The sequence below is a fragment of the Allolucifera butyrica genome (assembly GCF_900476375.1).
In the GTDB taxonomy this organism is placed as follows: domain Bacteria; phylum Bacillota; class Negativicutes; order Sporomusales; family UPPP01; genus Lucifera; species Lucifera butyrica.
In genome coordinates this window covers 115,344-173,014 of sequence record NZ_UPPP01000116.1, presented here as the reverse complement: position 1 = coordinate 173,014, position 57,671 = coordinate 115,344, and the positions used below count along the sequence as shown (strand labels likewise).

55 protein-coding genes and 1 pseudogene (2 of these 56 cut by a window edge) are annotated in these 57,671 nt (G+C 47.2%); 12 read left to right on the top strand and 44 right to left on the bottom strand.

The window, feature by feature from the left end; translation table 11 throughout:
* From LUCIF_RS23170 to LUCIF_RS23150, 5 genes are all read right to left on the bottom strand, one after another.
* A protein-coding gene (locus LUCIF_RS23170; protein ID WP_207858360.1) for a sugar transferase crosses the window boundary here: on the bottom strand, positions 1-1,017 show its 5' portion. 450 nt of this gene lie to the left of the window's left edge; the window shows 1,017 of its 1,467 coding nt (coding positions 1-1,017); its start codon is at positions 1,015-1,017; its stop codon lies beyond the left edge, outside the window.
* Complete coding sequence (locus LUCIF_RS23165) at positions 944-1,654, bottom strand: CpsD/CapB family tyrosine-protein kinase (protein WP_122630184.1); 711 nt, start codon at positions 1,652-1,654, stop codon at positions 944-946. Before LUCIF_RS23165 ends, LUCIF_RS23170 begins: the two co-directional genes overlap by 74 nt.
* Entirely contained in the window at positions 1,651-3,144 is a 1,494-nt protein-coding gene (locus LUCIF_RS23160; protein ID WP_122630183.1) for a GumC family protein, read from the bottom strand. Before LUCIF_RS23160 ends, LUCIF_RS23165 begins: the two co-directional genes overlap by 4 nt.
* 32 nt (positions 3,145-3,176) lie before the next feature.
* Positions 3,177-3,833: a polysaccharide biosynthesis/export family protein gene (locus LUCIF_RS23155; protein ID WP_122630182.1), complete on the bottom strand. Its 657-nt coding sequence runs from the start codon at positions 3,831-3,833 to the stop codon at positions 3,177-3,179.
* Positions 3,834-4,310: 477 nt separating this feature from the next.
* Positions 4,311-5,105 carry a tyrosine-protein phosphatase gene (locus LUCIF_RS23150; RefSeq protein ID WP_122630181.1) on the bottom strand — a complete coding sequence of 265 codons (795 nt, stop codon included), beginning with the start codon at positions 5,103-5,105 and terminating at the stop codon, positions 4,311-4,313.
* A gap of 150 nt (positions 5,106-5,255) precedes the next feature.
* Between LUCIF_RS23150 and LUCIF_RS23145 the strand changes: the two genes are divergently transcribed.
* Complete coding sequence (locus LUCIF_RS23145) at positions 5,256-6,827, top strand: capsule assembly Wzi family protein (protein WP_122630180.1); 1,572 nt, start codon at positions 5,256-5,258, stop codon at positions 6,825-6,827.
* 44 nt (positions 6,828-6,871) lie between these two features.
* On the opposite strand, the gene LUCIF_RS23140 is transcribed toward LUCIF_RS23145, so the two are convergent.
* On the bottom strand, positions 6,872-9,967 hold the full coding sequence (locus LUCIF_RS23140) for an efflux RND transporter permease subunit (RefSeq protein WP_122630179.1): 3,096 nt from the start codon (positions 9,965-9,967) through the stop codon (positions 6,872-6,874).
* Complete coding sequence (locus LUCIF_RS23135) at positions 9,964-11,103, bottom strand: efflux RND transporter periplasmic adaptor subunit (RefSeq protein WP_122630178.1); 1,140 nt, start codon at positions 11,101-11,103, stop codon at positions 9,964-9,966. Before LUCIF_RS23135 ends, LUCIF_RS23140 begins: the two co-directional genes overlap by 4 nt.
* Before the next feature lie 222 nt (positions 11,104-11,325).
* On the opposite strand from LUCIF_RS23135, the gene LUCIF_RS23130 reads away from it, so the two are divergent.
* The gene (locus tag LUCIF_RS23130; protein WP_207858358.1) at positions 11,326-12,213 is read left to right on the top strand and encodes a potassium channel family protein; all 888 of its coding nucleotides are present in this window, start codon (positions 11,326-11,328) and stop codon (positions 12,211-12,213) included.
* Between the two features lie 148 nt (positions 12,214-12,361).
* Here the strand turns inward: LUCIF_RS23130 and LUCIF_RS23125 are convergent, their stop codons facing one another.
* The 10 genes from LUCIF_RS23125 to LUCIF_RS23080 form a co-directional block, all read right to left on the bottom strand.
* The gene (locus tag LUCIF_RS23125) at positions 12,362-13,501 is read right to left on the bottom strand and encodes an ABC transporter ATP-binding protein (RefSeq protein WP_122630177.1); all 1,140 of its coding nucleotides are present in this window, start codon (positions 13,499-13,501) and stop codon (positions 12,362-12,364) included.
* A 24-nt stretch (positions 13,502-13,525) separates the two neighbouring features.
* Entirely contained in the window at positions 13,526-14,869 is a 1,344-nt protein-coding gene (locus LUCIF_RS23120) for an ABC transporter substrate-binding protein (protein ID WP_122630176.1), read from the bottom strand.
* Positions 14,870-14,932: 63 nt separating this feature from the next.
* On the bottom strand, positions 14,933-15,754 hold the full coding sequence (locus tag LUCIF_RS23115; RefSeq protein ID WP_122630175.1) for a carbohydrate ABC transporter permease: 822 nt from the start codon (positions 15,752-15,754) through the stop codon (positions 14,933-14,935).
* The gene (locus tag LUCIF_RS23110) at positions 15,751-16,653 is read right to left on the bottom strand and encodes a carbohydrate ABC transporter permease (RefSeq protein WP_207858356.1); all 903 of its coding nucleotides are present in this window, start codon (positions 16,651-16,653) and stop codon (positions 15,751-15,753) included. The genes LUCIF_RS23115 and LUCIF_RS23110 overlap by 4 nt, the downstream gene beginning before the upstream one ends.
* 184 nt (positions 16,654-16,837) lie before the next feature.
* Positions 16,838-17,275, bottom strand: a complete 438-nt coding sequence (locus tag LUCIF_RS23105; protein ID WP_122630174.1) for a PTS sugar transporter subunit IIA — start codon at positions 17,273-17,275, stop codon at positions 16,838-16,840.
* A gap of 1 nt (position 17,276) precedes the next feature.
* Positions 17,277-18,074, bottom strand: coding sequence for a PTS galactosamine transporter subunit IID (gene agaD, locus LUCIF_RS23100; RefSeq protein WP_122630173.1), 798 nt, complete (start codon positions 18,072-18,074; stop codon positions 17,277-17,279).
* Entirely contained in the window at positions 18,061-18,855 is a 795-nt protein-coding gene (agaC, locus tag LUCIF_RS23095; RefSeq protein ID WP_122630172.1) for a PTS galactosamine transporter subunit IIC, read from the bottom strand. The genes agaD and agaC overlap by 14 nt, the downstream gene beginning before the upstream one ends.
* Positions 18,856-19,000: 145 nt before the next feature.
* Positions 19,001-19,483 (bottom strand): PTS galactosamine transporter subunit IIB, encoded by a 483-nt coding sequence (agaB, locus tag LUCIF_RS23090; RefSeq protein WP_122630171.1) that lies wholly within the window; start codon positions 19,481-19,483, stop codon positions 19,001-19,003.
* On the bottom strand, positions 19,468-20,622 hold the full coding sequence (locus LUCIF_RS23085) for an SIS domain-containing protein (protein WP_122630170.1): 1,155 nt from the start codon (positions 20,620-20,622) through the stop codon (positions 19,468-19,470). The genes agaB and LUCIF_RS23085 overlap by 16 nt, the downstream gene beginning before the upstream one ends.
* An 18-nt stretch (positions 20,623-20,640) precedes the next feature.
* Positions 20,641-21,969 (bottom strand): class II D-tagatose-bisphosphate aldolase, non-catalytic subunit, encoded by a 1,329-nt coding sequence (locus LUCIF_RS23080; protein WP_122630169.1) that lies wholly within the window; start codon positions 21,967-21,969, stop codon positions 20,641-20,643.
* Between the two features lie 369 nt (positions 21,970-22,338).
* Here LUCIF_RS23080 and LUCIF_RS23070 point away from each other — a divergent pair, with 369 nt between their 5' ends.
* The gene (locus tag LUCIF_RS23070) at positions 22,339-22,737 is read left to right on the top strand and encodes a helix-turn-helix domain-containing protein (protein WP_122630167.1); all 399 of its coding nucleotides are present in this window, start codon (positions 22,339-22,341) and stop codon (positions 22,735-22,737) included.
* A gap of 123 nt (positions 22,738-22,860) precedes the next feature.
* On the opposite strand, the gene LUCIF_RS23065 is transcribed toward LUCIF_RS23070, so the two are convergent.
* From LUCIF_RS23065 to LUCIF_RS23055, 3 genes are all read right to left on the bottom strand, one after another.
* On the bottom strand, positions 22,861-23,907 hold the full coding sequence (locus LUCIF_RS23065; RefSeq protein ID WP_122630166.1) for a YncE family protein: 1,047 nt from the start codon (positions 23,905-23,907) through the stop codon (positions 22,861-22,863).
* 369 nt (positions 23,908-24,276) lie between these two features.
* Positions 24,277-25,704: a sensor histidine kinase gene (locus LUCIF_RS23060; protein ID WP_122630165.1), complete on the bottom strand. Its 1,428-nt coding sequence runs from the start codon at positions 25,702-25,704 to the stop codon at positions 24,277-24,279.
* Positions 25,688-26,380, bottom strand: coding sequence for a response regulator transcription factor (locus tag LUCIF_RS23055; RefSeq protein WP_122630164.1), 693 nt, complete (start codon positions 26,378-26,380; stop codon positions 25,688-25,690). Before LUCIF_RS23055 ends, LUCIF_RS23060 begins: the two co-directional genes overlap by 17 nt.
* Before the next feature lie 171 nt (positions 26,381-26,551).
* Here LUCIF_RS23055 and LUCIF_RS23050 point away from each other — a divergent pair, with 171 nt between their 5' ends.
* Entirely contained in the window at positions 26,552-26,944 is a 393-nt protein-coding gene (locus LUCIF_RS23050; RefSeq protein ID WP_122630163.1) for a hypothetical protein, read from the top strand.
* Between the two features lie 621 nt (positions 26,945-27,565).
* Here LUCIF_RS23050 and LUCIF_RS23045 read toward each other — a convergent pair.
* The 3 genes from LUCIF_RS23045 to LUCIF_RS23035 all read right to left on the bottom strand — a co-directional run bounded on the left by LUCIF_RS23045 (position 27,566) and on the right by LUCIF_RS23035 (position 29,088).
* Positions 27,566-27,715 (bottom strand): aspartyl-phosphate phosphatase Spo0E family protein, encoded by a 150-nt coding sequence (locus LUCIF_RS23045; RefSeq protein ID WP_165866130.1) that lies wholly within the window; start codon positions 27,713-27,715, stop codon positions 27,566-27,568.
* 108 nt (positions 27,716-27,823) lie between these two features.
* Positions 27,824-28,051, bottom strand: a complete 228-nt coding sequence (locus LUCIF_RS23040) for a hypothetical protein (protein ID WP_122630161.1) — start codon at positions 28,049-28,051, stop codon at positions 27,824-27,826.
* A gap of 152 nt (positions 28,052-28,203) precedes the next feature.
* Positions 28,204-29,088 (bottom strand): fumarylacetoacetate hydrolase family protein, encoded by an 885-nt coding sequence (locus LUCIF_RS23035; RefSeq protein WP_122630160.1) that lies wholly within the window; start codon positions 29,086-29,088, stop codon positions 28,204-28,206.
* A gap of 138 nt (positions 29,089-29,226) precedes the next feature.
* Between LUCIF_RS23035 and LUCIF_RS23030 the strand changes: the two genes are divergently transcribed.
* Positions 29,227-30,114, top strand: a complete 888-nt coding sequence (locus tag LUCIF_RS23030; protein ID WP_122630159.1) for a LysR family transcriptional regulator — start codon at positions 29,227-29,229, stop codon at positions 30,112-30,114.
* A gap of 49 nt (positions 30,115-30,163) precedes the next feature.
* On the opposite strand, the gene LUCIF_RS23025 is transcribed toward LUCIF_RS23030, so the two are convergent.
* From LUCIF_RS23025 to LUCIF_RS22995, 7 genes are all read right to left on the bottom strand, one after another.
* Positions 30,164-31,000: an MBL fold metallo-hydrolase gene (locus tag LUCIF_RS23025; protein ID WP_122630158.1), complete on the bottom strand. Its 837-nt coding sequence runs from the start codon at positions 30,998-31,000 to the stop codon at positions 30,164-30,166.
* 70 nt (positions 31,001-31,070) lie between these two features.
* The gene (locus LUCIF_RS23020) at positions 31,071-31,877 is read right to left on the bottom strand and encodes a nitroreductase family protein (RefSeq protein ID WP_122630157.1); all 807 of its coding nucleotides are present in this window, start codon (positions 31,875-31,877) and stop codon (positions 31,071-31,073) included.
* A 222-nt stretch (positions 31,878-32,099) separates the two neighbouring features.
* A complete protein-coding gene (locus LUCIF_RS23015; RefSeq protein ID WP_122630156.1) occupies positions 32,100-32,552 on the bottom strand; it encodes an OmpH/Skp family outer membrane protein in 453 nt (150 codons plus the stop codon).
* Between the two features lie 166 nt (positions 32,553-32,718).
* The gene (locus LUCIF_RS23010) at positions 32,719-33,480 is read right to left on the bottom strand and encodes an REP-associated tyrosine transposase (protein ID WP_122630155.1); all 762 of its coding nucleotides are present in this window, start codon (positions 33,478-33,480) and stop codon (positions 32,719-32,721) included.
* A gap of 197 nt (positions 33,481-33,677) precedes the next feature.
* A complete protein-coding gene (locus LUCIF_RS23005; RefSeq protein ID WP_122630154.1) occupies positions 33,678-34,250 on the bottom strand; it encodes a carbonic anhydrase in 573 nt (190 codons plus the stop codon).
* A 289-nt stretch (positions 34,251-34,539) separates the two neighbouring features.
* Entirely contained in the window at positions 34,540-35,202 is a 663-nt protein-coding gene (locus LUCIF_RS23000; protein ID WP_122630153.1) for a class I SAM-dependent methyltransferase, read from the bottom strand.
* A 339-nt stretch (positions 35,203-35,541) separates the two neighbouring features.
* The gene (locus LUCIF_RS22995; protein WP_126720624.1) at positions 35,542-36,501 is read right to left on the bottom strand and encodes a hypothetical protein; all 960 of its coding nucleotides are present in this window, start codon (positions 36,499-36,501) and stop codon (positions 35,542-35,544) included.
* Between the two features lie 588 nt (positions 36,502-37,089).
* Between LUCIF_RS22995 and LUCIF_RS22990 the strand changes: the two genes are divergently transcribed.
* Positions 37,090-38,103 carry a porin gene (locus LUCIF_RS22990; RefSeq protein WP_122630151.1) on the top strand — a complete coding sequence of 338 codons (1,014 nt, stop codon included), beginning with the start codon at positions 37,090-37,092 and terminating at the stop codon, positions 38,101-38,103.
* Between the two features lie 195 nt (positions 38,104-38,298).
* Here the strand turns inward: LUCIF_RS22990 and LUCIF_RS22985 are convergent, their stop codons facing one another.
* The 9 genes from LUCIF_RS22985 to LUCIF_RS22950 all read right to left on the bottom strand — a co-directional run bounded on the left by LUCIF_RS22985 (position 38,299) and on the right by LUCIF_RS22950 (position 47,940).
* Complete coding sequence (locus LUCIF_RS22985) at positions 38,299-38,799, bottom strand: fascin domain-containing protein (RefSeq protein WP_122630150.1); 501 nt, start codon at positions 38,797-38,799, stop codon at positions 38,299-38,301.
* A 268-nt stretch (positions 38,800-39,067) separates the two neighbouring features.
* Positions 39,068-40,729 (bottom strand): PTS transporter subunit EIIC, encoded by a 1,662-nt coding sequence (locus tag LUCIF_RS22980; protein WP_122630149.1) that lies wholly within the window; start codon positions 40,727-40,729, stop codon positions 39,068-39,070.
* A 94-nt stretch (positions 40,730-40,823) separates the two neighbouring features.
* On the bottom strand, positions 40,824-41,297 hold the full coding sequence (locus tag LUCIF_RS22975; RefSeq protein ID WP_243638786.1) for a PTS sugar transporter subunit IIA: 474 nt from the start codon (positions 41,295-41,297) through the stop codon (positions 40,824-40,826).
* Between the two features lie 53 nt (positions 41,298-41,350).
* A complete protein-coding gene (locus tag LUCIF_RS22970; RefSeq protein ID WP_122630147.1) occupies positions 41,351-42,229 on the bottom strand; it encodes an aldose 1-epimerase family protein in 879 nt (292 codons plus the stop codon).
* Positions 42,226-43,626, bottom strand: coding sequence for a 6-phospho-beta-glucosidase (locus tag LUCIF_RS22965; RefSeq protein WP_122630146.1), 1,401 nt, complete (start codon positions 43,624-43,626; stop codon positions 42,226-42,228). The genes LUCIF_RS22970 and LUCIF_RS22965 overlap by 4 nt, the downstream gene beginning before the upstream one ends.
* 223 nt (positions 43,627-43,849) lie before the next feature.
* Complete coding sequence (locus LUCIF_RS22960) at positions 43,850-44,701, bottom strand: MurR/RpiR family transcriptional regulator (protein ID WP_122630145.1); 852 nt, start codon at positions 44,699-44,701, stop codon at positions 43,850-43,852.
* Between the two features lie 288 nt (positions 44,702-44,989).
* Complete coding sequence (locus LUCIF_RS27435; RefSeq protein ID WP_370744942.1) at positions 44,990-45,067, bottom strand: putative holin-like toxin; 78 nt, start codon at positions 45,065-45,067, stop codon at positions 44,990-44,992.
* A 258-nt stretch (positions 45,068-45,325) separates the two neighbouring features.
* The gene (locus tag LUCIF_RS22955) at positions 45,326-46,621 is read right to left on the bottom strand and encodes an L-cysteine desulfidase family protein (RefSeq protein WP_122630144.1); all 1,296 of its coding nucleotides are present in this window, start codon (positions 46,619-46,621) and stop codon (positions 45,326-45,328) included.
* Positions 46,622-46,680: 59 nt separating this feature from the next.
* Positions 46,681-47,940: an SLC5/6 family protein gene (locus LUCIF_RS22950; RefSeq protein ID WP_207858373.1), complete on the bottom strand. Its 1,260-nt coding sequence runs from the start codon at positions 47,938-47,940 to the stop codon at positions 46,681-46,683.
* Between the two features lie 446 nt (positions 47,941-48,386).
* On the opposite strand from LUCIF_RS22950, the gene LUCIF_RS25850 reads away from it, so the two are divergent.
* Positions 48,387-48,617 (top strand): hypothetical protein, encoded by a 231-nt coding sequence (locus tag LUCIF_RS25850; RefSeq protein ID WP_126720623.1) that lies wholly within the window; start codon positions 48,387-48,389, stop codon positions 48,615-48,617.
* Positions 48,618-49,354: 737 nt separating this feature from the next.
* The gene (locus LUCIF_RS27430; RefSeq protein WP_207858346.1) at positions 49,355-49,459 is read left to right on the top strand and encodes a helix-turn-helix domain-containing protein; all 105 of its coding nucleotides are present in this window, start codon (positions 49,355-49,357) and stop codon (positions 49,457-49,459) included.
* 389 nt (positions 49,460-49,848) lie between these two features.
* Here the strand turns inward: LUCIF_RS27430 and rpoZ are convergent, their stop codons facing one another.
* Both rpoZ and LUCIF_RS22935 read right to left on the bottom strand, forming a co-directional pair.
* A complete protein-coding gene (gene rpoZ, locus LUCIF_RS22940; RefSeq protein ID WP_122630142.1) occupies positions 49,849-50,055 on the bottom strand; it encodes a DNA-directed RNA polymerase subunit omega in 207 nt (68 codons plus the stop codon).
* A 333-nt stretch (positions 50,056-50,388) separates the two neighbouring features.
* Positions 50,389-50,568 (bottom strand): hypothetical protein, encoded by a 180-nt coding sequence (locus LUCIF_RS22935; protein ID WP_122630141.1) that lies wholly within the window; start codon positions 50,566-50,568, stop codon positions 50,389-50,391.
* Between the two features lie 280 nt (positions 50,569-50,848).
* Between LUCIF_RS22935 and cshA the strand changes: the two genes are divergently transcribed.
* Complete coding sequence (gene cshA / locus LUCIF_RS22930) at positions 50,849-52,201, top strand: degradosome RNA helicase CshA (RefSeq protein WP_122630238.1); 1,353 nt, start codon at positions 50,849-50,851, stop codon at positions 52,199-52,201.
* A gap of 131 nt (positions 52,202-52,332) precedes the next feature.
* On the top strand, positions 52,333-52,710 hold the full coding sequence (locus tag LUCIF_RS22925; RefSeq protein ID WP_122630140.1) for a helix-turn-helix domain-containing protein: 378 nt from the start codon (positions 52,333-52,335) through the stop codon (positions 52,708-52,710).
* A 79-nt stretch (positions 52,711-52,789) separates the two neighbouring features.
* On the opposite strand, the gene LUCIF_RS22920 is transcribed toward LUCIF_RS22925, so the two are convergent.
* Both LUCIF_RS22920 and LUCIF_RS22915 read right to left on the bottom strand, forming a co-directional pair.
* The gene (locus LUCIF_RS22920; RefSeq protein ID WP_122630139.1) at positions 52,790-53,839 is read right to left on the bottom strand and encodes a glycine-rich domain-containing protein; all 1,050 of its coding nucleotides are present in this window, start codon (positions 53,837-53,839) and stop codon (positions 52,790-52,792) included.
* A gap of 309 nt (positions 53,840-54,148) precedes the next feature.
* Positions 54,149-54,769 (bottom strand): TetR/AcrR family transcriptional regulator, encoded by a 621-nt coding sequence (locus LUCIF_RS22915; protein ID WP_122630138.1) that lies wholly within the window; start codon positions 54,767-54,769, stop codon positions 54,149-54,151.
* A gap of 176 nt (positions 54,770-54,945) precedes the next feature.
* Between LUCIF_RS22915 and LUCIF_RS22910 the strand changes: the two genes are divergently transcribed.
* Entirely contained in the window at positions 54,946-55,734 is a 789-nt protein-coding gene (locus LUCIF_RS22910; RefSeq protein WP_122630137.1) for an MBL fold metallo-hydrolase, read from the top strand.
* Positions 55,735-55,863: 129 nt separating this feature from the next.
* Here the strand turns inward: LUCIF_RS22910 and LUCIF_RS22905 are convergent, their stop codons facing one another.
* A complete protein-coding gene (locus tag LUCIF_RS22905) occupies positions 55,864-56,724 on the bottom strand; it encodes a transposase (protein ID WP_122630136.1) in 861 nt (286 codons plus the stop codon).
* Between the two features lie 111 nt (positions 56,725-56,835).
* Between LUCIF_RS22905 and LUCIF_RS22900 the strand changes: the two are divergent.
* Positions 56,836-57,671 (top strand): annotated as a pseudogene (locus LUCIF_RS22900) (IS110 family RNA-guided transposase) (its annotated part continues 322 nt past the right edge of the window); the annotation flags it as partial.

The window sequence follows — 57,671 nt, the reverse complement described above, 5'->3', positions numbered from 1 at the left end:
CATGGAGCGAAACTTGTACACTCTGAATTCCTCTTCATCCCGCCCAACTCTGATTTGAGAGTACAATACGGGGCCTCTGCTAGTGGCTTTCACAGCCAAAGCGGCGGCAAGAAACAGCGGCCATAGGATTAACAGCCCGATTCCGGCTACGAGCAGATCAAAGCCACGCTTTACGACTCTGCGTTCGAAGGTAGGCTTTAAATATTTGGCGCGAAAAACCGGGATATCATCGATTTGGTCCAGTTCAATGCCATAACAAAACAGTTCATAGACATCCGGCACAAGCATGACTTGTTTACCACGGGCCTGACAATAATGCAGGATCTCGTCTTTGCTCTTCAATTCAACTCCGGGCATTACGATGATCAGATCGATTAAGTCGTTGCTTCTCTCTGTCACCATATGCGAAAATTTTTCACAGGTAAACTTGGTATGATAGTTTAAACTGGTTAGCATGCGAATCCGGGAAATGACCGCCTCGCACAGGTCGTCATTGCCCACAATCAGAACATTTTTCGGCACAACACATTTTTTTTCCAGCCGCCAGCAGAAAAAATTCCAGCCAGCCAGCAGGATATACTGTAAAAGCATCGCCATCAATAATACACTGCGAGGATAAGTAAAGAAGCGAAAGAAAAAGTTGCTCGCCATTACCACGATATACAGCTCAAAAACAAATACTAATAAACCAACAAATATTTGTCCAAACTCTTTCCGTACCAATGAAAGCATGTTGTTAATATTCAGCAGAATGCCTGAACTAATGAGTAGTAATGGCAATATTTCATAATAGATAGAAAGGTCCCTGCTTAAAGTTTGCTGATCTAGTAACAGTAGAAATGGCAGGTAGGCGCCAAAACAAATCCAGAACAAATCCCCTAATAATAAGAGGAATTTGAACGTTCTGGGAAATTTAGCCCGTAAATTCATTTTCATCACCATCTCATATCCTATTTTTTTTTCCGGCTTGTTTAGATCCAGTATGGCCATCGCTATAATAGTAATAATAGTAGGCATCCCCGGCTTCAATCTCAACCCGGTTCAGGACAACCCCCAAAACACAGCCATTGGCTTGCATCAGGAGGCTTAATGCCTGTTTCGCCATTTCTGGCCGGGTCATTCCCGCGCCAACTACCAATACGATGCCATCCACATTGGTTGCCAGCACACAGGCGTCCGTCACGGCAATCGTCGGCGGCGCATCAATAATTACGATATCAGCCAGTTTTTTTGCTTCTGTCAAAATGTTCAGCATTTTGGCGGAGCCAAGAAGTTCCGATGGATTGGGCGGATTCGGTCCGCTCGGCAATAAATACAAATTTGGTATAGGAGTTTCTTGGAGTAACTCGGCCATCTTCCCGCCTTCGACTAAAATATTAGTTACCCCAAGATTTTCTTTGCCGAAAATACGATGTTGCACTGGTTTGCGGAGATCGCAATCAATAACAATGGCCTTTTTCCCCGTCTGCGCCATCGCTACGGCTGTATTGGCCGCAGTAAGCGATTTGCCCTCACCCGGGCCAGTACTTGTAAACATGATTAGGTTCAACGCATCAGCCTTCGCAAAGCGAAGATTGGTTCGCAGTGTCCGGTACGCCTCGGAAACCGGCGACTTAATGTCTTCGTGCACAATCAGTTTATAATTTGGGTTCATGGGGAGACCTCTTTTCCAGCTTGACGGGCAAGCTGCTTTTTCCTGGCAAGGATGCCTTTAAGCCAGTTAAACATTCCCTTCTTCCGGCGTGGTGCAGCATCCCGGTTAAAATCGGGAATACTGCCCAGAACAGGCAAGTTCAAAAATAACTGTACATCTTTCGCAGTACAGATTGACCGGTTCAGATACTCCTTTAAGAAGGCCCGGCCGATACCGAAAAACAATCCTAAAACGAAGCCTACCACCGTATTCAGAACCTTGCGCGGTGTTACGGGTTTTTCCGGCGTTACTGCGGCATCAACCACCTGAACATCGGTTGGTTCCTGGACTTCACTGATCCTTGCTTCCTCATACCGCTTAGCCAGCATGATGTATATTTCCTGAGCCACATTGGCATTCCGCATCACTTTTACCAAGCCTTTTTGCTTGGCTGGCAGTTGCTCAACGATTCCTTGATTTTCCGCTAAAATCTTATCTATTGCCTGTTTTTGCGCCGTAAAGGCGCCAATTTCCGCTTCTGACTGCATTTTTGCCTGCAGCAGTCCTAAATGGATCGGGTTCATAGAAGGAGCCTCAGCGCTTATCACTTTGGCAACTTCGTCATTCAGCCGGCTTTTCGTATCGTCAATACCCGCTTGAACGGCCAAAACCCTGGGGTTTTTTTCCGTGTACTCTTGCAGCAGCCCAACCCGCTCTACTTCCAGTTCCGCCAACTTGGCTTTGTATTGCTGAATCAGCGGATTGTCAGCGACAAACCCTGCCTTTTCCTCGCCAAGCTGTTGATTGACACTGGCCAGATTCGCCCCGGAGGCCGCGAGAGACACCCGATTGTCGGCAGATAGCTTGTCAATCGCCGCCAGCTTATCAATCAGCGCCTTGCCCTCTTCTTGCGGTTCATAGATTTTCTCCCGTTGTTTGTATTCCTCTAAGGAATCCTCGGCCTGGCTCAATTCCTTTTTCGAATCATTCAACCGCTGGCCGATGAACTCCCGGACAATTTTTTGTTCCGAACGGACCAGCATCGTAATACGGTTCAAAAAAATTTGCGTCAGGGTATTGGCTACCCGTTTCGCTTCTTCCGGGGAGGGAGCCAAAACATCCACCTTCAGTATTTCCGTATCTTTTACTTCCTGCGTTCTAATTCGCTTCAACATATCCTCATAAGTCGGTATATCGCTTTTGTTTTTAGCCGACTGGGTTGTATCAATTAATTCCTGCACCACAGTACGGCTTGTTAATATTTCCGCATAAGTCATCATAAGCTGCCTGGTAGCCAAGGGATTATCCATGGGGAGACTTGCCAGGAGAGAATCCGCCAGTCCTTGGGGCTGCTTAACCCGTAGTAATACCTCACCCTGATAAGTAGGCGGAATAATAAAACTTGCTATAAGTGCAACCAACGTAAACAAAATGCAAATCTTTGCAATATATACGCGCCGCTTTTTTATTATTTGGATAATCTCGCGCAAATCAATCGTTGTCTCATCCATTCCCAATCCTCCGTAAAAAAAGTGCTAAGACCTTAGTTATTGTCTATATAGTGAACCTGATAGGCAGCCGTAACCCACGGCAGAATATCCCGGGCAAAATCAATCCGGTGGTTGTTGGTTACATACACAACATCGCCTTCGGAGAGCGCAATATTTTGCGACATATCCCCCTTTTCCAAAAGCCGCAGCAAATTTACTTCGGCCGGCTTATCCGTATGCCCCTTATGGATTATAAAAATATGTTTTTTAGCGGCATCTTTGGTATAACTGCCGGCGATGCCGATAGCGTCAAGCAGGTTATGCTGTTTTTCCAGTTCGTACATACCCGGTCTGGTTACCTCACCCAAAACATAGATCCGGGTCGTATGGAATTTAACAACATTTACAGATACAACCGGATTCACAATATATTCACCGAGTCCCTGACGAATAGCACTCGTTAAAGCCAGCACCGAAATCCCGCTTGCCTGTACATCCCCCATCCACGGCAGAGAAATCTTACCGTCCGGCCGGACAACCAACTCTTCCCCTTGCTGGTTCCCGCCGGCAGCTAAAATTTCATTATGACCCAAAACGTTAATCATTAGGACATCCCCCGGTTCAATCCGGTATTCCGCAGCTGAGAGCCGGTGATCTCCCAGTGCGGCTATCGCCAAAAACAAAATAACAATTGCAATGAGTTTTTTCATTACAAACTCCTCCATGACTTATTCGTAAAAAAACAAACTTTAACCTGATTGCTATTTTTCGTTGTCTCATTTTACCCAACAGGATAATAATCGCGGGAGAGTTCCGCCATTTTGTCCATTCCTCCCCAACTAAATTCTGAATATTGCAACATCAGCCTCCTATTCAACAAAATTTCTCCTGTCAACAAGCTTACTATGTCTGGGAGAGTCATATATCTCAGGTAATTGTAAATTTTTACCATTTAAAAGTAAAGAAAAAAAATCATTCATTTTCTGATTCCAATCATAATTTTCCGGTCGGCTTCGACATATCTATAAAATACTTTCTGTTATTACGTATACTATACTTCCAAATTGTTACAAAAATATAACAAAATATGGATGATAAGTTTTTTTCTGTAACTTTTTTGTGGCAAAATGAAAAAAAAGACCCAAAGGGTCTTAAAATGAAAGGAAAGTATTAGAAGCTGCTCTATTTTAAAATTGACAAATTTGTAATAAACGGCCCCAAAAACCAGGTTGAGACGGATAATTCAACTTATTTATCCGTTCACATAAAATCCAAGCCTGGTTTGCAATCACTTTTGCCGGGTTTACAACCAGAATCCTATTAGCCTGTTCTTTCCCGCTAATCTTTTCCACGATAGCCGCTGCTTGCCTCAGATTGGGATGCCGCTTCCCGACACCATGAGCGTCCGATCCGAGAAAGTGTACTAAATGACTCATCAGCAGCACTTGGGCTGTTCGCTGCACTTTCTCTCCCATAAGTCCGGTAAGGCTGGAGCTGTTTATCTGCAGCAATATCCCGTTATTGACCCAGTCGATTAAGCGTCCTGGTTCCCTGATTACATCAGGATAACGCTCCGGGTGCGCTAAGATCGGCGTAATTCCCCTAGTCTGCAGCCGGAAGAAAAACTCTTCGGCAAAAGCAGGGATTTCCCAAAAAGGAAGTTCAACCAGCATATACCGTCCCCCGTTAAGACAATACCAGGCCGGTTCGAGATAATCAAATACGTCCATACTTATGGCAACCTCGGCGCCTGGATAAATGGCAAGATCAATCTGCCGCTCCCTGCAGGCTTCCTGCAGCCTTTTACAATGGACAAGTATTTTTTCCCACTCCGGCGTCCATTCACCGGCAATCATGTGTGGGCTGGCAATAATTGCCGTTGTGCCGTTATCAGCAGCTATCTTGGCCATTTCCAGAGACACTGGCAGGCTCTTGGCCCCGTCGTCCATTTGCGGCAATAGATGGCAGTGCATATCAATCATAAAAAGTTTCACCTTTCACCTGTAAAATTATGGTTTTATTTTATCACATTGCCGCAACTGGTTGTAAATTATTTCAAATAACAAAAGGAGGATTATTTAACATAAATGTAAAAGTTTTACATATCATTGTGATTTATAGGAGGACTTAGGATGAAATACAAAGTTTTTACAAAAATTTCAATTGCCATAGGGCTCATCATATGGTCCGGGCCAGGGCTTCCAGCATCAGTTTTGGCCGCCGACCCGCCGTATTTAACCTATGCGCAGCAAGTTTCTGCCAATGTTCCCGCCGGCAGTTACGTTTACGATGACCTGGAAAAATTGTCCGGTCTTGGCTATACCACCAATTTGCCGACAGGTACCAAACCATACACCCGGATGCAGGTTGCCAAGTGGCTGCAAACCATTCTGACCGATACCAGCGGCGCGACTCTTCCGCCGTATGCCGCGTCCATGCTGCAAGAGCTGCGGAAGGAATTTGCTCCCGAACTGAATATACTCAACCGGCAGCCTGCTAAAAACGGCGTTCGCTTGCAAGAAATTTCCCTGGGAGAAAACTACTACCACGGTCAAACATTACCGCAGCAAAAAACAAAATCAACCTATCAACCTCTTAATGTATACAATAACGGCTACCGCTATGCCCCGGACTTCAACACGGACCTTTCCTTCCGCCTGGAGGGAAAAATCCAGGATGATACCGTATTGAGCCTCACACCGCGAGTCAGTTACGACGACCTGGAATCAACCCAGATCACGCTGGATTCCGCCTATCTGACAACCCATATTAATAATATGGCAATTCAGATCGGCAAGGATTCTCTCTGGTGGGGGCAGGGCGAGCATGGCAGCCTTTTGCTCACTAACAATGCCGCACCGCTGACCATGATTAAACTTTCCAATCTGGAACCGCACCAAATCGGCGGTTTCTTCAAGTTTCTCGGGGCCACCAATACCACGTTCATTTATTCCGTACTGGAAAATCACCGCAGCGATGTAAACTATCCCTCCTTTGCCGGCCTGCGCATGGACTTTACCCCCAATCCCAATTTTACCTTTGCCCTTGCCGGCACTGCTATCGTCGGCGGTCAGGGGCGCATGCTGCAGAGCAGTGACTACTGGCATTTGATTACCGGCAAAAATGCCGCCAGCGCCGGCGCCGATAAATGGGATAGCATCGCCGGCGGTGATTTTCGCTGGCGCCTGCCGCAATTCAACGATATTCAGCTTTACGGGGAATTCTACGGCGAAGATCAGGTCCCGGTACTGAAAGTCATTCCCTTGCCTTCCGACATGGGGGAACTGCTGGGTATATATATTCCCCGGCTTTCAGCCAGCGGCGACTGGGATGCCCATTTCGAATGGGCCCATACACGAAATACCTGGTACAACCATTGGGCCTATACATCGGGCTATACATTCCAGGACAACATTCTCGGTGATGCCATCGGCAACAATGCCTATCGCTATTACGGCAAATTTACTCATTACAGCGCCAACGGCTCCCAACTGGCGGTGAACCTGGAACGGGTATCCCAACAATTTACCGGCAATACGCCTGAGATCATCACGTCGCTCTGGCTGTCCTGGCGGCAGAAAGTGGACAAAGATACCTACGCCGACTTGGTCCTGGGAGCAGCAAAAATACAAAACTCCGCCTTCGTCGCCGGCAACAAAGACCGGGATTACCTGGCCGGCATCCGCCTGACCCGGTACTACTAAAATTAAAAGGCTCAACCGGCAATAGCCGCCGGTTGAGCCTTTTATCACCCTTGCGGTGAAAGATTTTCCCGTTTTTTGGCCAGCTTTTGCTGCATTTGATCAAACCACACATAAAACACCGGTGTTACATAAAGAGTTAAAAACTGGGAGAATATCAGCCCTCCAACTACCGCTACCCCAAGCGGCTGCCTTGACTCGCCGCCCGTTCCAAATCCGAGGGCGATGGGAAGCGTCCCAAAAACGGCGGCCATTGTCGTCATCATAATTGGCCGGAACCGGATCTGGCAAGCCTCATAAATGGAATCCCGGGATGAAAGTCCTTTCTTTTTGGCCAGTTCCAGTGCAAAGTCGATCATCATAATCCCGTTCTTTTTGACAATGCCGACGAGCATAATAATGCCGACATAAGAATAAATATCAAGCTCCATATGAAACAGCATCAGAAAGATCAGCGCCCCGGCGCCGGCTAGGGGCAGCGCGGTTAAAATAGTAACCGGATGAATGAAACTCTCGTACAGAATACCCAGCACGACGTAAATGATAAAGATAGTGACAAACAGGAGAAATCCCATATTAGCGAACGAGCTTTGGAAAGCCGAAGTATTGCCTTCGAAAAAGCCGGTAACGCCGGCAGGAAGAATTTTTTGGGCCGCCGACCGGATCTCATCCGCCGCCGTCCCCAGGGCATAACCCGGTTTGAGGTTATAAGTGATCGTCGCTGCGGGCAATTGCCCGCTATGGTTAACAGACAGCGACGATAGAACTTCGCGCTGCTTAGTGATGGTTGAAAGAGGAACCAGCGTACCCGAAGCCGCTTTTACATAAAGCCGGCTAAGTACGGACGGATCCGACTGAAAACTTTTGCCAAGGTCCAGATATACATCATACTCATTGCTGGGAGTATAAATTGTAGTTACTAACCGGTCGGCATACGAAGAATACAACGCGTCTTGAATCTGGTCGGCCGTCAAACCCAGAGCGGAAGCCTTATCCCGGTCAATATCGAGAATAATCTTCGGCGTCCGCAATTCCAAGCTGGAATTCACGTCGGTTAATCCCGGGAGGGTCCGCATCCTGTTCTCCATAGCCGCAGCCGCTTTCGCCAGAAGATTCAGGTCAGGGCTGGTAAGGGTGTACTGACCGACGCCGAAGGTCTGGCGGCTGCCAATGGTGATGGGAGGGGGATTGTAGGGAAAGGCCCGCAGTCCGGGTATACTATTGATTTCAGGCCGTAACCGGGCAATGATTTGGTCCACCGATTCTTTCCGTTCCGCCCGGTCCTTTAGCGTTACGAACATAAATCCTTTGTTATAAGTAGGCGTGCCGACAACGGACAAGGCCCCCTTTATATCCGGCTCTTTGGCAATAATCCGGTCCAATTCCCGTTGGTGGCTGGCCAGATAATCGAAAGAAGACCGGTCGTTGCCCTGTGTCCGGATAATAAACATATCCATATCCTGGCTGGGAATAAAGCCTTTATCAATCCGCGTAAACAAAAAACCGGCCAAAAGGAAGACACTCAAGGTAAAAGCCAGGACTTTCCGGGGATGAGCCAGGGACAGCGCCAAGGTCCGTCCATAAAAGCGTATCGCCCGTTCAAATACCCGTTCTGAAACCCGCACAAACCGGCCGGCCTGGGTTTTCCCGTTCCTGTGTTTGAGAATATAGGCGCACATCATCGGGGTTAGCGTCAGCGAAATAAAACCGGAAAGCAGGATAGCCGCCGTGATGCTCACGGCGAATTCATTGAACAGACGGCCCACTATGCCGCTCATAAATAAAATAGGGACAAAAACGACTACCAAAGACAAGGTCATCGACAATACAGTAAAGCCAATTTCCCTTGAACCGGCAAAAGCGGCCTCCCGCGGGGTTTCACCCGCCTCGACCCGCCGCACAATATTTTCCATCACCACAACGGCGTCGTCGACCACAAACCCTGCCGCGAGGGTAAGCGACATAAGCGATATGTTATTCAGGCTAAAACCCGCCAGCTTCATTACGGCAAACGTCCCCACGAGCGAGAGGGGCACAGTAATGCCTGGAATCAGTGTGGCGCGCAAACTGCCAAGAAAGGTGAAAACCACAGCAATGACCAGAAAAATGGTCAACAAAAGAGTAAGCTGGACATCTTTTACCGACGCCTGAATAAATTGGGACCTGTCGTAAAGCAGCGTAACATTGATTCCTTTAGGAATGGCTCCCTGCACCATTGCCATTTTATTCCGCACATCCTTGGCAATTTGGACAGCGTTTGCCCCCGGCTGTTTGCTGATGGCGACGAACACTCCGTCGCTCCGGCCTTTTGACGTAATGAGTGAGCGGTGCATAAACTCGTTTTCCGTACTATCCGTCGCCTGGCCGATATCCTGAATGCGGATCGGATTGCCATTCCGGTAGGACACTACCAGCTTATTATAATCTGTCGCTTTCATCAGCTGACCGGTAGAATCCACGCTATAGGCAATAGAAGGTCCGCTGAGAGTTCCGCCCGGCAGATTGACATTTCCCTTCTCCAGGGCCGTTGTCACCTCGTCGATGCCGACATTCCGCGCCGCCATACGGTCAGGATCCATCCGCAGCCGCACCGCATAGCGCTGGGAACCAAAAATCTGAGCTTGCGACACGCCCTCAACCGAGGACAGCGCCGGCAGCACCGACGTCTCGACATAATCCTGCACCTGCGGCATGGTCATAGTCTTTGAGGTAAAGACGTAGTACATGATGGGCTGCTCGGCGGGATTGGTCTTAACATAGGAGGGAGGACTGGGCATATTGGCCGGCAGCCGTTTTTGCGCCGCTGAGATCGCGCTGCTAACATCCTGGGCCGCGGAATCAATGTTGCGGCTTAGAGAAAAAGTAATGGTAATTGTGGTAGATCCGGTTGTATTAGACGAAGACATTGAATCCACGCCGTCAATAGTGGAAAACTGCTTTTCCAGCGGCAGCGCCACTGAGGAAGCCATGGTTTCCGGACTTGCTCCCGGCAGGGAAGCTTTGACCTGAATCGTTGGATAGTCAACATTCGGCAGGAAATCAACCGGCAGCTGGCGATAACTGACAACACCGAAAAACAGCAGACTGACAACAATCAAAATGGTCATTACGGGCCGGCGGATCCAAATGGCGGAGATGTTCACTGCGTTTCACCGCCCTGACTGCCGGCCTGATTATCGGCGCTTTGGACGGCAACCCGGGAACCATCCCGGAGATTAACCTGACCGTCGGTCACCACCGTTTCGCCGCCGGTCAATCCCTTCGAAATGACTGCCAAATTGCCGATAACCCGGTCTTCTTCCACCGGACGCAAGGCAACGGTCTTATCGTTATTCACGACGAATACATACTGACCGGACTGTCCCATATTAACCGCCTCAACCGGTACCACCACCGCCTGCGGCTGCACCCCCATCACAAGGGTAATCCGGACAAACTGCCCGGGCCATAGTTCCCGTTTCACATTGGGAAAGCGAGCCTTCATTTGAATCACGCCCGTTGACGGATCAACGGTATTATTGATAAAGGTCAGAATACCGTCGGTAATGTTCAGCCCCTGTTCGGGGATACTGGCGATTACTTTGAGCGGTCCCTGCGCCTGAGCGGCGCGGACTGCCGCGAGATAACGCTCGGGAACGGTAAAATTGACGTAAATAGGTTGAATCTGATTGATGACCACTAACTGGGTCTGATTCGCCGTAGCCAATGATCCGGTGTTGGCAAGCACCGCCCCGGTCCGTCCGTCAATCGGTGCGCGGATTGAACAATTGTTAAGATCAATGCGGGCGCTTTCCGCCGCCGCCTGGGACTGCCGTACGGTGGCGGTCTGGGCAGCCGAAGAAGTGGTCGATTGTTCAAAGTCCTGCCGCGAAACAGCGCCCTGGCGGAATAGCTCGGAAGAGCGATTGGCGGAAGAAGCCGCAAACGCAGCCTGTTCCGAATCATGCGCCAATTGCGCCTGCGCTTGCGCCAGCTTTTGTTCGAAGGGATGCGGATCAATCGTAACCAGCAGGTCTCCGGCCTTTACGTTCTGTCCCTCCTGGAAATGAACACTCTGCACTGTTCCGGTAACCTGCGGCATAATTACCGCCGAATTGTACGCTTCCACGTTTCCTACGGTCTCGACCTGAACCGGCATATCCTGCGTCCGGGCCTGTCCCGCCGACACGGATACGGCAGCGGGAGCCGCAGATTGAGTTCGGCCGCATCCCGCTGCAATGACTGCTGCGATTAACGGGAATACCAAAAAAATAATACCCTTTTTAAGACAATTCGCCATAACTAGAACACGCCTTTCTCTGACACAATTGTGCGATTCCCCTCACCCTTTTTTCTGTCAATAAAACTAACAATAATAATTCTAAAGCTAATCATGTTAGCCGTCAATCCGGCCGCAATTTTAATTTTTAAATGGCCCTGCTATTTGACAAATTCCAAAGCACCTATTTAGAATAGAAAAAGAAATAGGGTATTTCTACTTATAGGCGGTGACGAATCCATTTTGAATCAATTTATCAATGTATTTTTAAGGCTCATTCGGAACAATTATCTCGCCAAGCCGGTGTTGATTACCAGTACGTCTGTTGTCGTATCTTATTATTTCCCTGATTTAACAGCCGAAATTGTTAGAAAGGACATCCCCCGTGTGCTGTTTCATAAGGCTGCCAACCTGCCCCTATCCGTATATACGCAATTAAGTATCTTCTTCATTCTGGCTATCTTGCTGGCAAGCTGCCTCATGGCCTTTTACGGTGTCTGGGGATTAGTACGGTATATAATGGCCCGCAATCATCAGGGAAAACGGAAAATCATTCTGATTTTAGTCACCTATGTTTATATGATTGTTGCCTTTGCCAATACCTACTATTTAATTACCTATGTCACAGATTTTTTGGACTCCCTATACAAATACCGGATCTACTATGAAATCTCCCAAAACCAGGAGCTAAAAAATTTAATGATCGAAAAAGAAATGCGAGTGCGGGACTTCAGCTCCTTTTCCGGTTTTCACGACCGCTTCTGGTCGGGAGTGGATACCAAAGATGCGGTGCAGCTTTGGATGCCCGACTCCTATCGTCAGGTTCCCGATCCGGTGCCGGTAGCCTTTATTTTCAAGGCTCTTAATTATCGTCCCCCACAGGTGATTCATTATCTGGGCGGAAACAAACTAAGTGTTTACACCGACTGTGTCTATTTCAGCACTACCACCATTACAACGCTGGGGTATGGTGATATCGCGCCGCAAAGCGGCCTATCCAAACTCCTGGTAAGCCTGGAGGCGGTCTTAGGTCAGGTGTTGCTGGCCCTGGGGATCGCCAGCGCCTTTTCCGGAATTCCGGCCGTGCGTCACTTTATCAAAACCGTTCCCCGGCCTAAAAAAGACCGCTGACGGGCCTTTCGGCTCGCGGCGCAGGGCCCAGGGCGCAAAAAACCATCTGGAAATCATTTTGGACGCCAATCCAGGCAGACGGATCGTCTTGTCATAAGCGGAGGTTAAGTGGTAAAAAAAACGACTGCACCCGTGCAGTCGTTTTTCTTTATACATTCAAGCTATATGTCCGGTCCGGGTCCGCCGATGCCGGCAGCACTGCCTGGCAAACCCCGTCCGGCACCGTAAATAAATAGATACTGCCCGGTCCGGGTTTAACCGTCAAATTCTCGCCCGGCAGCGGCGTTCGTTCCGGGTTAATCATTTTTATAATCAACCCTTCGCCGCCTGCCGTTGTGGTATGAATCAAGGCTTCGGAGCCGATATTTTCGACAACCGCCACTACGCAGGGAATCCCCGTTCCGTCTTCCTGCCCGGCCGGTTCCCAAACCAAGTGCTCCGGCCGGATCCCCAAAATCATCTCCCCGGCCAAAACCGGCTCCGGTGCTGCGCTACTTAGCTTAAGCCGGAATCCTCTACCGGTAAAACTTACTTGCTCTCCCGTTTGGTTCACCGTCCCCTGCAGAAACTGCATGGGCGGTGAACCAATGAAGGAGGCGACAAAGCGGTTCGCCGGCCGCCGGTAAATTTCCAGCGGCGCGCCCACCTGCTGCACCACTCCGTCATTCATAACCACGATGCGGCTCCCCATGGTCATGGCTTCCACCTGATCGTGAGTAACATACACAATGGTCGTCTTTAAACGTTGATGCAATTGAATCAATTCCGCCCGGGTAGCCGCCCGCAGTCTGGCATCCAGATTGCTGAGCGGCTCATCCATGAGAAAGACCTGGGGCTGGCGTACAATCGCCCGTCCCAGCGCCGCCCGCTGCTGCTGCCCGCCGGAAAGCTGCCGGGGATACCGGTCCAGGAGAGCGGTAATCTCGAGCATGGCCGCCGTTTCTTCAATTCGCCGCGCAATCTCCTCCCGGGGCCGGCGGCGCAGGCGCAGGCTATAAGCCAGATTCGCCCGCACCGTCATATGCGGATATAAGGCGTAATTTTGAAATACCATGGCAATATCCCGGTCTTTGGGTTCCCTATGGGTGACATCGGTCTCGCCGATAAAAAGATTCCCTGAAGAAGGCGTCTCCAGTCCGGCTATCATTCTGAGCGTGGTGGTCTTGCCGCAGCCGGAAGGGCCGACCAAAACCAGAAATTCACCGTCGGCAATTGTCAAATTCATGGTTGCCACCGCCGTATGGTTGGCAAACTGCTTGCTGATATTCTGTAATGTTACAGTAGCCATAAAAACCCTCTGCTTTGCACCTTTTTACTTAGTCTGATTGTAGCGAGCAATGGCCTCATTGACCCTTGCCGCCGCTTTTTTCAGGGCCTCCGCCGCTGTGGCCTGCCCGTTCAGCACCTGTTCGATTGCCGTTTCAATTTCCTGGCGGCCTTGGGTAAACACGCCCAATAACGCCCCTTGCGTAGCCCGGGTAATGGGCGAACTGTGCAACTGATCAATGGCAACCTTAAATTGCGGATATTTTTGATGGAATTGTTTTAGGTTTTCTTCGTTGTAAGCTAACTTCGTAATCGGAAAATACCCCGTATGAATATGCCAATAGGCCTGTTGTTCCGGAGCGGTCATGAATTTAATAAATTCCCAGGCCGCCTTTTCTTCCGCCGCACTGTGATTGCCCATCAGCCACAGCGAGCCGCCGCCGATGATCACGCCGCCGTCGGAACCGGCCGGACGGGGCATGAACGCGGTCCCAACCTGAAATTTGCCGTTTATCCCGTCCATGATGTCGGGCAGAACCCCGGTAGAGTCGATCGTCATCGCGGTCTGTCCGGCGATGAACGCTTTCTGGCTGTCCGAAGTCTTACGTCCAATATTCTCACAAACTCCATCTTTCACCATATCGTTCCACCAGTTCAGGATTTTCTCTCCCTGGGCATTGTCATAAGCAACCGCAGTCGCTGCGCCGTCCCTTCCATTGCTCTGGTTCGCGTACAGCGCGTTTTCTTCGGCCATAAACTGTTCAAAGAACCAGCCATAAATTGCCAGGGTAAGCCCAGGACGGGTTACCTTGCCGGAGTCATCTCGCACGGTCAGCTTTTTCGCCGACGCCGCCACCTCTTCAAAAGTACGGGGCGGTTTTTCCGGATCCAGCCCGGCCGCCTTAAACATGTCCTTGTTATAATACAGAATCGGCGTCGAAGTATTGAACGGCATGGAATACAATTTGTTATCCACCGTATAATACGCCAAAATGTTTGGCTCAAAGGATGAAGTGTCCAGCTTATCGGCATCGATCCATTTCTGCACCGGTACAATCGCTTTGCTGTCAATCATGAAGCGGGTACCGATATCATAGACTTGCATAACGTTCGGTGTGGCGTTAGACCGGATGGACTGCTTCAACTTGTTCAGGGCGTCGTCATAGGACCCCTGGAAAACGGCTTCGACCTGAATACCGGGGTGGGTCTTATTAAATTGGTCAACAAGAGCTTTGGTCGCTTCCGCTACTTTGCCGCCTACGGAATACCAGAATACCACTTTCACCGGCTGCTGGCCGCCCTGGGCCTGCTGCTGCGGACCGCCGCAAGCCGACAGAACCGCCACCAGGACGGCCAGCAAAGCGGCCGCTATCATTTTTCTACCCTTCATAGCAACTACCTCCACTTTAAATGATTTAGATTTTTCAACTCTCTATGGGTTTCCCAAGACCGGTCAGCCTTTTACTGCGCCGGCGGTTAACCCCCTCACCAGCTGCTTCTGTCCGGCAATCAGCAAAATCGCCGTCGGCAGCGATACCAGGATAACCCCCGCCATCATACTGTTCCAGGAAAGCGACTGGTCCCATTGCAGCATAGCCAACCCGATCTGTACCGTCCGCATTGAATCGGTATTGGTAACTAACAGCGGCCACAAGTATTGGTTGTAAGTGGTAAGAAAAGCATAGACCGCCAGCGTCGCCAGCGCCGGGCGGGACAACGGCAGCACCATGGTGGCAAAAAACCGGAAATGGCCGCAGCCGTCGATACGGGCGGCGTCGTTTAGCGCCTGGGGCAGCGTCATGAACGATTGCCGCAGGAGAAACGTCCCGAACGCAGTGGCCAAAAACGGGGCGGCTAACCCCTGAAAAGTATCCAGCCAGTTGAGATTTTTAATCGTAAAGTAATTAGGAATAATCGTGGCTTCCCAGGGAATCATCATGGTCGCCAGAAACCCATAAAAAAGAACCTGCCGGCCCGGAAACCGCATGAAAGTAAAGGCATAAGCCGCCAGGCTGGCCGTAACCAATTGTCCGGCCGTCACTATACCGGATACCAAAAAACTGTTGGCAATAAACCGCAAAACCGGCGCGGTAGCCAGGGCTTGCCGGTACGCTTCCCAATACAGCCCGCCGGGAATAAACCGGGGTGGATAAGCCATGGTTTCGGCGGCGGTTTCCAGACTGACCGCCAAAGCGTACCAAAGCGGGAACAGCAATATTAACGCGGTTATGCTTAATACGGCATATTGCAGTCCCGTGATAAGCCGTTTTTTCATCGATAAAAGACCTTCCTTTCCAGCAGCCAAAATTGCAGCAGCGTTAAGGCAAAAATGATCAAAAACAAGACAATCGCCTGGGCGCTGGCCAGGCCATAATTGAAATTAAAAAATGCTTCCCGGTAGATGGAATATACCATCACATTGGTAGCTCCCACCGGTCCTCCCAGGGTCAAAATGTTGATTTCGCCAAACACTTGCATCGCGTTAATCATTGATACGACAAACACGAAAAACAAGGTGGGCGACAACAGGGGAAGAGTAATATCCCTAAATAAATGCCATGCCCCGGCGCCGTCAATGCGGCCGCTCTCGTACAAACTGTCGGGAATGGACTTCAGTCCGCTCAATAAAATGATGGTATTAAATCCCAGACTGCGCCATACTGCGACAATAGCCAGCGAAAAAAGCGCCAGATTAGGGTCGACCAGCCACCGGGCCGGCGGCACCCCCGCCAATGACAACAGGTAATTGAGCACTCCGGCGCTAGGATTGTACAACATCATCCAAATCATCGAGGCCGAAGCCACTGCGATAACCAGAGGAGAGGCAAATACGGTACGGAAAAAGGCAATTCCTTTCAATCGCCAGTTGGCGATATACGCCAGATACAGCCCAATGATCATACCGGGAATAACGGTGTAGACGGCAAACAATAAGGTCAAAAGGATATTACGCCCGAACTTGTCAACGGCAAACAAGGCAACATATTGCTGTCCGCCAACAAAGGTTTTGGGGACTCCCATCATGTCGGCCTGGTGCAGGCTGAGCCAAAACGTTTTAACCAGAGGATAAAACACGAAAGTTATAAAAATCAGGATTGACGGCGCTAAATAAAGCAAAGCATGTGCTAACCGGCGGCTATCCAGCCGCCGCATTCCTGTCCACGCTGGATTCAATGGCAACACCTCTTAGAAAGCGGTTATTCGACTTGATTCTAGCACAAATGGCTATGCCATTTTGGTTTATTAACAAATTTTAACAACGATTAAAACTTTATTAACAAATCCCTCGATCAAAGTGAAAACCCCACACCATAAAAAGTGTGGGGTTTCCTTGCCTGTGCTGCCGCCGTGAAGCGGCTCAAATGCCCTGGCCTCTTTCCGCCGGAGTCTGGCCCGGCCGTCCGGCGGCCGGGCGGAAATGCTGGGTTGTTTTCCGGCTCACCGCTACCATCTCTGCCGCCAGTTGCTCCACCGGCAGGGTTTCCCGCTGCAATATTGCTTCGATCATTGAACCGACATTGACCCCGGTCACGACTTCCCGGCCTTGCCGGCCGACGGCCAGCGCCGCCGCCACCTTAAAGGGCGTCCCGCCTAAAAGATCCGTGATGAATAGTACACTGCCGGCCTGATTCGCCTGAACAATCCGGCTGAATTTCTCCTTCAAAGTTTCCTCCGTGTCGGCGGCGGTAAAATCGACAAAATAGATATCCTGGACCGGACCGGCGATCAGTTCAATACTGCTCTGCAGGGCCGTGGCAAATCGGCCGTGCCCGCTGACGATGAAAAGAGTTTTCATCTTACAGTACCCCGGCGAAGGACAAACCGATGGCCCCTACAAACGTCCCCAGAATCAGCAAGGACGGATGAACCTGCTTGCTTTTCAACAGATACAGCATCAGCAGGGCATAACTCATGGGCAGCAAATTGGGAAAGATTTTATCAAAAAAATCCTTCTGCAATGAAACGCTGTGTCCGGCATTAATCGCCACCTGGGTAACCACTTCAATGTGGATATAAGAAGCGATCAATCCGCCGATCACCGTCACGCCTAGGATAGTCGCCGCCCTGGCGATAATGCGGGAACTGTCTTTGATTTTTGCCAAAGCTTTGATCCCCAGGTTATAGCCCAGATGGGTCCAGGCAATCCGCAGGATAAAGATTGTCAGATACACGGCGAAGAAAAGGACCGGCCCGAGCACACTGCCCTGCAAGGCGAAGGAGGCGCTGATGCCTGCTACAATCGGTAGCAGCGTAAACCAGAAGATGGCGTCCCCGATGCCGGCCAGCGGACCGAACAGGGCGACTTTCAGGCCTTTGATTAAACTGCGGTCCTCATTATTTTCTTCCAGCGACAGTAAGAGGCCCATTAAGAAACCGACCAAATTGGGATGGGTATTAATAAACTCCAGATTGTCCTTCATCGCCGCCGACAGCCTCTGTTTGTCGCCGCGGCAGATTCTGCGCAGGGCCGGCAGCATAGCCAGGGTAAAACCGCCCGCCTGCATCCGTTCATAGTTAAAGCTCGCCTGTAAAAAGGAAGAAATCATGCCCAGCCGGGTAATGTCGCCCTTGGTTAAAATCCTAGATGCCTTCATGCGGGCCATCTCCTTTCATTCCCGTCTCGTAAGCCGCCGGCAGCCTGTTCTTGCCGTTAAAATACTCATACACTGCAAAGGCGGTTCCTACCAAAGCCACGGGCAGTAGGTTGGAAAACTGGATAAAGGATGCAAACACAAAACCGGCGATGAGATACGGTACATACTGCTTTTTCAACATGACCTTCAACAACATGCCAAACCCAACGCCCGGCAAAATTCCGCCGGCAATCTCAAACCCGTGAGTCAGCCATGCCGGCATGGACTGCACCAGCATCTGCATGGCGTCCTGCGCCACATAAGCGCTGAAAAACACGACAACCCCATAGGTCAGCGCCACTATGGCCGTTGTCAGGATATTTAGCCGGATAAACGCCCGGGTATCCGCTTCTTCGGCGTACTTGTCCGCTCTCCCCATGAAAAAAGAAAAACTGGAATAGTAAAGTAAAATAATATATTGCATCAAAAAACTGAACGGCAGGGCCAGGCCGATGGCGGTCTTGGCCTCAATGCCGGTGGTATAGGCGATGACCGTGGTCATGACCCCCGCCAGAATCGGATTGGGCGGCTGGGTTCCTCCCGCCGGCGTCAACCCGGCAAAGGCCAGTTCGGTTAAGCCGCCGGCAATCAGGCCGGTTGGCAAATCCCCCAGAATCAGCCCGGTTAACGTGCATACGATGATGGGCCGGAATAAAAAGAGACTTTCCAGCCAGAAATCAATTCCCAGCACTACGGCCATGACCGCCAGTTCCCAACCCTGCAGCCAGGTTATACTATGCATTCGCTCTTCCCCCTTCTCAATACGAACCCGTTTAAAAAGCGCATCTACGTTGTTGCGGCTGCGCGTTCTCACTCAACGTACGCCTGAGTACGCCTTCGTTCGAATGCTCGCCGCGCCTGGTATCTGCATCTTTTTAATCAGGCTCTCAACCTACAGAATGTCTGGCATCGCCCGGCGTATCCTGAATAAACATCTCGATGCCCCGGGCTTGGATGTACCGGAGATCCGCCAGGTCCGTGTCATCCACGTACACTTTCTTGCTCAGCGGCCGTTTGCCCGGCGCAAAATGCATATTGCCCACATTGACCGCCTCGATGGGTACGCCCCCGTCAATCAGGCGCCTCACTACCGCCGGGGTTTTACAAATCAGAAATATCTTTTGCGCCGGCGACGCCTGATGAATGACTTGAATCGTATGTTCCACCGAAAAGAACCGGATCTGAGCGCCGGACGCTTCGGCCGTGACGGCCATGAGCTGCTGCTGCAGGGAATCCTGCGCAATCGCGTCATCCGCCACCAGGAGCAGATTCGCCCCCAGGGAAGTGGTCCAGGTCACGCCGACCTGGCCATGGACCAGCCGGTTATCAATACGGGTTAATAAAATGTTCGGTTTCACTGCTGCCGCCATGGGTGAATCTTCACCCCCTGGACAACCTTGTTGACTTCTCCGCCCGGAAAGGGATTATCGGGCGTACAGCCGCATTGGAGGGAAGCAAACAACGCCGCAATCTGGGCCACCAGTACGGGGATATACAGCGTAAATCCGTCCGGCAGCTTTTCATTGACCGAATTATAAACATATAGGTCGGCCAGCCGGTCCATTTCCGGATCATACCGGTCGTCTACCACCACCAGCCGGCGTTTTTCCGCCCGGGCAAGCTCCCGCAGCATGTCCAAATCGTACTGCCGGGTATAATCGCCGGCGGCGGCAAAATACAAGACCGCCGTGGCCGACGTCAGCATCGCCTTCGGCCCGTGCCGGAAACCCAGAGGCGTGTCATAGCGCGAGAGAACTTTTCCGGCCGTTAGTTCCAGAATCTTGAGCGCTCCCTCCCTGGCTGCGCCCCAAAGCGGGCCGGACCCCAGCACGACAGCCCGGTCCGCGTCGGCCAGGACCCCGACCAGCCGGATAAAGACGCGGTCGATCACGGCCGCCGCGTAGTCGGCCAGTCGGGCCACCTCCGGCGTCCAATCCCGTTCATTATGCAAAATACCGTAAGCCGCCAGCATCATTCCCGTCACACTGCCCGTCATGGCAAAGGCGGCATCATTCACCGATTCTAATGTAAAGCGCAAAGTCCGTTCATTGTGAAAACCGGCCAATTTTCCCTGGGGGTTGCAGGTAATAATAAGGTGATATATCTCCCTGACCCGTTGTTCCGCTAATTCCATAGCCGCCAAACTTTCCGGACTGTCGCCGGACCGCCCCAGCGAGATCAGCAGGGTTTTGACCGCCGGCGGAAAATACAGGTCGGGATTGGCCACCAGGCTGGTAGTATGCACCGACTCCACCGCCGCAAAACCCAGTTCCTGCCGCAGCAGCGGTGCCAGGGCATCCCCGATAAAACCCGAACTGCCGGCGCCGGTCAAAATAACCCGGGTATCCTTGTCCAGCCTGCTTAGAAAACAGGCAATCTCCGCTTTCCGGTGCCGGATTCCGGCGTAGATTGTTTGCCAGGCCGCCGGCTGCCGCCCGATTTCCGCCAGGGTATGCTCCATCTCTTGTCTCTCCGCTTCTTCCGGGGTAAAACCCAATCGATGTCCCATTTTTATCCTCCTTTGCTTTTAGCCGTCAATCCGGACCGGTCTCACCGCATACAGATAATCGTCCAGTGTGGTCCCGATCCAGTCCTTGACTAAGCTGACCGGCTCGTTTTCCAAGCGCCCGCCGCGGACTTTGTCATACTGGCGCGGCATAAACTGCCGCAGCAGTGTCAGCGGCAAGCCGGTCTGCCGCAGATTCTCCAATAGTTGGCTGAGGGCATAGCGGACCTCGGCCAGGGGCAAATAATAACGGCAGCGGTCAAACAGGCTGTACTTCCGGGCGTATCGGACCGCCGGGGGGCTGCCGGTATAATGCCGGGTCCAGCCGGCCGGCGTGCGGGCCATGGACCAGTCCAGCACTTCCATAAAACAGGACGCCTCCCGGTCCGGACGAAACCGGAGCAATTCCTTCTCCATATAACTCAGCGCAAACAAACCTTCCCGCAGGGCAAAGGACAGTGCCGGCCCCACTTTCAAAATGGCAATCCCGTCCTCCACCATTTCCTTGAGCGCCTGCGGCGTCTGGTAATCGGTGGAATGCCCTTCCAGCACCAGACCGGGGTATTGCTGCAGCGTCCGGGTCAGCTCGCGCGCGGCGGCGCGGTCATAGGCATGAACCGCTTCCTCCCCGAATTCCACCCCCGGCTGCACTACACAGGCCGCCACATTCTCCCAGGCAACCTCCAGACCGGCCTGGCGGAAAGCCTGCCCGTAAGCAGCCACCGTTGCTGCCAAATCCTCCGGCCGGGTAATCGCAAGCCCTGCTTCCCCCTCCCGGCTGCCGCCCGGCGCCGGCACTTCGCTGCCCACCACATAGACCGGACGTAGGGCCGCCGGATTTTCCGCCCGCAGCCGGGCCGACGCCAGTTCCGCTTCCCGGCATAATTCGGCGCCCCGGGACGCCGCTCGCTCCGGATCACTCCGGCTCTGGCGGCAGTCACCGGCCAGAGGCATACTCGTATCCAGATGAATTTTACTAAACCCGGCCAGAACATATTGCCGGACCAATTCCCGGGCTTTTTCCATGGCCCGGTCGACCGGCTCCTCCTGCCACGGCAGCGGCCCTAAATGGTCGCCGCCGAGAAGGATCCGCTGCCGCGGAAACGGTACGTTGTCCGCAATACGGTAGACAAAATCGCGGAAATCGACCGGTTTCATCCCGGTATACCCGCCAAACTGATTGACCTGGTTAGCAGTGGCTTCGATCAGCACCGGCCCCCGCGTTGCCGCCGCCCGTTCCATCGCCGCGGCAATAACATACTCATTGGCGCTGCAAACGGCATACAGACCGTACGGAATTCCGTTCCGCCGCTTTTCCAGTATGTTTTTAAGCGGATGGCTATCCTGCATGGAATCCTCCTCCCTCCCGGAGCCTGCCATTTTCAATAACCATTTACCTTGGCTCCGGGATACGCTATAATTAAAATTGAATTCTTGGGAAAATCCCCCATCGCGGGTCTTCTTTCGAAAAACCCGCATGCCCCGGAAACACACTTTGCTTGGCGGCTGGGTGTTTCCGGGCAGCTGTTTTTGCTGTTATTGAGCAGCAAGCAATCACGCCTTTTAAGAGTAAGCCCTTCACCTTCCTTTAAAACTAAATTAGTGGCCGTTTTTTCCAGAACCCGACCGCTAAAATCATTATATGACATCAATAGATGTCAGTCAATAACCAATTTGAAATTAATAAATATCATTTTGTTTTCATCTATGGTTTAGGAGGTGCTTTCTACGGCAGACTTAAATTTTGAAGCAATCGGCGCCAGAATCCGCCAGGCAAGAGGAACTTTATCGCAAACCGCTTTTGGTGACTCCATTGGCGCATCCCGGGGCTATGTGAACAACATCGAACACGGAGCCAAACCAAGTGTTGAATTTCTGGTGAATGTAGCATTAACTTACGGTATCTCTACGGACTGGCTACTATTCGGCAGGAAAGTTGAAGTATTGGGCGCCGCCGAATCCGCCGCACCTTATGAAAGCGGCCAGCCGGAACCCGGTGCCGCTGCCGCCGCCCTGGATTTGTCAAAACAAATTCAAGGTCTCTTGCCGGAGAACCAAAAACTGGTGATTGAATTTCTAAAAATGCTGCGCAAGCAGCAAAAACGGCCTGCCGATTAGGCAGGCTCCTATTTCGACTTCTCTAAATTCGGACACAAAACCCCGCCCTCTTCCGGGCGGGGTTTCAGATTACACCAAGTTTTTCTTAAAATTATCACGTCTAACGCCCCTGAGGGCAGGAAATTATTGGCGGGAAACAGTGAATACCGAGAAGGTATCCGGAATCAGTTTAGGCCAGACTTTACCGGGTATATATTCTCCCGTTTGGCCCCCTGCAAGATAGATCGAATGAGTTTTAGGGTCAAGAGCCATCGTCTTCACCCAATCTTTAGTAAAGACATTATCGGCTACAACATAATTCCCCTCTTTTGTTTCCTTGTAAACAGTCATAACGGCGTTCATGTTGGCAACAAAAATCATTTTAGTCCCCGGATCGTATACAATCGAGTCGCAATTATATCCGAGAATAGGCAGTTCCGCTAAAATTTTGCCGTTGTTGTTGGTATCTAAAACTGTCAGATAGCCGTTGCGGCCGCCGACGAACAGACGTCCCTTTTCCGTATCGATAGCCATCGGCGTATTCAGTTTAGCCCGGTATAAAGACCAGGTCGCCGTCAATTCCAGTGTATTGGTATCAATAACCGCCACCTTGGCTTGATCATTCATATTGACATAAAGATGACCTTTCCCATCCGCCTGAGCAAACTCCAGTTTTTTGGCCGGAAGGGTAATTGATCCCACCGCCGTTCCGGAGGCCGGATCAATAGCAGTAATTGTGCCTTTGCCGCCGATTGAAAATGCCAGTTTGCTGGCTGGATCATAAACTATGCAATCGGGATCTGCCCCAACAGAGACTGTACCCACCGGAGCAAGGGTAGTCAAGTCGAAGATTTTAACTGCCGAATCGTCGGAGATCGTAGCAAAACCGCGGTTAAACTCGGGAGCGAGCGCGATTCCGCTAACACCTTTCGTGTCGTCAACTATGCCGACAACTTTCTGCGTATCCACATTGAATACGGTTACGCCAGGGCCTCTGCGGGCAATAAACAACTGCCGGGTATTGTTGTTGAAGGTAAGATAATCCCAGGTTCCCTCTCCACCCAGTAAAGTGGTTTTTGTTATGCGGTATCCGGTGGGACCCGCTGCGCTGGCAACTTGAAATAGCCCTGCAAATAAACAAATCATGAGAACTAATGTTAACAACCTGGCAAAATGAATACTTTTTTTCATTTACTTTGTTACCTCCCTTTTTTAGTGGCGCTTACCGGAAATATCAAAAATACGGATGTCACCCCCCCAACAAATAAATTGTATATAAAATTCTCACGACTCAATAATACGACTTAATTTTCCGAATAAACATAATTTATTCATATTGTCCATTTTATGCATTTTGTTCAGAGGTATTGAATATCCTAAGATGCTGCGCCTAACAATAAACAACCCCGCTCCTGCTGAGCAGGAGCGGGGTTGTTTATTGTTTTGATTTCAGCTATATTAGAATATTCAGCATTCCACTTCCCGGATCCCGGGAACTCCGGGGAGCTCCCGCTGAATGACATTGGGTGCCCCCGTCAGGACGCATGGCATACCCCGCAATTACGTTTCAGTTATAGCCAGGGGAATCCGCACGGTTATCGTAGTTCCGCTCCCCAGCGTGCTGGCCAGATGGATCGAACTGTTATGCTGTTCGGCAATCCAGCGGGCAATAGACAGGCCCAGGCCGGTTCCGCCGGTCATCTTGGACCGTGATTTATCCACCCGGTAAAAACGTTCAAAAATCTTCGGCTGTTCTTCTTCCGGTATGCCGATTCCGGTATCTTCAATCGCGATTTCCAGATAATCGCCGGTTTTCCGGGAAGAGATCCGGATAGTTCCCCCGGTGGGAGTATATTTGATGCTATTTTCAATAAAAATCCGCAGCATTTGTTTGATCGATAACGCATCCGCATAAATAGCGGCACAGTCATTCTGCTGGAGAACAACCTGATGGTCCGGAGCAATCAGGCGGGTTTCCTGGGTAACTTCTTCGATCAGTGGCTGCATAGCCAGCCGGGTTTTATTCATGACTTGCCTGTTCTGGTCGGCCCTGGCCAGAAAAAGCAGTTTTTCAATCAGCCCATACATATTCGACGCTTCCGATTTGATGGCTTCGATTCCTTCCTCCAGGGCAGACGGATCTTGTTTGCCCCAGCGGTCCAGCATATCGGCGTAACCGCTGATTACGGTAATGGGCGTCCGGAGTTCGTGGGATGCGTCGGAGACAAAGCGCCGCTGCTGTTCAAACCCGGCTTGAACCCGGTTCAGCATATGATTCAGGGTCTTGGCTAATTCCTGCAGTTCATCATGACTATTGGTAAGCGGAATCCGTCTTGTGAGGTCATTAACCTCGATTTCTTTGGCCGTAGCCGTTATATCGCGGATGGGACGCAAAACTTTCCGGCTGATGAAAATACCGGAGATGACCGCAATCAACAGACCGATCAAATTCGTTACCAGAAGACTCTGAACCAGTTTATTGAGAAAATGCTCCTGCTCTACTGTCTTCGTTAAAAAATAAAGTTGATAAACATGGCCATTTTGCCAAACGATTTGCTTCCGATAATAAAAATGAGCATGTCCAAGGTGAAGTTCATGGAGGGTTCTTTTTTTGAAAATCCCCATTGCCGGAGGAGGCTTTTCCCGCTCCTCTTCCCGGTCCCGGAAAAAGTCATGATTATACGGCAAGTAGGGAGCGCTATCCCATAGCAAACGGTTTTCGGCGTCAAAAATTCTTAGGATTACACCCGGTCCGGTCAGGTTCTCCTTGAACAGCTGCGGGCCTACGGGCTTTCCCGCCGCCAGATAATGCGTTACATTGTTTACGCTTAGGTTCAGTTCATCAAATGTCTGGTTATATAATACATAATATAATCCCGCAACCGTAAGGGCGCTGGTAAAAAGAAGAATGCAGGAAAGAATGACGGCATACAGAACGGTCAGCTTAACCGAGATCGGGATGGCAATTTGCTTAATCCTTGACCACATAACCGACTCCCCTGACAGTGTGTATATATTTTTGTCCGTATTGCTCGTCCAGCTTGCAGCGCAAATAGCGAATATATACATCTACCACATTCGTATTTCCCATATATTCATAACCCCATACTTCCTGGAGAATGCGGTCACGGTCCAGCACCATGTTTTTGTTGCGGACGAGATACTCAAGGAGGTCGTATTCTTTCTTGGTTAATTCCACCGGCTCCTGATTCACCCTGACTTCATAGCGGGTTGGAAACAGTACCAGATTTTTTATATGCAATTCATTTTCTTCGGCCGGCAGCTGCCCCGGCCTGTGTTTGCGGAGCGCCGCGCGGATCCGGGCAAGCAGTTCGGGCGTAGCAAAGGGTTTCGTAATATAATCATCCGCTCCGGTATCCAGTCCCGTTACTTTGTCTTCGATATCGTCCTTGGCAGTTACCATAATGATGGGAATGTCCGATAGCTCCCGCACCCGCCGGCAAATTTCAACCCCGTTCATTTCCGGCAGCATGACATCCAACAGGACTAAGTCAAAGTCTTCCTGCATGATCCGGTCCAGAGCCTGGCGGCCGTTCGCTTCCGTGGCTGTCTGAAACCCCTCGTGTTCCAGTTCCATTTGCAGAAAGCGGGCGATCTTCCATTCATCTTCCACAATCAATATTTTTGTATTTTCACCTGGCACCCGGCCTGCCTCCTTTAACTTGCTCCTGTCTTACTCCTATAAAACCACTTTTTTTGTAAAAAGGGAAGAGTTACAGCCAAATTTTAATCGGATTCTAATCTGGGTTTAATGGCAGTGTAATGTAGAGCGTTTATTCTGTAGTGGAAGCAATCAATAAGGGAGGTTTCCATTATGTTTAAAGATTTCCTGCTTCAAATCAAAAACGGACTTATCGTCTACAAAAAGAAAATTTTGCTGGCCGTACTCCTGATTGTGATACTCGGCGTATTGGGCGCGGGATTCCGTTCCATGTTTCAAGTCCGTGGCGTTGTAACCGCTGTGGATAACAGCCAAGTTACGGTAGCCAGCTTCTTCCGGACGCAAACCATCGACCTGACAGGGGCACCAGTCGATCTAGCCAAAATTAAACCCGGAGAACGAATCCTGATTCAAAAGAATATACAGGGCCAAATTCTCTACGTCCGGGTCCATTCGTCCGAGGAGCGGGAACATCACCGCGACAAAGATCACCATTACAAAGACCGGGACCCTGAAAAGTATCACAACGATCGACCCGGAATTTAATCACCTGAAGCCCTTATAAAGAAAACATCAATTCCCGCAAAAATAGCCGTCCACCCTAAGGTTGACGGCTATTTTCCGTTGATAAACCGGTAATACGGCGAACCAAATGGTAAATCGTCGCAGTACATACAGCGATTATAAAATAGGATACATATTGCATTTTATTTAACTCCTTTTCAGTAACAGGCATACTGTTCCGCTGTAAATCATTATACAACTTTATTATGACAAAGCTATTACAAAAATATCACAAGAGTGTTACAAAAACCAACCAGAGAAGGCGTATATAACCAATCCCACTTTCGCTTTTTCTCTAGCCTTGCGTGGCATTTTGTACATCCCTAGTTACCCCATAACATCTTCGGTTGTCAACAACCCCGTCCCCTTGACACTAGAGATCGTAATGACTTAGTAATGTCTTTAGTTTGCTAATAGAAATATTCCGGTCACCGTGTTCTTCGGAATATTTAAGTAAAGCTTTAAGAACTGATACAAAAGTGCTTAACTGCTCCAAAAGAATCACCTCCGCCTCATATACTATCTACTAATAGCATATTTAATGCAAAGATAAGTTGTTCCGTTGTTTTTATCTGTTACCTTGTACATAAAAAGAAAAGAGCCTTACGGCTCAATTGGATTTTCCAGGTCATTATATTCCCTCATCTTATTTCTGAACTCTTGGCTTGCCCGAATTGCATCCGGTGAATTAATACCCTTTTTACTAATAATTTTATGGAGTTCTTCTTGCAGTTGTTCTATTTCTTTCCACAATTCTTTGAGCCCACGCATAACTCTCCCTACTTTCTTATATTCTCCATAATTATTATAGCAGAATAATTATTATTTTCAAAAGAGAATCAACTAAAAACTAATTAAAATTCAGGCTTCCTTGTCTTTATTTCCACCTTGAAACATAATTACGTACCCCACAATTAACGATCCGCTAACTATAGCTACCTGCGCTATATAATCGCAAATCATTTCTGCCGGTAATTGAGGTTTCAGATGCCACCCGAAATACCAAGTTTCAGTCAAGTTAAATAATATACCGCCTATTATTGAACACATTCCAACGATATAGCGAAACTTACCGCTATCTATCTCCATACACCAATTTCCTCCACAATTTAAATATTCCCATCAGGGCATCTCCTGTAATGTATGCAATCATTCTTGACTTCATGTTTAAAAATCAACAAACCTCCTGCCAAACTGACAGGAGGCCTATTTACCGAGCTAAATCCTACTACTTATTACCGCTATTTCACATGATTAGTCAAATGTCCGATTTGCTCCACTTCAACAGTTACAACATCGCCTGATTTCATCGGACAGGTTCCGGAAGGCGACCCAAGCGCCAAAACATCCCCCGGTTCCAGGGTCATTATATTGGAAATCCAGCTAATAAGGAACGGTATGCTGAGCGACATATCCGACGTATTGCCGTCCTGCACCACCCTGCCGTTCAAAGTAGTCACAATTCTCAGGTTTGCAGGGTCAAGGCCGGTTACAATCCATGGTCCTATCGGACCAAAGGTATCGAAGCCTTTACCGCGGGTAAATTGCGGGTCCGTATGGGTAAGATCCCGGGCTGTAACATCATTAAAGATTGTATAGCCGAAGATATAATCTAGCGCGTCTTCTTCTTTGACGTTTTTGCATCGTTTCCCTATAATCGCCGCTAGTTCCCCCTCAAGTTCCACTTTATTGCTCAAATCGTTAGGGGGGAGGCATATCGTCTCCTGATTGGCAATCAGGGCCGAGGGTGGTTTTAGGAAAAGAAACGGTTCTTTAAGATTGGCTTTGCCGCCGGTTTCTTTTGCATGTCCGGCAAAGGTCCAGCCAAAGTTTACAACCTTGGAAGGTTCTACGGGAGTCAGTATTTTAACCTCATCGAATTCAGCCGTTTTTCCACCGTATGTAAAGGTTTCCTTTACCAATTCGTCAAATCCGCCTTCAAGCCGGAGAATTTTATCGTCCGTTACCAAACCATAAAATGAATCTCCCTTGGCATCCTGATAACGTACTATCTTTTTCATTTTCCCCCCGAGCGTATCCTCATTTAAAATTGAATTGACCATCCCTGCATATGCGGAATTTCCGGTTACGCCTTCAATAACACTGAATGCTCTGCCTTGTTTCATAAATATCACCAGCCTAGGTAAAATATTTTCCAGGAAATCATCCGTATCTGTCTTTATTATAAATCGCTAAAAATAATAGTTGAAATATTGTATAGTCATGTTATTATAACCATAAGTTATCATAGCGAGGTAATAGGGATGGAACTAAGAGAACTGGAATATTTCGTTACTGTAGCGGAGTTAAAAAACTTCACCGCAGCGGCTGAGCGATTGCACATATCCCAGCCTGCCATTTCGAAAGCTGTGCACAAATTAGAAGAAGAACTGGGTTTTCATCTTATAGACCGGAATCAAAAAAGCGTTTTTTTGACCGAAGAGGGTACTGTGTTTTTCAACCTGGCGCGGGGAATCCTTAAACAAGTCGCTATGGCCAAAGATACGATGGAAGAATATAAAAATTTAACCAAAGGAACCTTCCGCATTGCCGTGCCGCCCATATTGGGGGCCTATATTTTTCCTCAGCTATTTGCGGCGTTTAAAAGTAAGTATCCTTTCCTCGAAATGCAGGTTTTAGAAGATGGTTCTTCCACCTCGGTGAATAGGGTGAAAAACGAAGAAGTTCACGTTGGCCTCGTCATTTTACCGCCGGATTTATTGGAACTCCATTTACATCGGATTACTTCCCAGAAAATTGTCGTCTGTCTTCCTGCCGGACATTTTCTCAGCTCTGCATCCGCGTTAACTTTCGAACAAATAAAAAATGAACCGGTAATCCTCTATAATGAGGGCTTTGTCCTGCGGGAAGTGATTTTAAACGAATATGCAAGATACAAAGCGAAACCCAATGTTGTAATCTCTACGAATCAATTTCAAACCATAAAAGCTTTGGTTTCAAAGGGAGTGGGCATCTCCTTTTTGCCGGCAAATTCCATCGTCGAATCCCGGCAACTGATTAAAATCCCGCTCGCACCTGACCTTTTTCTGGATATGGGCCTTATTTGGAAACCAAACAAGACCCTGCCATTAGCCGGCAGGGCCTTCATTGAATTTGTGAAAAACTATTCTTATGATGCGCCGTCGTCATAGGGTTTGGCAAAAAACCGTACCTTATAGCAAACTAACAAATGCACAAGAGCTAGAGAAATTCGACGACGAGTCCTACGCCGATTTCCTGAATCTCAACTGCCTGCGCCAGCCTCATTTTCGAATGGATGTCCGTACAATGGCCGGCATAAACCGTGCCGATCTGTTGTCTTTGAAAGTATTCACAGGTATGTTCCAGCCGGGAGCGGCTGGGATTTAAAAGATGAAAGCCACCGATAATACTGCATATCCGTTCTTCCTGCCATACCTTCTTGGCCTGCTCTATAATATTGCAAATTCCCGCATGCGAGCAGCCGGTAATGATAACCAGCCCCTGGCCGGACCTGTATACCAAGGCCGAATCATCTAACACGAAGTCATCTTGCCAAAGGCCGTCTTTCAGCGTTTCGCCGATTGGCTCCATTGCTTCGAAGGAATTGCTCCGTTCAATTTCCCCCAGGAACATCAATTGATCCGACAACGCGACCGGCTCTCTGCTAAGATTTAGCGAAAACGTGTTTTTTAACTGGTTCGCCGTAAGCAGGGAGCCGATAGGCAGCTCATTTACCCGCTTCTCCCGAAAAGCCTCCGGATGGGCGATCAGCATCGGCAATTGGAACTTGCGGCCTTCCAGGGCCGCTTCCGTGTAAAAACGGACTAACTCCTCCAATCCCCCGGTGTGGTCATTGTGCCCATGAGAGAGAATGACCGCATCCAGCTCCAGTAGGTTGACCCCCATTTTATAGGCATTTTTCAAAAATAGATCCGAGTAGCCTGTATCGAAAAGATATTTCTTTCCTTCCGCTTCGATAAAATACGCTACCGCAGGCTCTCCCTGAAAGTACCGGTCAATGATCGTATTATTATCGACTAAAACGGTTAGTTTCATAGCGTCCTCCCCTTTTTATATTCACCCCTTAACGACTCACTCGTTTCAAGTCGAATATAATACGGAATAATTATAGCCAGGTAATGTCTAATGGATTTCTATTTACAAGCCTTTTATACGAATATTTAGGGTATCCAGCCATAACTGCACCGGTTATGACCTTACCCTCCGGAATTTTAAACAAATCCAATAACGGACCATATCCTGCAAAGGCACACATTTCCAAAAGACCTGCCCAACAGGAACCCAGTCCTAAAGCGGGTGCGTATAATTCAAGGTACGCCAGCGAAAAAACCGTATTTTCTCTCCCCCGGGCAAGGGTTGGGGGTGCTGTGGCTATAATTAAGTGTGGAGCATCCCTGAGTATGGGATCTCTTCCAAACTCACGATAGGCACGAATATGATGCACAAAGCTCCAATGGGAACCGGATTGCTCCTGCCCTTCCATCCACTCGATAATCCTCTCCGTGGCTTTCTGTAAAATATTCTTATCCTCAACAATAGTAAAGGAAACTCCCTGCTTATTGCTGGCGGTCGGCGCAAATCGCGCAATCTCAATCAACTGCAGTAATTTCTCCCTGGGAACCGTCATCTTTTTATAACTACGTATTGACCGTCTCGCCCTAAGAAATAACTGAGCGGTTTCAGCGTCGAATACCGGAAACGATTCAATTTCTTTTTGCTCTGCCAGCGGCGTCTTTTTATTATCAATGGCCGCCTGCGGGCAAACAGCAACACAATGTCCGCAAGCAATACATGCTTCCGGGTTAATTGCTTTTATCCCATCCTCTCCCATAGCCAAAATTCCCACCGGACAAACTTCGGCGCAAATTCCGCACCTTACACATTGTGATGAGTTTACTTCGATTAAATTCATACTTGCTGCCTTCTTTCCCTATCCTATTCTATTGTTATATTAAACAAGCAGGAACCAAATGGCAAGTACGTACTTTTATGTATTATAGTATCTGTTTAGATACCAATCGCTAGAAAACGTGTCAGGAACGGGAATGGAACGTGTCCCCTTGACACTTTACACTTCTGCCAGGAAAAAAAAGCCAACGGATTTTTTACGTCCGTTGACCTTTTGCTGCTTAATTTATTTACCCGTAATCTTTTTCATTACATCGTCCGTTATATCCTGTCCACCGTAAACGACCTGGCTTTTATCTATAACAATGGTCAAGCCTTTGGCATCGGCAACTTCTTTTATTGCAGCGTCGACTTTATCATTAATAGCCCCTAAGAGTTCCATCCGCTTTTGCTGAAGACCTTGTTGAAGCTGCTGATATAAAGCCTTTTTATCCTGGTCATTCATGTTAGCCGACTTGGCATTAAAATCATCTTGCGCTTGTTTGACTGCCGCCTGATAAGTTGCCTCCGCTTGGGCCATGTCCGGATGCTGCTGGACCAACAGTTGATAGTTTACGATACCGATGGAAGATGACGCAGCAGCATGGATTATGCCGGGTTGGGTTAATGAAATTGTTCCCAAAAGCATTAGAGTTGCCAGGAAAACGTTCTTTAATTGTTTGGTAGCTGTTTTAATCATTTGGTTTTCCTCTTTTCCCGTATTAATAAAAGTTCTTGTAACTTGATATCCTCTCTCAATTAATCTTATCAGATTCTATAAATAATTCATAGTCCCTTTAATTCCGTTTTCCCCTTTTTCTCTAGTCTTTCGTTGGTGTCGGGGGGACGGGGTTTGTGACACCCCTTTATGCTTTTAAAACAATCCCACGGTTAATACCTGTAAGTCTTTCAATTTGGCGAATAGACAAGTGTTCCGCCTTTAGTTTCTTCAAATATTCATTTCTTGTTGTCACATCGAACTTCTGCAAATCTATCGCGTTCTTTACTTTGCATACTGTTTTTATTATTAATCTTGCTTCTTCATCTGTAATCCGTCCCTTTTCATTGTCTATGTCCAGGCATACATCCTCATTAATTTCATTGGTATACTCTGTAAAGATTCGTATTGCCTTTTCTCTTTCCTCGCTTATCATTCCAAGCATTAGTTCTACATCTACCAAGCCGGCCTGATCGACATACTCATTATAGCTGCTCCATTTATATTCTCCTACTTCCTTGACCAGTCCCGCTTTTACCGGATTCTGATGGATATATCTTTGCACTATCTGAAAATATTGTTCGTCTTGTACCGGTTCACTTTTAAACCGGTCCTGGAACAGGTTCCCGACTCTTTGGTATTTAGTATTATACCAATATACGTAACTGCCACATAAACGTCGCATCACTTGTTCTAATGGTTCAATTCCAATTTTCAACAGCAAATGAACATGATTTCCCATTAAACAATAGGCATATACTTTGTATTGGCTTTTTTCCTTATATTTCCCGAGGGTTTGCAGAAAATGAGCTTGATCTTCTTCCTCTTCAAAGATCGTTTGCCGATTGATTCCTCTCATAATTATATGGTAAATTCCGCTTTCACTTTTTTCTCTAGCCTTTCGTGGCATTTTTTACACCCCTAGTTTAGCTTACCTCACAACGTCCGGGTTGTCAATAACCCCGTCCCCTTGACACTAAAAAGAGCCGACCGCACCCGGTTAGCTCTAATTCAAAAATTGAATCCTATATATATAAATACTTTTATTGGAAAAAACCAGTACGATTCAAATAAGCCAACGAAACCGGGAGCCGACGAGGGCTGGGGTTAAATTAAGAACTGTACCAGACCATCATAGATATCATAAAATGCACCAACGATTTTAAGACAATCCTTTCTCATGGCTTCCCTAATAGCAGGCGAAGATCTGACCCGCTGTATATTCAGGTCAATATTGGCTTTAATGGCATTATCCAGTAAGTTTCCTACCTGCATTTTCGCTCTTTCCACGGCAGGTTCTATCGCTTCCATAATGAAAGCAATACCGCCGGATTCATGATTTCCCTCCACCGCCGCCTTAACCGCGCCGCAATCCTCATGTCCTAACACCACGATTAACTCTACGCCAAAATGGGAAACCGCGTACTCCACGCTGCCCAGAACCAAGTCATCGACTACTCCGCCTGCCGTTCTTACAACGAACAAATCACCAAGTCCCTGACCAAATATTATCTCCGGCGGCACACGGGAATCGGAGCAGCCAATGAGAATCGCAAAGGGCTGCTGCCCCTCCGTCAATTCTTTCCTTCGTTCCATGCTAACATCAATGATCGCACATTGCCCAATTATATACCGCTCGTTCCCCTCGATCAGCCTTCTGAGGGCATGTTCCGCAATCATGGCTCACACAAACTGGAGGCTAAAACGTCAGTTGGTCTATCACAGACAGCCGAAATGGGTATTCCGGACAATTCTGACTCCTCCTCTACCCTGTATTTCACTGCAGCAACGAATCGCAAATTCTGCTCATACCTTCCTACAGTGTTGGTACAGAATATGATATTGTTTGTTAAAAAATCACCCCGCAACTACATGAATTATTTTATATAAGCAAATTTGCAAACTTAATACCATCAAAGACTATCTTCCTGGCGCCGGCTTATCTTTGCTCTAAAATCAGGACATATCTTTATTGCTTTCTTAACAGCCCCCGAAAACAATATAAACGCCCCCACAAATCGGAAAAAATTGCGTCACTGGGTAATTTAAAATCCACATGCCCTGCAAATTTTAGCCCCGAATGAGTAACCACTTGTTCCAATAACTGCAAGTTTATACTTGGATAGTCAAAAGTAAGTATCATTAATCCTTCATCTTTTATAACCCTTGCAAGTTCAGAAAATGCCTTAACTATATCCAAAGGTGCCAGATGTTCTAGTACTGATATACAATAAATTTTGTCAAACATTTTGTCCTCATAAGGCAAATTCGTTATATTTGCCTGCTTATATTTTATATCACTTAGATACTTTGCCGGAAAATGGCAGGCCGTTTCTTCTCCAACGGTAACTGCTATATCCTCCAGAATTTTAGTACTAGCGACAATACGTTCATCTATATCACAGGCATGCACAACTTTGCATTTGTCATGCAAATAAAATTTGAGTGGGTGACTTAGGCCACAGGCGGCATCTAAACAAATATCATTTTCTTCGGCAAACTGTCTGGCCCACTCATATTCATACGGCCTGCTCCACCAAGTTTCCGGCATATCAAATATAAAATTTTTGTTATTTGAATCTGACGGTACAATAAAGCGTGACACATATTTATCTTCACAATGAACTATCATCCTAACATCTCCATACTAAATTTTTGTCAAATTCCGACTGCTCCAACTCAAATATCCTCAACAATACATTGTATGTTTCGATACTGTTTATTGACTCAGAACTTTCGAATAGGACAATGAACGCAAATAAGCCCTGTCCAAGATGATAAGCTTTCCAGGTAAATTCCTCATGTATTTTCTGGTCTGCCGTCCCCTTGACACTTTGGGACTTTCGTCTTATTTTCTTGGTTCATTACCCTTTTGACGGCCAAAATTAAAGGGGTAGTGTCAGCCAAGCTGTCACTACCCACCAAAAAAGCGTTCACCAATTTTCCTTTATCCGTCACGATTGTTCCGGTGTTATTTCAACGTCCCTGCGCGCAGGTTTTTGCAAAGAACCTGGTATTCCGCATCATTTCCTTTGTGGAGAACCCCGGTAAGGTCTTGGTTGTCGCTCCCTTTCAGCTTTAAGTTTATTGTTCCGTCTTTCTTTTTCGCCTCGAAGAAATCAATTCCGCCGGAATCGCTGCTGCCGCTGATTCTTCCGTCGTCCCTTTCCTCAACCATTGAAAGCTTGATGTGATGAGGCTTATTCTCCCCCTGAATCAACATTTCGCCGTCCCCGTCGTACCAGCCAAGGAAGGCTTGCTTCATATGGAAGTTGATATGGATGACGGCCTTCTCCGGTTTCTTGGCCGGATCGTTCGATGATTTATCTAATTCCATGGTACCGACCCATTGGCCCCGAAGGCTTGTCGCTGTTTCCGGCAGAAACTTGTAGGCTTCGTTGACAAGCTGATCCTTCCAGGCAAAGGCAAAAATCGCGGCCATACCGATCAAAAAGAGCACCATGCGCAGGAAGATCCTACGCCCAAAGTTCGTATTGGGTATTACCGGTCTAAATGGTAAATTGCTATTGGAAGTGTTGCCTGCCAGGCCGTTACCATTTTTTAATTGATCCGTATATTCCTTGCTTAAAATAATTGCTTCCTGAGGTTTTTGCGGATCATAGGCAACTACGACCTGACTGCCCACCTGGGGTATCGAAATAAGAGAAACCAATTGTTTAATTTCAAGCTGAACCGGAGGCTGGTTCTGAGGATAAGCCGTAACCCAAATTCTCAGTACAGGATTATTATTGATCATCGTTCCGGTTTGTTCCAGATTGTCAATCCTCGCCGGAGCCACAACACCGGCACTTACTAATTTTTTCATCATCCTGCTATTACGGGTTACAGAACGAAACACATAATAAATAGTTCCGATTGTTATGATTAGTGGTAACCCAATCCAGCCCAATAAGTCTACTAAATCACTCATATCTTTTTTCAATCCTTCCTTACTAAAAATACAGATTCGTTATTCCCTGGTTAAAAAAGCAATCAGTAATTAACAGCTTTTATATTTTATTCCAGTATAATTCTAACCGACAACGTCATCAATTACAATATTTTTTTCACAATAAATTTATTGTAATTTAATGATTAAACATATTGCACTTTTACATAAAGCCGAATAAATTATAACAGTATGTTTTTTAGGGGCAATATGTCGGCGGGATAAGTGCTCCCACTCTGTCTTTTTTAAGTATACAAATGTTTTAAATAATAACTTTTTGATTGACATAAATTAGGACTGTACTTTATAATAAATTAAAATTTGTTAATTAAAAGGAACCTTTTAGATAGCATCTATTGAAACTATTGTAAACCAATACGAAAATTTAATGATCCATTCATAAATCGAAAGAATCGATGTTCCGGCTGGAAAGGAGGTCCATCTATAGTTGCCTGAACGTAGATCTTTTAGATGGATAACTGTATTTCAGGATAAGGAAATTGGAAGAAACTTATCCCCCGGTGCACGTTATCTGAATAAAAAAAGCAAGAAACCAAGGGGGGTACTCTAGTGAAAAAAGGATTTATTATTGCTCTTGCAGTCGGTTTGGGATTGTCCGTGGTCGGCACCGCTCTGGCCTATTCGGTTGATGTAAGCGGCGACTTTAAGTATGAATTCCGTTCAAATCATGACGGCGCTTTCCACGATGATGGCAACACGGCAAACAAAATGTCCACCGAATTTAAATTTTCCGGCAAACTCGACGAAAACACCAGCTTTTTCACCCGTTTCAGCGGTCAGGTCAACGACCCGTCGGGTAAATCCACTACCAGTGATTTTAACCTGGACCAGTTTGGCTTAAAAGCCAATTATGGGAACTGGACCTTCTCGCTCGGCCGTCAAGGCGCTCAACTTGGTCAAGGTTCCATCTTCTACGCTGGAAACGACATTAATCCGCTGACCTACTTTGACGGACTCGTTGCCACGGGCAAACTGAACAACCTTAATGTCAAAGTGGTTGCTGGTAAAGCATTTTCCGGCAATAATAAAGGCAGTATCAATAATGCCGTGGAAGATAATTACTTTGACAATCAAAATTGGCTGGGTCTTGATCTAAGCAGTAATATTGATAACGTAACGTTGGGGGCAGTTTTGGCTAAGAAAACCAGTCCCACCAGCGACGCCAATTACTGGGGCGTTAACGCATCTACCAATTTGAGCAAAAACTTTGCGTTAAATGGGGAATTTGCCAGGTCCAATGCCAGCAGCGACACCAATGCCTATACCATCGGCGGCACCTACAGCTGGGACAAAAGCTCCTTCACGATTGCTTACAACAGCGTGCAGGCTAATTCCGTCGACCTTGTAAACTCGGCTATTGGTGGTGTTTACTATCCGAATTACGAGGCCTTTATGGACAACTCAACTTTCCAGGGTATTGGCTATAAGGGCTTTACCTACGCTTATCATCACGACCTGAGCAAGGCCCTTGGCTTCAATGCATATCTGCTGTCGCTGAAAAAATACAACAATAGCCCCGGCACCGACAATGAATTTGGCGCCAACCTGAAATGGAGCTTCTAATTTTAGTAATTAATCATTAAAAAGGCCGCAATACGCGACAACAACTCTGTTTTAATAAAAAATAAATACTTAAAACAAAGAGGCTGCCTCAAAAAAAATTTGAGGCAGCTTTCTTTTGGCGCTAAATACAAAAGGCAAGTCCCGAAGAACCTGCCTCTCGATATAAAGAAAAACTCTACTTTTCTAGTATGTACCCTAGTTTCGTTCAATCACTTCAAAGGTTTCCCACTTTCTGGCCCAGTCGCGATTGGCTATCAGCGGGGATTTCCCGGCATTCTCAGCGGTTACAAATTTTCCATTAGCCATCGACTTAAGGGCAATCCGGTGCGGTCCCATATGGACAACTTCAAAAGTTTCCCACTCCCTGGCCCAATCCCGGTTGGCTATCAACGGAGAATTCCCGGCATTCTCGGCGGTTACAAATTTCCCATTGGCCATCGATCTAAGGGCGATCCGGTGCGGTCCCATAGGAACGACTTCAAAGGTGCCCCACCTTCTCGCCCAATCCCGGTCCGCTATCAGCGGAGAATTCCCGTCATCAGCGGCGGTTACAAATTCTCCATTAGCCATGGACCTTAGGGAAATCAGGCGGTGATTCCCGTCGAAGAATCGGCCTTGCCAATCTTGAGCACTTGCAGTCACGGCCACCGACATAAACATCAATAAGGTTACGGCGAAAAGTATCAGTTTTTTCAAAATTTAACTCCCCCTTATATTGTAGAATGAGAAACCATATCAACTGTATTTTACTGCCTGCTTTCCCTTACCACCCCCTCCCGGTTTACCATTCATTCATACTTTGCAGAATGTGCGAAAAATCCAGTACAGGCAACTTATTAGATGAACTGCTATACCTATAATAAACGTACTTTATGACAATATTATGACAAAAAATCGAAAAAGCCCGCACAATGTGAATTCCCACATCATGCAGGCTTTTATGACCCGTTTTTGCCCTATGCTTTTACCCGGTAACATCCTTGTTGTCGACAACCCCGTCCCCTCGACACTTACTCATTACATATTCTTCAAACTGGCTTTTAAGCACCGATACGATCGGGCCGTAGATAAGCTGGATTGCGTTGCCGCGCCTGATGACGCCCGAACAGCCGGTTGTCTTGAGCAGCGCCTCATCGACCTTCGTTCCGTCGGCAAGAGTCAGACGCAAGCGTGTCGCGCAGTTGTCGATATCGATGACATTTTCTACGCCGCCGACTCCTTCAAGGATCTTGCATGAGCGTTCATCATCTTCTGCGGCATTTTTCTTCGCCTGATAATCAGCTTTCGTATACAGTTTCGCATTGTCTGCAGAGAAATCGTCTTCTCTTCCTGGAATCTTCACATCCCATTTGACGATCAGATAACGGAAGAGAGCATAGTATATAACAGCATAGACCAGCATGAGAACAATTAGCAGTGGATAGTTGGTTTTTGCAGCCCCTTGCAGGATACCAAAAATCGAAAAGTCAATCAGCCCGTCGGAAAAGGTTGTACCGACAGCAATATGTAAGAGTTCACAGGCAGCGAATGCCGTTCCGGCGAGGAGAACGTGGATACCGAAGAGCAGCGGCGAGAGGAAGAGAAAAGTAAACTCGATCGGTTCCGTAATACCGGTAAGAAAAGTCGTCAATGCCGCCGAGAGATAGAGACCTTTGACCGCCGCTCTGTTTTCTTTCTTTACACAATGGTACATGGCAAGGGCCGCGCCCGGCAGACCGCCCATCATGAACGGATACTTGCCAACGAGGAATTTTACGGCATCTATGCTGAAAGCTTTTGTATTCGGATCAGCAAGCTGCGCGAAGTAGATATTCTGCGCACCGAAATACATCTTACCGGCCACTTCCATGCTGCCGCCCAGTGCGGTCTGCCAGATCGGGATATAAAATACGTGATGCAGCCCGAATGGGATCAAAGCACGTTCGATACAACCGAAGAGGAATGTGCCGACAAGACCCGAGCTCACGACGATATTGCCGAGACCGGCAATCCCGGTCTGGATGACCGGCCAAACAAGGAAGAAGACGGCACCGAGCAGAACGGAAGATAGAATGCTTATGATCGGTACGAAACGCAACCCGGCAAAGAAGGAAATGACGGCAGGAAGCTGTATCTTATAGAAACGATTATGCAGATAGGAAACCATCAGCCCCGCGATAATCCCGCCGAAGACACCCAATTCAAGGGAGGTAATGCCCAATACATGCGTAATGGTTCCGGGAGCCGTACCTTTTAGAATCGAGCCATCGGCAAGAACAGTGCCTTTCGCAGTAAGCAGCACGTTAATTGAGGCGTGCATGGCGATAAAGGAAATCGCCGCAGCGAAAACCGCGACAGCCTTTTCCTGTTTTGCCAAGCCGAGTGCTACTGCCATAGCGAAGAGGAGCGGTAAATTACCGAAAACAACGATACCGACGGCTTTTAAAATTTCTAAGAATACGTGCAGAACTGTACCTTGACCAAGCATCCCTTCCAGATGATAAGAAGCGATTGTCGAAGGATTGGTAAACGATGCGCCAATCCCCAGCAGAATACCGACGAAAGGTAATATGGAGATCGGCAGGAAGAAGGATTTCGCCATTTTTTGCAGCACTTCAAATGCTTTTCCGCTTTGACTGTTTCCCATAATTCATCATTCATCTCCTCTTAGATTAATAAAACTTTTAAGTAGGCATTAAAAAAATAATGGCATAGGCATAACGAATGAAATACGCTTTATTTTATACAAGCGTGTACTCCAAAACCGCTTCGCCGTGCGTGACGGCATTCTTTTTTTGCAGTTGCAATGATTTTACCTTCTCTAGATTGCTGATAATCGTCATTGTATGTAGGTTAATGCCCGCCGACTTGATTTTTTCCAGATTGACTACGGCAATTAAATCGCCTGCCTTGACTTTTTGATTTTGCGTGACTTTGGGCGTGATCTCGCCGTTTTTGAGATGAACCGTGTCGATTCCAATGTGGACAAGAACCTCTACGCCATTTTCATCACGCAAACCGTAGCAGTGAAAGGAACCGTCGTATACGGAAACGACCTCCCCGCTCACCGGCGCGTAAACTTCCGCAGCGGCCGGCAATACGGCAAAACCGTCGCCCAACATCTTACCGGCGAACATCGGGTCCGGAACGTTTTCCAGCACCAGGATCGAACCGCTCTGTGTGGCGCATAACACCCCTTTTCTTTTCTTAAACACTCCAAACAAAGTAAACACCTCCTTCCTTTTTCTCTTCCCAATGTTTTCTATTTTCACATAATTTCAATGGTATATTCAGCCCCAAACTCCGCGCCTCCCGCCAGCATATTTCCATATGCCCGCTCCGCAAGAGTTCCCTCAAAATTTTCAGCATCGCACCGTCCGAACCAGGGCTCTATACATACAAAAGGCGCCTTCTTTTTGGGCGGAGACCAAATCCCCACCACCGGAGCATGAAATTTTACCGACAGATATGGCTTTTTGTCACTATTTAAAAGCGATACTTGACGAAATTGATAATTTTCGAAGAGTAACGCATCCAAATCAAAAAGATGCTCTTCCAGGGAAAGGGCTCCTTCTTTCAACGTTATTGGATACTCCTGATTTTGATAGAGATATTCCTTGCCGATATGGTGGTAAACTAGCGGTCCGGACGTATCAAAAGCCAAAAAACAATCCGATTGTCTCTCGTTTTTATCGAAGGGACAAATAAACGCCGGATGGGAACCGACAGAAAAATACATCGTTTTATCTCCCGTATTTACAACCCGCCAACTGACAACAACCTTTTTCCCTACAATCTCATAGCCGATAATCAGGCGGAAATCAAATGGATATATTGTCATTGTCGCCGCATCATTTTCCAGCATAAAATGAAGGGTCTTATCCGTTTGTTCCAAAAGGGTAAATTCTTTATCCCGGGCAAATCCGTGCTGCATCATCGGATAGGTTTTTCCCCGGTATTGGTAACTGTTCTGCTTAAGCCGCCCCACCACCGGAAACAACACGGGCGATGTTCGCCGCCAATACGCCGGGTCTGCTTGCCAAAGATATTCCCGGCCGGTTTCATTGGATACTAATGATTTTAGTTCTGCGCCAAAACGATTTACTGCTACCGTGATATATTCGTTCTTCAACCGGTAACTTGTCATATCTTTCCTCCGTTTCTCTGAGCTATCAGTTCTGCTGCCACCGGGTCTTTAGGGACTACCCCTTGCTTTTTCAACTCACGTATTTTGGCGGCAAACTGGGGAAGATGGTTTTCGTGCGCTACAAAGAGTTCATCTAAAACCGCCTTCGCTTCTGCCCCATTATCTACCAGCGGATTCATAGTAAAAGCCTCTAATGCCATGCCATAATCGCCCGTAATTGCAGCTTCAATAATACATTCTTCCATGGCTTTCATGAGCTGCAGCCAGCCTTTCTCGTGAGCCCTCATTTCTCCCCAGGCAAGCGGTTCTGCTCCCGTAGCGGATAGGATACTCGAAACTTCAACGATAGAATCCGGGGCAAGACACGGTAACGCCCCCTTATTTACTGTGCTTACTACCATATGAATCTTCTTGTCATTGTGTATTGCATGAATACAGGTGCAGGCAGCATCGCTGTAGTATGCGCCGCCCCGCTTTTCCAGCTCTGCCGGTTTACTGGCCAGATTCTCATCTTTATATAACTCAAACAGGGTCTTTTCCACATTCTTCATTTGCTCGGCCCGTGTTTCTCCTTTGGCGAATTCCGCTAAACTGTGCTGCAACATTTCCTTTTTCATGTAATAGTACCGATGATAACCACACGGCAGTAAGTTCGTTGAATACAAAAGTTCTAAAGGAAATTCAGCCTGATAAATATTGGCCGGTGTACCGCCGTCCTTATCGTTTATGTGCGCAATCAGCTCCCGGGTTATATCCATTCCATTCGAGTCAAATACCTTATGCCAATGAAAATGATTTAATCCCGCAAAACGATAATGCATATCTTTTCTTTCTTGGGCGATTACAGCCGGTTCTCGCATCATCGCAATCTCCGGCACATTACAAAGACCAATACATTTTTTCCATCCAAAATGTTTTATGACCGCCTCTGTCACCATACCGCTGGGATTAGCGAAATTAATCAACCAGGCCTCAGGACATAGCTCACGCATGTCGTCAATAATCGCTTTCATCACCGGTATGGTTCTAAAAGCTTTAAAAATCCCGCCGGCTCCGTTCGTTTCCTGTCCCAACATGCCATGTGACAGCGGGATTCTTTCATCTATAATGCGCGCATCCAAAAGTCCGACCCTAAACTGTGTGGTAACAAAATCCGCATCTTTCAAGGCTTCCCGCCGGTCTAGGGTCAGGTATATTCTTACATCATAGGGAGTCGCCGACCACATACGCTTCGCCAACGCACCGACAATGTTTAATTTTTCTTCCCCCTCGGGTATATCTACAAGCCAAATTTCGCGTATTGGCAACTCCGGATATCTTTTTATTAAGCCTTCCATAAGCTCCGGTGTATAACTGCTGCCGCCGCCTATCGTAACAATTTTGATTCCATTCTTCATCGTTATTTGCCCCTTTAGCTTTTATCTTTTTTACACTTTAAGTATAAGCAGCGAATTTTTTAGGAGCAATAATATAGGAACAAACAGAAACATCTCTTTCTAATTTTCCTTCTCTTTCCGGTATATTTTTGAAACTTTTTGAATTCTTTTTCAAATACGAATTTTATTTGAGGAAAATAAAAAGAAACCGTGTAAAAGTACACAGTCTCTTTTTTTACTAATTTTAAATCCCGCGATCGTCTATGATATTGATCGTATTTTGTATAAACTTTATATTCTCTTCGTAGCTCATTTTAAAAATACAGCTGAAAATCAAATCCATGACATACTGCATGGCAATATGCGAGGCAAACTGTGACAGACGCAAACGAAAATTTTCTCTATCACTGATACATAAATGATATTTTACCGAACCGGCCATCTCGGTATTTCCGGCCCGCCCGATCCATATAATCGGAATACTCATCCCGTTTAATATTTTCACGATATTAGGGATAAAGGTTGCCCGGCCTGAATACGACATAATAATAGCCACATGCGTTTTATCCGACACCATTGCCTGCCTTCTTTGTTTGTAAAAGGATTCCGCATAATTCACCACACGCCCAATGGAAAGCATCTTATCTTGAAAATTTTCAGCAATACTAATATTATGGGCATGGGTATATACATCAATTGTCCGGGCATTATGCAAAGCGAGAACCACTTTTCTCAACTCTTCAAAATCAATAAATTTATGAGTATCGGCCACCGTTTCCTCGTAAAGCCCCAGCAGCTTTTGCGCAATAACTCTTTGGCTGTCTTGCGGTGAAAAAGGAAAATTCACATCAATTCTTTCGCCGCTTTTTTCCATAGCGGCTTCCTGGGCTAATTTAACCTTAAGTTCATTAAAGCCACTTAATCCTATTTTTTTACAAAACCGATGAATCAAAGATTTGGACACAAAGGTCTGTTTTGTCAGGTCTTCCACTGTACTCATTATAATTTCTTCCCGGTGCCGTAAAACATAGTCGGCAAATTGATTTTCAGCCGGAGTTAAGCGGTCACAGTATTTTACCATGTTTGTAATATTCATACGCCACCTCCCATGTTCATGAGTACACTCTTTTACTTTTAAATTTATAATTTAATTATATAAACTCAGGGAATATCAATCAATGAAAAAAACACACGGGCACGCGGAGACAGGTTCAGCAAAAGAATAACAGCCGCGCATACTTGAATATTCTTTTCAAAATGGGTACAATATAAATAAAAGGACTGACGTGTTGCAAGCACGCCAGCCCCGTAGGTTGTCTAACCGGGAACGGTTAGCCTAAATCGGGTTACTAAAGAATAACCGCAATTCCTTGGCTGGGAGCGGTTATTTCTTTTTTATGATTAAAACAACAAGCGTTGCAAACGCTATCATAAGATACATAGCCTCAAATGTTGATATCATAATCACCCCCTTTCTTAAAAGGGAGTGCTAACCGTTCCCAAACAACCCAAAAATATTATAGCATATTCTGATTTTATTCGGGTCAAGTTCACGTAAAAAAAAGAAAAGCTTGTGGGTTTCACAATAATGTAATAAATACGCCCATAACCTACTAAACGTAAGTTATAGACGTTTTCTCCATAATACAAAAACTCCCATGCCCTTAATAGGCTGGGAGTTTTTTTCCCGTTGTCCACTAAGATTGATCCGTTCTAGCTCCTATACCTTGTTCAACATAATCTGTAAAATCTGGTCATCCGTTTGGACCATGCCTTTGCAGGCCAACTCACCCACATTGGCTATGGAACGGTCTACATCGTCGGCCACAATCCCTTCATAACCGGTCACCCGGGTCCCTTCGAGCGCCATCAGCACGGATTTGCACGCCGCCGCAGCCGCCGTAGACACTTTCATGGCACAACTATTGGAGGCTCCATCACAAATCATCCCGACCAGATCCCCTACCATATTGGAAATCGCCATACTCACCGTGTCAAAATCCTGCCTCAACAGCCAGGCCATGCCGGCTGCCGCCCCCATCGCCGCGGTGGATACGGCGCACAATGCCGAAAGCTTCGGCAGTTTGCCGTGAATATAAATCGCCATCATGTGGGATAACAACAACGCCCGCGTCAGCCTTTCCTCGTCTGCGCTCAGAGCGGCGGCAAGCACGCTGACCGGCACCGTCGCCACAATGCCCTGATTGCCCGATCCCGAATTGGTCATGGCGGGCAGGGATGCCCCGCCCATGCGGGCATCCGATGCGGCGGTCGTCCGCATCACGATTCGCGTCACCAGACTGTCCGCCAGAAACCCTTCCTCGCTTTGCCGCTTGAGCGTCGCGCCAATATGCAGTCCATAACCGCCCTTCATTCCTTCGTCCGCCATGGCATCATTCAGCCGCGCCGCCTCCCGGATAAAGCCGATCCTAGTGAGCGGGGCCTGCGTGGCAAAATCGTATACATCCCGGGCTCCGATTCCGACTAAGGAGTACGCTGTATTGTCATCATCCGTTGCCTGCTCTTGCCGCTGATAGATTTCTTCTCCATTCTGTTCGATCCGGACCACCCGGGTATGCTCGTCGGCAATACAAACCCGGACCCAATCGGGGCCGCTAAAAACCCGCGCTTCCGCATATAAAACGTTCGGCACCTCGGCAACGGCAAGGTGCACCCGTTCTTCCGCCACCATTTTCTTGCCTGCTTCGACCTGCTCCGGCGTCAGGCGCTTCAGTACTTCCAACTGGCCGTCCGGGTCGCCGCCCAGTGCCCCGACGGCGGCGGCAATGTATAATCCGGGCATACCGGTACCCGGTACCATTACGCCCATTCCGTTTTTCATTAAATTGGCTGAAACCCGGGCTTCGATTTTCTCCGCCGGCTTCCCCAGTCTCCTGGCGGCTATCGCTGCAGCCAGGGCCAGGGACACCGGCTCGGTACAGCCGACTGCCGGAATGACCTCCTTTTTTACGGCTTTGATCATCTCAGCCCATACAGGCTTCCACTCGGTTTGCATAGTTAACGCTCCTCCCCCTATGTATTAATTCACCAATTCGTTTCATAACGGTCTTGCACTTACGAAAATGCCAGGAACGGCGATACGCATAGCAATATACCCGTGAAAATAATAATCTTTAAGGCCAGTCCTTTATATTGATGCAGAAAGGGTACTTTATAAACCAAGTAGGCCGGAATCAGACAGCCGACCAAACCAAACACCGGACTGCAGATCGACGTGAAGCTAAGCACCGGCGCATTCAGCACAATGGCGCTCCACGACAATAGCACCGTAAACAGCATGATGCCATAACGTACCTGCGTTTTGTTAATCCGGTTTTCCGGCATGATTCTTGACAGCAGGTTCATGGCAATCCCCTGGCAGGCTTCCCGGAATCCCAGATAGACACCGAAGTAGGCAGTCATGACGGCAAAAATATTAAGAATCAAACTGAATATTTTAACCGATTGCGCTCCCTGGCCCTGCGCCGCCATCGCCAAGGCGGATATATTAGCCTTGGATGCAGACACCGCCTGGTCATGTCCCATGGATAAGGTGAAGGACACGGCATAAAAAAATACCGTCACGAACAGGATGCCAAAGGCAATGTTCATGGCGCGCATTGCCTTGTAGCGCGCAACTTCAATCGATTTTTCATGAGACCGGTAGGAAATAACCATAGGACTTAAGCTTTGAATAAACAGGATGGAAGTCAAGGTAAACGGCAGCATGACAATGGTGTCCCGGGTCAGCGTTCCCAACGGTGGCATAACGCCAACGTTGGCTAAATTCCAGCGGCCGACCATGGCCACACCGAGAAAAGCCACCACCAGCAACTTAGTCAGCACCATACCGGTCGAAATCTTAAACAGAACCTTTTCGCCACGCGAGGCCATCGCCACTAAACAGCAAATCAGCGCTAACCCGTAAAACGGATTTTGGGACAGCAATCCATCTGTGACGCCGAAGGATTGCAAGAAGGACGCACTGTCATTGGTTATGGCCGTCGAATAGACGAAGACCCAAATCACCAACATAATAAAATACAGCGCCCCAAGAAAAATCCCCCAGTTTTTCCCCAGATAGCCGGAAATCACACTGGGATAGTCTTTGCATTCCGGCGAAGCCGCCAAGGTGTTGATAAACAGCCGCTGGAATAAATACATGGCCGGATAACCGATCACTGAGGAAAGAAGAAAAACCCATAATCCCACGAGCCCGACCTGTACGGGCAGAAAGACAATGCCGGCCCCGATCGCCATGCCGATGCTCATGATGACCCAGCCCCAGTCCGTTCCGTCGAAACGGATCGCCTGGCGCCATTCTTCTTCCGTCATGCCCGCCCGTTCCGCTAAACTTCTTTTCTTAGGAATAAACGACGAAGAAACCACTTCTTCCTGACTCGATATACCCATTGATTCCGCCTCCCCTATATTTGAGCCATTTTATCACTTACGGTGCTTGTTTTGTTTCAATGACTGCTCATATTCACGGCTCCTATATAATAGTGAATACCCGTTACCAGATAGGTTTACGTTTTTTGGCAGATACAGTATAATGAAATTGCTAAAACGTCATCAGGGCGCACTAAACTACAACAGCATGTTGCTTGGTATCGATGCATGCTGCTTGTCCATTTCGCACCCAAAATTCTTCAATTCAAACTTTAAGTCCTAGTATTCTCACCCCACTTTCCGCCAGATAGGCTTTTAGTTAGCACTTCTTTGTACAATTACCCATTATGGGATCGTTCATCACCTCCTTTGAGCTCGTAATAGCAACTATGCTTGCTGAACAAATAGGAGCAGCTCAGAGTTCATTAGAAACTTTAGATGCAATTTGTACATTTCTCGATATACCTCTTGCCGATTTTTCCCGTGAAACTGCCTCTGAACTAGAACCAGATTTAAAAAGGTTGCTTGAAGTAAGCAGAAGCTTACCTTTTGAGCAGCGAGAACCAATTACCAAATTTCCGGAAGCATTGAAATGGATAGACAAGGTACTTTGCCTTTAGTTTTACCTCCAAAAACGCTGTTTTTTATCCCGAGGGTTTAAGAAATCTCCCCCGCAACATCTTGCTTGTCGACAACCCCCCCTTCCTATGCCAGCCCAAATTCGCCCTAATCCCTTCATCGGTATGAATTCGGGTACCCATAAGATTACATGGTATTCTCAACCGATGGCTTTCCTGTGGTTAAATGGAAGAAATCTACACATGTAATTTTCATAATGTTCACACTTATAAAGTGCCGTCTTCATTCATACCATCAGTGTCTCGATTTTTCACCTCCATGGATAATTGCAAGTATGAACATTGTAAACAGCGCCTTCTTCGCAGGGTCGATTTACCTTTTATGGCAGATGCAGTATAATAAAATTACTTAATTTTGGAATCGTCACTACGCCTGACCGCGCGCCAACGCATTACAGGCATGGCAAATAAACAGCATCGGAGGAGATACATCCCCAGCTGTCTTTTTGAGTGTCTTCGATGAGTGCTGTGTCAGTCTAACACTTTGGAAGGCAGACTTTTCCTTGGGTAAACGGCTTAAAATGAGCAAACCGACATAGGGTTATCGACAGCAGCATTTCTGCCGAATACTGCTGCTTCTCTAGGTACCTCCTTTTGTTCTAATTAGGATACCCAAACACCCTACTTTCGCTTTTTTCTTTCATCATCAGAAGTTTTACTTCTAATAATATTTTAGAAGTAAAACTTCTGAAAATCAAGTGTTAAAGGTGTGATTTTATATGATTTTTGCCGAACGTCTAAAAGAATTACGAAATAAACATAAAATCAGTCAAACGGTCCTGGCTGAACTGCTGAAAGTCAGCCAACGACAAATCTCTTATTAGGAAAACGGTAAAGATACGCCTCCATTATCCTCTCTTATCGTTCTGGCCGATTATTTTAATGTATCGCTAGATTATCTGGTGGGTAGATCGGACAATCCAGAGATGAATAATGGTTCTCTTTGACCCTCAAACTAATCATCACTCGAATAACAGAAAAGAGAACAACCAAATGAAAATAGACAAGGTATCGGTTCTATCGTCTATCCTGATCGAAGCTTGTTGTCCGAACAGGATAAAACCAAGCTGAAAGCGACACTTGCCATCGTATTCGGAGACGGAAAACAGAAAAAATAAAGCGGAAGAATTCCTGGTGTTATTTAGGAATTTTTCCGCTTCTTATTTGGCTTACATATAAAACAAGGGAACCGTCCCCACGTACCTGCATACATCTATTTTATGCCGTTTTTGGTCCGCTGATAACCAATCTTGTCATTAGCAATCTCCTCCAAAGCAATCGTTACCGGTTTATCCGATTGGCTTTCGATTAACAATTTATCTCCCTTCACAATCTCGCGGGCCCGTTTCGCAGCAAATACCGCCAGGGTATATTTGCAATCGACTCTTTTTAGTAATACGTCTAATGTAGGATTAATCACGAAATTCTCCTTCCATGCCAGCTATTTGGAATTCCAATCTACCATGCCGGATGCGCCGTTATGTTCTCTGGAACCGGGCTCTCCTCTCATTACACTTTTTTAAATATATCACTGTATTAATTTTACTCTTTTAAATACATCTTTACAACATATTAACATTATTAATCTTAAATGTATTTTTACTTAAATAATAATTCTCAGTCTCCTTATTGTCTTTATCAATTCCAATTTTAAAGCTTACCTGTCTTCATTCTGCTATTTTTGCAAAAAAATACCACCCCGAAAGGTGATATGAAGGGAGCGGACGTGGCATATCGAACTCGTTATTTTAAATTAGGTTTGGGGTTTGGAAAATCTCGTTTTGTACGCTGCCGCAGTAGTCTGCTGCTGTTTCAGCTTTGATAATTTTGCGCCGTCGACCGGCTGGATTTTATCGCCGAAATCGGTTAGCAATAATGCTTCAATTTCTTCAGGCGCGAGGGTATACGTCTTCAATTCTGTCTCTATCCGCATATAACTTTATCTCCTTCCCGGCCGGCGCTCACTGGGTTGAGAAAACAATAGTAGTTTTCCCCGTTTTCTTCATTCTCATCATTTCTTACCTGGACTATTTTTACAGTACGACTGCTTTTCCTTGTAAACTGACTCACAAAAAGCCCTGGCCAAAAGCTACATACCCTGTCTTGCCGATGGCAACACTATTGACACCCGGGTTATCACAAGGAGGTAAAAAGAGTTGAATACATTCAAAACGTTAGGAATAAGCGATAAAATCATTAGGGCTTTAAACGAGATGGGATTCGAGGAACCCACCCCCATACAGGAACAGGCCATCCCTGTTCTCACCGCCGGCCGCGATTTAATCGGGCAGGCTCAGACCGGCACCGGTAAAACCGCAGCCTTCGGTATTCCTTTGTTCGAAAAGATAATCCATGGACCGGAAGCTGTGCAAGCGGTCGTATTAACCCCTACACGCGAACTTGCTATACAGGTTGCGGAGGAGCTCAACAGAATCGGGCAGTTTACCGAAGCCCACGCCTTACCGGTATATGGCGGTCAGGACATCCTGAGACAAATCAAATCCCTAAAAAGGCGGCCGCAAATTATTGTAGCAACCCCCGGCCGCCTGATGGACCATATGGAGCGGCGAACAATCAGGCTTGGTGATATCCGCACCGTAATTCTTGATGAAGCAGATGAAATGCTTAATATGGGGTTTATTGACGACATCGAAAAAATACTCGGGGCAACCCCCGACGAGCGGCAAACAATCCTCTTCTCGGCCACTATGCCGAGACCGATTCAAAACCTGGCCCGGCGGTTTCTGAAAAACCCGGCCTTAATTCAAATCAAAGCCAAGGAGCTAACCGTCCCGTTGATTGAGCAACAATACATTGAAATCCAGGACAATCAAAAGTTTGACGTACTCTGCCGTCTTCTGGATATGCAGGCGCCCGAACTTTCCATTGTATTCGGGCGCACCAAGCGCAGGGTTGACGAACTGGCCGAGGCATTAAAAAAGCGCGGCTATTTAGCTGACGGCATCCACGGCGATCTGACTCAAGGGAGGCGGGAAATAGTACTGCGCCAGTTCAGAAAAGGAATTATTGACATACTAGTGGCTACCGAAGTTGCCGCCCGCGGGCTGGACGTCACAGGCGTATCCCATATATACAACTTTGATATCCCGCAAGATCCCGACAGTTATGTTCACCGCATCGGCCGTACCGGCCGCGCCGGCCAAGCCGGCCTGGCCCTTACACTGGTTTCGCCACGGGAACTAAGCCATCTGCGCTATATCGAACAAACCACCAAGCGTAAAATTGACCGCATACCCATTCCCACCGCAACCGAGGCGGTCGAAGGCCAGCAGCGCCTGGCAGTCGAAAAATTGCTGCACCAGGTTCAGGCAGGAAACCTTGACCAGTACAAGGGCCGGGCCAAAGAACTCCTCGCAAGTGTCGATTCCGTCTCATTACTATCGGCGGCATTAAAACTAATGACAAAAGAACCTGATACCACGCCGGTAAAACTTTTAGCCGCGACGCCGCTGAGAGTTCGCTCCTCCGGCGGCCACCAAAGAAAGCAACCCAAGACGGGATACTTTACCCCGAAAACAAAATCGCGTAACAAATCATGGAAGTAGAAAGTAATATAGACCTGTCTACTCACTCTGCCTTATTAGTACCACTGATTGCCAAAAAGTCGAAGTATTCCTTTAATGCCAGACTCATCTTATCCATAGCGTCGGCGGACGAACTATAGGGATGTGAGAAGCTGCTGGGTCAGCGATTACGCGAAGCACGAGAAGCTAAAAAACTTAAACAAGTTGATGTTGCTCCCTTAGTAGGTATCACGAGTCAGGCGTTGTCCAACTACGAACGGGGCAATCGAGACCCAGATACTGAAACCTTAAATAAACTTGCCTTAATTTACGGCGTAACTGTAGACCACCTATTGGGTGGCAAAACTACTGGGGCCACTGAACTTAAAGAAAAAAGGCCCAAAGATTTAAAGAAAACCCTCGAGCAATCGGATGTAGTCTTTGATGGCGTCCCCTTGTCCGAACAGGATAAAACCAAGCTGAAAGCGACACTCGCCATCGTGTTCGGAGACAGAAAACCGAAAAATAAAGCGGAAGAATTCAGGCGTTAAGAATTCTTCCGCTTTTCTTATACAAAAAACCCGGCAGTCGAAGCCACCGGGTCGGATAAAAATACGTAATGATACTAAATTACCATTCAACTAGAATCATACCAAGAGCTCCTGAACCACCGCTACTACTACTACAAGAAGCGCCGCCACCGCCGGCGCCATATCCGTTACCTGCCGATGCTGAAGTTCCACTTTTGTTTACACATTTTCCTACAGAGCCACTTCCACCTACACCAAAAGGACTATCGGCCCCTTTGCCGCCATAAGCTACTGAGTTGCCAGTACCGGTGGCTACATTATTAAAATCATTAATTGACCAGCCACTACCGCCACCACCTACGCCGATACCTCCCCACAAAGCTCCATTAGATAAATAAGCTCCGCCACCACCATTTGTACTGCTTAAGGTGATTGTCCACCCAGATGAATTAGCACTAATAACTGTATTTCCGCCACTACTACCATCGCTTCCTCCTGAACCAACGGTTGAAGCACTTGCCCCTCCCGCGCCGCCTGAACCAATAGTAATAGTCAGGTTTTCCCCCGCAATAACCGTCTTAGGCGTGTATAGTATAAACTGTCCAGCTCCACCGCCACCGCCGCCTGCGCCTTGTGTAGTCGTAGATCCTGCAAAACATCCGCCGCCACCGCCGCCGCCGCCGCTAATTGCGGAAACGTAAATAGTGGTTACACCGGCCGGCACCGTAAAAGTACCACTAGATGTAAGCATTTGCTTTCCATGCACTACGGTTCCGGCACTGGTCGTAATAGACAAATCCCCGCTGCCATCGAAAGATCCACTGCCGGTTACCGCGCCGGTCAACACTATTGTTCTTGCATTGGTCAACTTAGCGGCCTCTACTCCGGTAGTTGCTATGGCAAGGTCGCCGGAACCGTCAAAGATGCCACTCCCCGTGACATCACCGGTTAAACGAATCGTCCTTGCCGTTGCTAACTTAGACGCCGTTGCCGAATTACCGGTGCAGCTTGCAGCCGTCGTAGCCGAATCCGCAGTAACAGCACTAGCAGCAGCAACAATTTGGTCTTCTTTTAATGCCCTAAAATTCTCCCTGATTTCTGCTGAATAATCCGATGGTAAATCTGATGGTAAATTAGCATTGTAAGACATGTAAATTCCTCCTAAAATATTAAAATTTTTTAAACCAATACATCTAAGGAACTCGTCTTAATTATGTGTGTTTCCTGTATATCGGCTTTCACTTATATACATTCATTCCAGCTTACAAAATTAACGGGTAAACTGGCAAAAAAATCCGCATGCCGCCTAATGCAGCATGATGTTCAAACTGAAAAAACGGTGTTATGTCCCGCATTCAAGACATAACACCGTCCTCATGTATTTTTATCCCGAGGGTTTGAAGAAATCTTACCCCGCAACATCTTAGTTATCGACAACCCCCGCCCCCTTGACACTTCATCATCGCAACGCATCCATTCCACCCAGAATAAAGCGAATCAGTGTGCCTTGAATCTCATACCAGTTTCGGTCTTTTTTCCACCCGAGCATTTTATTAATGCTGAAGGAGCCATACATTACAAAGAAAAACAGCATCTCCGCCTCTTTTTTCGGCAGATTGCAATATTGCATCAAAAGTGGAATCATCTTTTCTTTTTCCGCCTGAAACATCTTTTTAATAATATAGCTTGACAAGCTTTCATCCAAAAACAAGACGCGATATTTCGGCAAATCTGCTACCCGCTGGCATACCGGCAGCAATGTATCATGCTTTTGCAGCTTTTCCGGATCACGCTCCCCATTTGTAATTAAATGAAGCATCTGAAGCATATCCTCATTCGGATTCGCCGAACTATTTTCCGCCATTTTTAGTGCTTCCACCAAGATTTCGTCCAAAACAGCCGTTAAACTATCAAAATGCAAGTAAAAGGTTGCTCTTGTCACCTCAGCCTCTTCACAGACCGCAGTAACCGTAAGCTGCTCAAAGCCGCGTTCCTTCATAAGCTCCAGCAAAGCATCCTTAATGACCATTTTCGTATATAACGTGCGACGATCTGTTTTACGCACTGTTTTTCTTTCCATTTTCCTTACTCCTCCATCAAAGTTCTTGACACTTTTAAAATTCTGTTAGGAAACATGCAGGATTTTAAAAGCTGTAGTTTCACTTTTTCTTGCTCATCAGTATAATAAGTCTCATACAAAGTGTCAATAAAAATTCATTATGTTTATCATCAAAAAAAGCAAAGGAGATTGCCGAAATGAAAATTGAACAAATCCGTAACGCAACAATCCGCATCGAATATGCCGGAAAAAACTTCTTGGTAGATCCATGGCTTATGCCAAAAGATGCCATGGGACCAATTCGTGGATATTCCATCACCGATACGACTAAAAAAGATATCAAAATGCCTATGTGTGAATTGCCAAAATCCATTCAAGAAATTCTCACCAACATTGATACTTATATCGTAACCCATGTACATCCCGATCACATCGATATGGATGCCAATGCCGCAACCGGAGGAAAACCTCTGCACAAAGCTACTCCGGTTCTGGTGCAAAACGCTGATGATGCTAAATTTATGAAGCGCTCAGGATTTACAAAAGTAGACCTGATGCAAGAAACCGGTCTAGCTTTAGAAGAAAATATCCGACTGATAAAGACCCCGGCCCGCCATGGGGTAATCAAACCTTGCGGACCAGCCAGCGGCTTTATTCTACAACATGAGCAGGAAAAAACGATTTATGTTGCCGGCGATACAATCTGGTATCCGGAAGTCAAGACAACACTTGAAACCTACCAGCCTGACATCATCATCCTGAATGCCTGCGCAGCAGAACTCCTTGATTTTGGTCGCCTGATCATGGATGACAATGATGTCTATGAAGTCTACAAGACCTGCCCGAATGCCACTATCATCGCCAGCCATATGGATACTGTCAGCCACGCAACACTTACGCGCGAAACATTGCGTGAAAAGCTCACGGAAAAAGGCATCATCGATAAAATTTTGATTCCAGCAGACGGCGAAGTCTATCAATTTTGATTATTTTACACTTAGTCTATCCCTTAATTAAATAGCCCGTTCCATTTACGGAACGGGCTATTTCTATACCCTATTTTATACATTGATTCTCAGCTCGCGGGGTCAGGCTTGAATTATATTAAAATTGACTTATTTCTCATTTTGACCGCCCATCAATTGTTGGCAAATTCTTGTTATATTGGCTGGATCAATTTGAAAAAGTTTTGCGATTTCCCTCCTAGTCATTAGATTTCTCTCTATCGCCTCATAAATTAACCGTTTTCTAGCTGCTACCACTTGCCGTATTCGACACTTCCCTACCAGTTGTTCTTGACTTACCTGTTCCTCTCTAACTATCTTCCATACTAATTGTTTCCAGGTTAACTCCGGCTGTATTTTCTTATCTTCTTCTTTTTGGTTAATTATTTCATCTTTTTTCTCTTGTTCACTTTCTCGTTTATGTTCCGGTTTATCAATAGTACGCCCCACTAAATCAAGGTAATGCTCAATTGCCTTTTCTACATTAGAACTCAGCGTCCGTAATATAAAATCTACATTTACTAATCCATTCGCTTTTTTAACATAGGAATGGTGGCTACTCCATCTATAGTCAATCCCTCCCTGTATATTTGCTCTAACTGGGTTTTGATGAATGTAGCATATAAGAGTTATTAAATAGCTTTCTTCCTCACATAAAAATGCCTTATAACGCTGTTCAAATACATGTCCACTATGTTTCTGCTGCCAATTATAGTATTGCGTATATCTTTGCTGAACCCCTTGCATTATTTTGGCTAATGGAATTCTTCCAACCTGCAACAGCAAGTGCACATGATTATCCATCACGACATAAGCATATAACTGAAATCCATATCGTTCTTTGTAGTCTGAAATAATCTCTAGATATTTTTGTTTTTCTTCATCTGTTCCAAATACACTTGCTCTGTTATTTCCCCTAGCTATTACATGATACACTGCCCCTTCATAATGTACTCTTGGTTTTCTGGCCATGTTTTTCTTTCACCCGCTACTTTTACTTTATTTTCAGCTTAACAAATCGTTTTTAATAAGTCAATCATTATAATAACTCAAGCCTGACCCTCTAAGACCTACTCTAAGACCTACATGCTGAAACCATATGGCGAGGTGGTACACGCTCCCTTTGAGGTATCCCACACCGAAAAGGATTTAGCCTTGCTAACTGAGCGTATACATAATCTATCCGATGGGGAAACGCGTGTGATTCTGGAAGCGACAGGTATTTACCACCTTCCTGTCGTAACCTTTCTGCAACAAAACGATATTTTTGTTTGCGTCATAAATCCATTGCTCATGAAAAAATATTGCGATATCTCGCTGCGGCAGGGTAAAACAGACCGGATGGACAGCTTAAAGATTGCAAATTATGGGATTGATAATTGGTACCACCTCACTGAATATCTTCCTGAAGACGAAGCTTATGCAGAACTGCGTTTGTTAAGCAGACAGTATTTGCACTACACCAGCCTGAAGATCAAAGCAAAAGTTAATTTAACAAACCTGCTGGACAAAACAATGCCGGGTGTGAAACCTTTGCTGCGCAGCCAACCCGAGCACTCTAATCATGAAAAGCTTTGTGCCGTTGTTTCACGTTATTGGCATTTTGACAATATTATCCGCTTTAGTGAAACTCGTTTTGTCAAAGACTTTACTTGTTGGGCAAAGAAGAAAGGGTTTTATGCCAACGAAAAGAAAGCTTATGTTCTCTATTCTTTAGCAAAACAAGGAATCACCACGCTTTCTTCTCAATTACAATCCACCAAAATGTTGATTCAGGAAGCTGTACGTGTTTTATCGGAAATCGAAACCACTTTGACTGTTATTCTGTCTGATATGAAAACCATTGCACAGGTACTTCCGGGGTATTCGGTTGCATTGGCTATGCCGGGAATCGGTCCCACTTTGGCAGTTAGGATCGT

What these genes read in the sequence shown, in the direction of transcription:
- LUCIF_RS22960 (WP_122630145.1), bottom strand. Translation starts at nt 44,701, where the DNA reads ATGAATATTACAAACATGGTAAAATACTGTGACCGCTTAACTCCGGCT.
- LUCIF_RS23040 (WP_122630161.1), bottom strand. Translation starts at nt 28,051, where the DNA reads ATGGAGATAGATAGCGGTAAGTTTCGCTATATCGTTGGAATGTGTTCA.
- LUCIF_RS23025 (WP_122630158.1), bottom strand. Translation starts at nt 31,000, where the DNA reads ATGAAACTAACCGTTTTAGTCGATAATAATACGATCATTGACCGGTAC.
- LUCIF_RS23160 (WP_122630183.1), bottom strand. Translation starts at nt 3,144, where the DNA reads ATGGATGAGACAACGATTGATTTGCGCGAGATTATCCAAATAATAAAA.
- LUCIF_RS23030 (WP_122630159.1), top strand. Translation starts at nt 29,227, where the DNA reads ATGGAACTAAGAGAACTGGAATATTTCGTTACTGTAGCGGAGTTAAAA.
- agaB (WP_122630171.1), bottom strand. Translation starts at nt 19,483, where the DNA reads ATGGCGGCAGCAGTGAAACCGAACATTTTATTAACCCGTATTGATAAC.
- LUCIF_RS23060 (WP_122630165.1), bottom strand. Translation starts at nt 25,704, where the DNA reads ATGTGGTCAAGGATTAAGCAAATTGCCATCCCGATCTCGGTTAAGCTG.
- LUCIF_RS23135 (WP_122630178.1), bottom strand. Translation starts at nt 11,103, where the DNA reads ATGGCGAATTGTCTTAAAAAGGGTATTATTTTTTTGGTATTCCCGTTA.
- LUCIF_RS23035 (WP_122630160.1), bottom strand. Translation starts at nt 29,088, where the DNA reads ATGAAACAAGGCAGAGCATTCAGTGTTATTGAAGGCGTAACCGGAAAT.
- LUCIF_RS22955 (WP_122630144.1), bottom strand. Translation starts at nt 46,621, where the DNA reads ATGCAAACCGAGTGGAAGCCTGTATGGGCTGAGATGATCAAAGCCGTA.
- LUCIF_RS23150 (WP_122630181.1), bottom strand. Translation starts at nt 5,105, where the DNA reads ATGATTGATATGCACTGCCATCTATTGCCGCAAATGGACGACGGGGCC.
- LUCIF_RS23165 (WP_122630184.1), bottom strand. Translation starts at nt 1,654, where the DNA reads ATGAACCCAAATTATAAACTGATTGTGCACGAAGACATTAAGTCGCCG.
- LUCIF_RS27435 (WP_370744942.1), bottom strand. Translation starts at nt 45,067, where the DNA reads ATGATATCAACATTTGAGGCTATGTATCTTATGATAGCGTTTGCAACG.
- cshA (WP_122630238.1), top strand. Translation starts at nt 50,849, where the DNA reads ATGGGATTCGAGGAACCCACCCCCATACAGGAACAGGCCATCCCTGTT.
- LUCIF_RS23125 (WP_122630177.1), bottom strand. Translation starts at nt 13,501, where the DNA reads ATGGCTACTGTAACATTACAGAATATCAGCAAGCAGTTTGCCAACCAT.
- LUCIF_RS22980 (WP_122630149.1), bottom strand. Translation starts at nt 40,729, where the DNA reads ATGGGAAACAGTCAAAGCGGAAAAGCATTTGAAGTGCTGCAAAAAATG.
- LUCIF_RS23115 (WP_122630175.1), bottom strand. Translation starts at nt 15,754, where the DNA reads ATGAAAAAACGGCTTATCACGGGACTGCAATATGCCGTATTAAGCATA.
- LUCIF_RS22995 (WP_126720624.1), bottom strand. Translation starts at nt 36,501, where the DNA reads ATGAGTGATTTAGTAGACTTATTGGGCTGGATTGGGTTACCACTAATC.
- LUCIF_RS23020 (WP_122630157.1), bottom strand. Translation starts at nt 31,877, where the DNA reads ATGAATTTAATCGAAGTAAACTCATCACAATGTGTAAGGTGCGGAATT.
- LUCIF_RS23105 (WP_122630174.1), bottom strand. Translation starts at nt 17,275, where the DNA reads ATGAAAACTCTTTTCATCGTCAGCGGGCACGGCCGATTTGCCACGGCC.
- LUCIF_RS22965 (WP_122630146.1), bottom strand. Translation starts at nt 43,626, where the DNA reads ATGAAGAATGGAATCAAAATTGTTACGATAGGCGGCGGCAGCAGTTAT.
- LUCIF_RS22935 (WP_122630141.1), bottom strand. Translation starts at nt 50,568, where the DNA reads ATGCGGATAGAGACAGAATTGAAGACGTATACCCTCGCGCCTGAAGAA.
- LUCIF_RS23085 (WP_122630170.1), bottom strand. Translation starts at nt 20,622, where the DNA reads ATGGGACATCGATTGGGTTTTACCCCGGAAGAAGCGGAGAGACAAGAG.
- LUCIF_RS23000 (WP_122630153.1), bottom strand. Translation starts at nt 35,202, where the DNA reads ATGATAGTTCATTGTGAAGATAAATATGTGTCACGCTTTATTGTACCG.
- LUCIF_RS22950 (WP_207858373.1), bottom strand. Translation starts at nt 47,940, where the DNA reads ATGACGGAAGAAGAATGGCGCCAGGCGATCCGTTTCGACGGAACGGAC.
- LUCIF_RS22920 (WP_122630139.1), bottom strand. Translation starts at nt 53,839, where the DNA reads ATGTCTTACAATGCTAATTTACCATCAGATTTACCATCGGATTATTCA.
- LUCIF_RS23015 (WP_122630156.1), bottom strand. Translation starts at nt 32,552, where the DNA reads ATGATTAAAACAGCTACCAAACAATTAAAGAACGTTTTCCTGGCAACT.
- LUCIF_RS23065 (WP_122630166.1), bottom strand. Translation starts at nt 23,907, where the DNA reads ATGAAAAAAAGTATTCATTTTGCCAGGTTGTTAACATTAGTTCTCATG.
- LUCIF_RS22905 (WP_122630136.1), bottom strand. Translation starts at nt 56,724, where the DNA reads ATGGCCAGAAAACCAAGAGTACATTATGAAGGGGCAGTGTATCATGTA.
- LUCIF_RS22970 (WP_122630147.1), bottom strand. Translation starts at nt 42,229, where the DNA reads ATGACAAGTTACCGGTTGAAGAACGAATATATCACGGTAGCAGTAAAT.
- LUCIF_RS23005 (WP_122630154.1), bottom strand. Translation starts at nt 34,250, where the DNA reads ATGATTGCGGAACATGCCCTCAGAAGGCTGATCGAGGGGAACGAGCGG.
- agaD (WP_122630173.1), bottom strand. Translation starts at nt 18,074, where the DNA reads ATGAAGGCATCTAGGATTTTAACCAAGGGCGACATTACCCGGCTGGGC.
- LUCIF_RS23120 (WP_122630176.1), bottom strand. Translation starts at nt 14,869, where the DNA reads ATGAAGGGTAGAAAAATGATAGCGGCCGCTTTGCTGGCCGTCCTGGTG.
- LUCIF_RS27430 (WP_207858346.1), top strand. Translation starts at nt 49,355, where the DNA reads ATGATTTTTGCCGAACGTCTAAAAGAATTACGAAATAAACATAAAATC.
- LUCIF_RS22910 (WP_122630137.1), top strand. Translation starts at nt 54,946, where the DNA reads ATGAAAATTGAACAAATCCGTAACGCAACAATCCGCATCGAATATGCC.
- LUCIF_RS23080 (WP_122630169.1), bottom strand. Translation starts at nt 21,969, where the DNA reads ATGCAGGATAGCCATCCGCTTAAAAACATACTGGAAAAGCGGCGGAAC.
- LUCIF_RS23050 (WP_122630163.1), top strand. Translation starts at nt 26,552, where the DNA reads ATGTTTAAAGATTTCCTGCTTCAAATCAAAAACGGACTTATCGTCTAC.
- agaC (WP_122630172.1), bottom strand. Translation starts at nt 18,855, where the DNA reads ATGCATAGTATAACCTGGCTGCAGGGTTGGGAACTGGCGGTCATGGCC.
- LUCIF_RS25850 (WP_126720623.1), top strand. Translation starts at nt 48,387, where the DNA reads ATGCTTGCTGAACAAATAGGAGCAGCTCAGAGTTCATTAGAAACTTTA.
- LUCIF_RS23155 (WP_122630182.1), bottom strand. Translation starts at nt 3,833, where the DNA reads ATGAAAAAACTCATTGCAATTGTTATTTTGTTTTTGGCGATAGCCGCA.
- LUCIF_RS23145 (WP_122630180.1), top strand. Translation starts at nt 5,256, where the DNA reads ATGAAATACAAAGTTTTTACAAAAATTTCAATTGCCATAGGGCTCATC.
- LUCIF_RS22915 (WP_122630138.1), bottom strand. Translation starts at nt 54,769, where the DNA reads ATGGAAAGAAAAACAGTGCGTAAAACAGATCGTCGCACGTTATATACG.
- LUCIF_RS23010 (WP_122630155.1), bottom strand. Translation starts at nt 33,480, where the DNA reads ATGCCACGAAAGGCTAGAGAAAAAAGTGAAAGCGGAATTTACCATATA.